This is a genomic window from Streptomyces sp. NPDC028419, assembly GCF_055565515.1.
In genome coordinates this window covers 7,380-62,834 of record NZ_JBVHUE010000025.1, presented here as the reverse complement: position 1 = coordinate 62,834, position 55,455 = coordinate 7,380, and the positions used below count along the sequence as shown (strand labels likewise).

At 71.5% G+C, this 55,455-nt stretch carries 55 protein-coding genes, 2 pseudogenes and 1 riboswitch (1 of these 58 cut by a window edge); of the genes and pseudogenes, 20 read left to right on the top strand and 37 right to left on the bottom strand.

The genetic code is table 11. The annotated features are described in order from the left end of the window. The 3 genes from ACZ4UB_RS26885 to ACZ4UB_RS26875 form a co-directional block, all read right to left on the bottom strand. Positions 1–520, bottom strand: partial view of an AAA family ATPase gene (locus tag ACZ4UB_RS26885; protein WP_467964210.1) — the 5' portion only. The gene continues 125 nt to the left of window position 1, outside the view; 520 of the gene's 645 nt are visible here — the first part of the coding sequence; it begins with the start codon at positions 518–520; its stop codon lies beyond the left edge, outside the window. A gap of 179 nt (positions 521–699) precedes the next feature. After that, positions 700–1,557 (bottom strand): MBL fold metallo-hydrolase, encoded by an 858-nt coding sequence (locus ACZ4UB_RS26880; protein WP_468073904.1) that lies wholly within the window; start codon positions 1,555–1,557, stop codon positions 700–702. An 18-nt stretch (positions 1,558–1,575) separates the two neighbouring features. Beyond that, entirely contained in the window at positions 1,576–2,457 is an 882-nt protein-coding gene (locus tag ACZ4UB_RS26875) for a helix-turn-helix domain-containing protein (protein WP_468073902.1), read from the bottom strand. A gap of 158 nt (positions 2,458–2,615) precedes the next feature. Here ACZ4UB_RS26875 and ACZ4UB_RS26870 point away from each other — a divergent pair, with 158 nt between their 5' ends. Beyond that, positions 2,616–3,314 carry a TetR family transcriptional regulator gene (locus ACZ4UB_RS26870; protein WP_468073900.1) on the top strand — a complete coding sequence of 233 codons (699 nt, stop codon included), beginning with the start codon at positions 2,616–2,618 and terminating at the stop codon, positions 3,312–3,314. 77 nt (positions 3,315–3,391) lie between these two features. Here the strand turns inward: ACZ4UB_RS26870 and ACZ4UB_RS26865 are convergent, their stop codons facing one another. Then, positions 3,392–4,033 carry a ScbR family autoregulator-binding transcription factor gene (locus ACZ4UB_RS26865; protein ID WP_468073898.1) on the bottom strand — a complete coding sequence of 214 codons (642 nt, stop codon included), beginning with the start codon at positions 4,031–4,033 and terminating at the stop codon, positions 3,392–3,394. A gap of 345 nt (positions 4,034–4,378) precedes the next feature. On the opposite strand from ACZ4UB_RS26865, the gene ACZ4UB_RS26860 reads away from it, so the two are divergent. Beyond that, positions 4,379–5,434, top strand: a complete 1,056-nt coding sequence (locus ACZ4UB_RS26860; RefSeq protein WP_468073896.1) for a ScbA/BarX family gamma-butyrolactone biosynthesis protein — start codon at positions 4,379–4,381, stop codon at positions 5,432–5,434. 92 nt (positions 5,435–5,526) lie between these two features. Next, positions 5,527–6,504, top strand: a complete 978-nt coding sequence (locus ACZ4UB_RS26855) for a sigma-70 family RNA polymerase sigma factor (protein WP_468073894.1) — start codon at positions 5,527–5,529, stop codon at positions 6,502–6,504. Here ACZ4UB_RS26855 and ACZ4UB_RS26850 read toward each other — a convergent pair. From ACZ4UB_RS26850 to ACZ4UB_RS26795, 12 genes and pseudogenes are all read right to left on the bottom strand, one after another. After that, on the bottom strand, positions 6,400–6,753 hold the full coding sequence (locus tag ACZ4UB_RS26850) for an STAS domain-containing protein (RefSeq protein WP_468073892.1): 354 nt from the start codon (positions 6,751–6,753) through the stop codon (positions 6,400–6,402). The genes ACZ4UB_RS26855 and ACZ4UB_RS26850 overlap by 105 nt on opposite strands. Positions 6,754–6,828: 75 nt before the next feature. After that, positions 6,829–8,106: a thymidine phosphorylase gene (locus ACZ4UB_RS26845; RefSeq protein ID WP_468073890.1), complete on the bottom strand. Its 1,278-nt coding sequence runs from the start codon at positions 8,104–8,106 to the stop codon at positions 6,829–6,831. 101 nt (positions 8,107–8,207) lie between these two features. After that, positions 8,208–8,597 carry a cytidine deaminase gene (locus ACZ4UB_RS26840; RefSeq protein WP_354379907.1) on the bottom strand — a complete coding sequence of 130 codons (390 nt, stop codon included), beginning with the start codon at positions 8,595–8,597 and terminating at the stop codon, positions 8,208–8,210. Positions 8,598–8,602: 5 nt separating this feature from the next. Further along, the gene (locus ACZ4UB_RS26835; RefSeq protein ID WP_468073888.1) at positions 8,603–9,868 is read right to left on the bottom strand and encodes an ABC transporter permease; all 1,266 of its coding nucleotides are present in this window, start codon (positions 9,866–9,868) and stop codon (positions 8,603–8,605) included. Next, complete coding sequence (locus tag ACZ4UB_RS26830) at positions 9,865–10,980, bottom strand: ABC transporter permease (protein ID WP_468073886.1); 1,116 nt, start codon at positions 10,978–10,980, stop codon at positions 9,865–9,867. The genes ACZ4UB_RS26835 and ACZ4UB_RS26830 overlap by 4 nt, the downstream gene beginning before the upstream one ends. After that, positions 10,977–12,554 carry an ABC transporter ATP-binding protein gene (locus ACZ4UB_RS26825; RefSeq protein ID WP_468074024.1) on the bottom strand — a complete coding sequence of 526 codons (1,578 nt, stop codon included), beginning with the start codon at positions 12,552–12,554 and terminating at the stop codon, positions 10,977–10,979. The genes ACZ4UB_RS26830 and ACZ4UB_RS26825 overlap by 4 nt, the downstream gene beginning before the upstream one ends. Before the next feature lie 273 nt (positions 12,555–12,827). Further along, a complete protein-coding gene (locus ACZ4UB_RS26820) occupies positions 12,828–13,883 on the bottom strand; it encodes a BMP family lipoprotein (RefSeq protein ID WP_468073884.1) in 1,056 nt (351 codons plus the stop codon). A 218-nt stretch (positions 13,884–14,101) separates the two neighbouring features. Further along, positions 14,102–15,394, bottom strand: a complete 1,293-nt coding sequence (locus tag ACZ4UB_RS26815) for an amidohydrolase (RefSeq protein WP_468074022.1) — start codon at positions 15,392–15,394, stop codon at positions 14,102–14,104. Between the two features lie 137 nt (positions 15,395–15,531). Next, positions 15,532–16,692 (bottom strand): hypothetical protein, encoded by a 1,161-nt coding sequence (locus tag ACZ4UB_RS26810; RefSeq protein ID WP_468073882.1) that lies wholly within the window; start codon positions 16,690–16,692, stop codon positions 15,532–15,534. Between the two features lie 60 nt (positions 16,693–16,752). Then, positions 16,753–17,661, bottom strand: coding sequence for an N-acetylneuraminate synthase family protein (locus ACZ4UB_RS26805; protein ID WP_354379852.1), 909 nt, complete (start codon positions 17,659–17,661; stop codon positions 16,753–16,755). Positions 17,662–17,717: 56 nt separating this feature from the next. Further along, positions 17,718–18,434: pseudogene (locus tag ACZ4UB_RS26800) on the bottom strand (acylneuraminate cytidylyltransferase family protein); the annotation flags it as partial. After that, positions 18,431–19,762, bottom strand: coding sequence for a DUF6716 putative glycosyltransferase (locus ACZ4UB_RS26795; protein ID WP_468073879.1), 1,332 nt, complete (start codon positions 19,760–19,762; stop codon positions 18,431–18,433). The gene ACZ4UB_RS26795 and the pseudogene ACZ4UB_RS26800, both read right to left, overlap by 4 nt. A 187-nt stretch (positions 19,763–19,949) precedes the next feature. On the opposite strand from ACZ4UB_RS26795, the gene ACZ4UB_RS26790 reads away from it, so the two are divergent. From ACZ4UB_RS26790 to ACZ4UB_RS26775, 4 genes and pseudogenes are all read left to right on the top strand, one after another. After that, complete coding sequence (locus ACZ4UB_RS26790; protein ID WP_468073877.1) at positions 19,950–20,933, top strand: glycosyltransferase family 2 protein; 984 nt, start codon at positions 19,950–19,952, stop codon at positions 20,931–20,933. After that, positions 20,930–22,273 carry a polysialyltransferase family glycosyltransferase gene (locus ACZ4UB_RS26785; protein WP_468073875.1) on the top strand — a complete coding sequence of 448 codons (1,344 nt, stop codon included), beginning with the start codon at positions 20,930–20,932 and terminating at the stop codon, positions 22,271–22,273. The genes ACZ4UB_RS26790 and ACZ4UB_RS26785 overlap by 4 nt, the downstream gene beginning before the upstream one ends. Positions 22,274–22,347: 74 nt before the next feature. Next, positions 22,348–22,707, top strand: coding sequence for a hypothetical protein (locus ACZ4UB_RS26780; RefSeq protein ID WP_468073873.1), 360 nt, complete (start codon positions 22,348–22,350; stop codon positions 22,705–22,707). A 93-nt stretch (positions 22,708–22,800) separates the two neighbouring features. After that, positions 22,801–23,097: pseudogene (locus ACZ4UB_RS26775) on the top strand (NUDIX domain-containing protein); the annotation flags it as partial. Positions 23,098–23,116: 19 nt separating this feature from the next. Here the strand turns inward: ACZ4UB_RS26775 and leuE are convergent. Next, a complete protein-coding gene (gene leuE, locus ACZ4UB_RS26770) occupies positions 23,117–23,767 on the bottom strand; it encodes a leucine efflux protein LeuE (RefSeq protein WP_468073871.1) in 651 nt (216 codons plus the stop codon). 203 nt (positions 23,768–23,970) lie between these two features. On the opposite strand from leuE, the gene ACZ4UB_RS26765 reads away from it, so the two are divergent. Then, the gene (locus tag ACZ4UB_RS26765; RefSeq protein WP_468073869.1) at positions 23,971–24,843 is read left to right on the top strand and encodes a L,D-transpeptidase family protein; all 873 of its coding nucleotides are present in this window, start codon (positions 23,971–23,973) and stop codon (positions 24,841–24,843) included. Between the two features lie 219 nt (positions 24,844–25,062). On the opposite strand, the gene ACZ4UB_RS26760 is transcribed toward ACZ4UB_RS26765, so the two are convergent. Together ACZ4UB_RS26760 and ACZ4UB_RS26755 are read right to left on the bottom strand one after the other, a co-directional pair. Then, the gene (locus ACZ4UB_RS26760) at positions 25,063–26,097 is read right to left on the bottom strand and encodes a hypothetical protein (protein WP_468073867.1); all 1,035 of its coding nucleotides are present in this window, start codon (positions 26,095–26,097) and stop codon (positions 25,063–25,065) included. After that, entirely contained in the window at positions 26,097–26,867 is a 771-nt protein-coding gene (locus ACZ4UB_RS26755) for an RNA polymerase sigma factor (RefSeq protein ID WP_468074020.1), read from the bottom strand. Before ACZ4UB_RS26755 ends, ACZ4UB_RS26760 begins: the two co-directional genes overlap by 1 nt. Positions 26,868–27,234: 367 nt before the next feature. On the opposite strand from ACZ4UB_RS26755, the gene ACZ4UB_RS26750 reads away from it, so the two are divergent. From ACZ4UB_RS26750 to ACZ4UB_RS26720, 7 genes are all read left to right on the top strand, one after another. Beyond that, positions 27,235–27,798, top strand: a complete 564-nt coding sequence (locus ACZ4UB_RS26750; RefSeq protein ID WP_468074018.1) for a 2-oxo-4-hydroxy-4-carboxy-5-ureidoimidazoline decarboxylase — start codon at positions 27,235–27,237, stop codon at positions 27,796–27,798. Positions 27,799–27,950: 152 nt separating this feature from the next. Then, entirely contained in the window at positions 27,951–28,331 is a 381-nt protein-coding gene (sdhC, locus tag ACZ4UB_RS26745) for a succinate dehydrogenase, cytochrome b556 subunit (protein ID WP_330332151.1), read from the top strand. 5 nt (positions 28,332–28,336) lie between these two features. Continuing rightward, positions 28,337–28,828 (top strand): succinate dehydrogenase hydrophobic membrane anchor subunit, encoded by a 492-nt coding sequence (locus ACZ4UB_RS26740; protein WP_354379860.1) that lies wholly within the window; start codon positions 28,337–28,339, stop codon positions 28,826–28,828. A gap of 11 nt (positions 28,829–28,839) precedes the next feature. Continuing rightward, positions 28,840–30,594 (top strand): succinate dehydrogenase flavoprotein subunit, encoded by a 1,755-nt coding sequence (gene sdhA / locus ACZ4UB_RS26735; protein WP_468073865.1) that lies wholly within the window; start codon positions 28,840–28,842, stop codon positions 30,592–30,594. Then, positions 30,594–31,361, top strand: a complete 768-nt coding sequence (locus ACZ4UB_RS26730; RefSeq protein WP_351046800.1) for a succinate dehydrogenase iron-sulfur subunit — start codon at positions 30,594–30,596, stop codon at positions 31,359–31,361. Before sdhA ends, ACZ4UB_RS26730 begins: the two co-directional genes overlap by 1 nt. A gap of 208 nt (positions 31,362–31,569) precedes the next feature. Beyond that, positions 31,570–32,175 carry a Uma2 family endonuclease gene (locus ACZ4UB_RS26725; protein ID WP_468073863.1) on the top strand — a complete coding sequence of 202 codons (606 nt, stop codon included), beginning with the start codon at positions 31,570–31,572 and terminating at the stop codon, positions 32,173–32,175. A gap of 56 nt (positions 32,176–32,231) precedes the next feature. Beyond that, the gene (locus ACZ4UB_RS26720) at positions 32,232–32,747 is read left to right on the top strand and encodes a hypothetical protein (RefSeq protein WP_468073861.1); all 516 of its coding nucleotides are present in this window, start codon (positions 32,232–32,234) and stop codon (positions 32,745–32,747) included. A gap of 7 nt (positions 32,748–32,754) precedes the next feature. On the opposite strand, the gene ACZ4UB_RS26715 is transcribed toward ACZ4UB_RS26720, so the two are convergent. After that, positions 32,755–34,077: a serine/threonine-protein kinase gene (locus ACZ4UB_RS26715; protein WP_468073859.1), complete on the bottom strand. Its 1,323-nt coding sequence runs from the start codon at positions 34,075–34,077 to the stop codon at positions 32,755–32,757. 154 nt (positions 34,078–34,231) lie between these two features. On the opposite strand from ACZ4UB_RS26715, the gene ACZ4UB_RS26710 reads away from it, so the two are divergent. From ACZ4UB_RS26710 to ACZ4UB_RS26700, 3 genes are read left to right on the top strand one after another with little or no spacing between them, the layout of a single operon-like run. After that, positions 34,232–34,636 carry a hypothetical protein gene (locus ACZ4UB_RS26710; protein ID WP_354379864.1) on the top strand — a complete coding sequence of 135 codons (405 nt, stop codon included), beginning with the start codon at positions 34,232–34,234 and terminating at the stop codon, positions 34,634–34,636. A gap of 3 nt (positions 34,637–34,639) precedes the next feature. Then, a complete protein-coding gene (locus tag ACZ4UB_RS26705) occupies positions 34,640–35,071 on the top strand; it encodes a thiol-disulfide oxidoreductase DCC family protein (protein WP_468073857.1) in 432 nt (143 codons plus the stop codon). After that, on the top strand, positions 35,053–35,838 hold the full coding sequence (locus ACZ4UB_RS26700) for a TetR/AcrR family transcriptional regulator (RefSeq protein ID WP_468073855.1): 786 nt from the start codon (positions 35,053–35,055) through the stop codon (positions 35,836–35,838). The genes ACZ4UB_RS26705 and ACZ4UB_RS26700 overlap by 19 nt, the downstream gene beginning before the upstream one ends. Positions 35,839–35,869: 31 nt before the next feature. On the opposite strand, the gene ACZ4UB_RS26695 is transcribed toward ACZ4UB_RS26700, so the two are convergent. The 3 genes from ACZ4UB_RS26695 to ACZ4UB_RS26685 form a co-directional block, all read right to left on the bottom strand. After that, a complete protein-coding gene (locus ACZ4UB_RS26695; protein WP_468074016.1) occupies positions 35,870–37,426 on the bottom strand; it encodes an ABC transporter substrate-binding protein in 1,557 nt (518 codons plus the stop codon). A gap of 134 nt (positions 37,427–37,560) precedes the next feature. Next, positions 37,561–39,033 (bottom strand): metallophosphoesterase, encoded by a 1,473-nt coding sequence (locus ACZ4UB_RS26690; RefSeq protein WP_468074014.1) that lies wholly within the window; start codon positions 39,031–39,033, stop codon positions 37,561–37,563. A gap of 5 nt (positions 39,034–39,038) precedes the next feature. Further along, positions 39,039–39,293: an SCO4848 family membrane protein gene (locus ACZ4UB_RS26685; protein WP_468073853.1), complete on the bottom strand. Its 255-nt coding sequence runs from the start codon at positions 39,291–39,293 to the stop codon at positions 39,039–39,041. A 121-nt stretch (positions 39,294–39,414) separates the two neighbouring features. Here ACZ4UB_RS26685 and ACZ4UB_RS26680 point away from each other — a divergent pair, with 121 nt between their 5' ends. Continuing rightward, the gene (locus tag ACZ4UB_RS26680) at positions 39,415–40,680 is read left to right on the top strand and encodes a D-alanyl-D-alanine carboxypeptidase family protein (protein ID WP_468073851.1); all 1,266 of its coding nucleotides are present in this window, start codon (positions 39,415–39,417) and stop codon (positions 40,678–40,680) included. Here the strand turns inward: ACZ4UB_RS26680 and ACZ4UB_RS26675 are convergent. From ACZ4UB_RS26675 to ACZ4UB_RS26660, 4 genes are all read right to left on the bottom strand, one after another. Then, positions 40,628–41,608, bottom strand: coding sequence for a YihY/virulence factor BrkB family protein (locus ACZ4UB_RS26675; protein WP_468073849.1), 981 nt, complete (start codon positions 41,606–41,608; stop codon positions 40,628–40,630). The genes ACZ4UB_RS26680 and ACZ4UB_RS26675 overlap by 53 nt on opposite strands. A gap of 184 nt (positions 41,609–41,792) precedes the next feature. Then, positions 41,793–42,392, bottom strand: a complete 600-nt coding sequence (locus ACZ4UB_RS26670; protein WP_468073847.1) for a 2'-5' RNA ligase family protein — start codon at positions 42,390–42,392, stop codon at positions 41,793–41,795. Between the two features lie 150 nt (positions 42,393–42,542). Continuing rightward, on the bottom strand, positions 42,543–43,556 hold the full coding sequence (gene trpS, locus ACZ4UB_RS26665; protein ID WP_468073845.1) for a tryptophan--tRNA ligase: 1,014 nt from the start codon (positions 43,554–43,556) through the stop codon (positions 42,543–42,545). 536 nt (positions 43,557–44,092) lie between these two features. Continuing rightward, positions 44,093–45,361 (bottom strand): serine hydroxymethyltransferase, encoded by a 1,269-nt coding sequence (locus ACZ4UB_RS26660; RefSeq protein ID WP_468073843.1) that lies wholly within the window; start codon positions 45,359–45,361, stop codon positions 44,093–44,095. A gap of 35 nt (positions 45,362–45,396) precedes the next feature. Continuing rightward, positions 45,397–45,487, bottom strand: a riboswitch (ZMP/ZTP riboswitch). A gap of 110 nt (positions 45,488–45,597) precedes the next feature. Here ACZ4UB_RS26660 and rocD point away from each other — a divergent pair. Further along, on the top strand, positions 45,598–46,830 hold the full coding sequence (gene rocD / locus ACZ4UB_RS26655; RefSeq protein ID WP_468073841.1) for an ornithine--oxo-acid transaminase: 1,233 nt from the start codon (positions 45,598–45,600) through the stop codon (positions 46,828–46,830). Between the two features lie 2 nt (positions 46,831–46,832). Here the strand turns inward: rocD and ACZ4UB_RS26650 are convergent, their stop codons facing one another. The 10 genes from ACZ4UB_RS26650 to ACZ4UB_RS26605 all read right to left on the bottom strand — a co-directional run bounded on the left by ACZ4UB_RS26650 (position 46,833) and on the right by ACZ4UB_RS26605 (position 55,280). Continuing rightward, positions 46,833–48,038: a glutathionylspermidine synthase family protein gene (locus ACZ4UB_RS26650; RefSeq protein WP_468073839.1), complete on the bottom strand. Its 1,206-nt coding sequence runs from the start codon at positions 48,036–48,038 to the stop codon at positions 46,833–46,835. 2 nt (positions 48,039–48,040) lie between these two features. Beyond that, positions 48,041–48,355 carry a hypothetical protein gene (locus ACZ4UB_RS26645; RefSeq protein WP_468073837.1) on the bottom strand — a complete coding sequence of 105 codons (315 nt, stop codon included), beginning with the start codon at positions 48,353–48,355 and terminating at the stop codon, positions 48,041–48,043. A gap of 37 nt (positions 48,356–48,392) precedes the next feature. Continuing rightward, on the bottom strand, positions 48,393–48,704 hold the full coding sequence (locus tag ACZ4UB_RS26640; protein WP_468073835.1) for a hypothetical protein: 312 nt from the start codon (positions 48,702–48,704) through the stop codon (positions 48,393–48,395). Between the two features lie 17 nt (positions 48,705–48,721). After that, entirely contained in the window at positions 48,722–51,265 is a 2,544-nt protein-coding gene (gene lanKC / locus ACZ4UB_RS26635) for a class III lanthionine synthetase LanKC (protein WP_468073834.1), read from the bottom strand. 59 nt (positions 51,266–51,324) lie between these two features. Beyond that, positions 51,325–53,001, bottom strand: a complete 1,677-nt coding sequence (mpaP, locus tag ACZ4UB_RS26630) for a daptide biosynthesis intramembrane metalloprotease (RefSeq protein ID WP_468073832.1) — start codon at positions 52,999–53,001, stop codon at positions 51,325–51,327. 14 nt (positions 53,002–53,015) lie between these two features. Beyond that, the gene (locus tag ACZ4UB_RS26625) at positions 53,016–53,759 is read right to left on the bottom strand and encodes an ABC transporter permease (RefSeq protein WP_468073830.1); all 744 of its coding nucleotides are present in this window, start codon (positions 53,757–53,759) and stop codon (positions 53,016–53,018) included. Then, positions 53,752–54,504 carry an ABC transporter ATP-binding protein gene (locus ACZ4UB_RS26620; RefSeq protein WP_354379880.1) on the bottom strand — a complete coding sequence of 251 codons (753 nt, stop codon included), beginning with the start codon at positions 54,502–54,504 and terminating at the stop codon, positions 53,752–53,754. The genes ACZ4UB_RS26625 and ACZ4UB_RS26620 overlap by 8 nt, the downstream gene beginning before the upstream one ends. Then, the gene (locus ACZ4UB_RS26615; RefSeq protein WP_354379881.1) at positions 54,501–54,695 is read right to left on the bottom strand and encodes a hypothetical protein; all 195 of its coding nucleotides are present in this window, start codon (positions 54,693–54,695) and stop codon (positions 54,501–54,503) included. The genes ACZ4UB_RS26620 and ACZ4UB_RS26615 overlap by 4 nt, the downstream gene beginning before the upstream one ends. A 170-nt stretch (positions 54,696–54,865) precedes the next feature. After that, the gene (locus tag ACZ4UB_RS26610; protein ID WP_354379882.1) at positions 54,866–55,018 is read right to left on the bottom strand and encodes a daptide-type RiPP; all 153 of its coding nucleotides are present in this window, start codon (positions 55,016–55,018) and stop codon (positions 54,866–54,868) included. 85 nt (positions 55,019–55,103) lie between these two features. Continuing rightward, on the bottom strand, positions 55,104–55,280 hold the full coding sequence (locus ACZ4UB_RS26605; protein ID WP_354379883.1) for a daptide-type RiPP: 177 nt from the start codon (positions 55,278–55,280) through the stop codon (positions 55,104–55,106). Positions 55,281–55,455: the final 175 nt, after the last annotated feature.

Here is a 55,455-nt window from a genome sequence, read left to right as displayed (position 1 = left end):
CCGCGAGGGCGGGCAGCAGAACCTCGTCCGACAGCTTGCGGAAGATGTCGTTGATGGGGCGGTTGTCCTCGTCCAGCGGGAATTCGATCGGCAGGTGGTAGAAGACGTCGTACGCGGTCTTCGCGTGCCGCACCGCGAGCTTGCCGATGTGGTCCGCGACGTCCTCGTAGGCGGCGGTGACCTCGCTGCGGAAGCGGCTGTCCACCGACTGCTCGGTGCCCGGGTTCGGGCCCAGGACCAGGCGGAGCTTGGCGAACACCCACTCGTGGATGATCGATCCGTCACTGATGAAGCCGGCCGGGTGGGCCGCTTCGTTGAGGGTGCGCTCGGCGTAGCGCTTCACGGTCAGCTGGAGCAGCTCACCCTCGGTCCAGTTCCAGATGTGCTTTCCTTCCCCGCCGATGGGCTCCCGCATGGCGGTGCCCTGGGTGTAGGGAAGTCCGGTCACTTCGGAGAGGGCCTCGGAGAGGAGGGTCTTTCCAGATCCGTAGGCGCCGACAATGGCGATTCTCTGGCTCATGCAGAAATCATTTCAGCAGCCCGGGCGGTTTCCCAGCCTCTCTTGCTGCTATGAGCACGACACCTGTTGCCAACACCAATAGGCGGGGCAGGGCGAAGGGCCGGCTGGCACGCACAGAAAGCCCCGGCTCCATGAATTCTGGAGCCGGGACGGAAGATCTGCAAGTGCCGCGACGATTTTCAGGAAAATTCTGCCAAAGGTTCCCAGCAAGGGGTACCGGAATTATCGCCGAGCCGTCCGAAGACCACGTCGGAGAAGTGGTTGGCGAAGGCGGTGGTGCCGGGGCGGGCCAGCTCGGCGAGCAGGGCGCGCCGGGACTCGACCCCGCGCTCGGGCAGCGCGTCCATCGACACCCGCCAGTCGGGGCGGGCGAACTGGGCGGGGGTGTGGAAGACGTCGCCGAAGGCGATCAGTCGGCGCTCGCCGCTGGAGAGGACGTAGGAGGTGTGGCCGGCGGTGTGGCCGGGGGTCAGCTGGGCGGTGACCCCGGGGAAGATCTCCTCGCCGTCCTCGACGGTCCGCACCCGGGTCGAACCGGCCGTGGGCTGGGCCCAGTTGGCCCACTCGGCGGCCGAGGCCGCGAAGGACGCGTCGCCGAAGGGGGAGGCGAGGCCCTGGCCGGGGCGGAAGGCCCAGCCGAAGTGGTCGTCGTGGAGGTGGCTGAAGGCGATCAGTTCGACGTTGGCGGGGTCCACGCCGACGGCTTCGAGGGCCGCGGGGAGTTGCCCGCCGACGAGGGCGCCGAGCGCGGGGTGGGTGTGCGCGGCGGGGATGTCGTGGGGACCGAAGCCCGCGTCCACGAGCATCGCGCGGTCGCCGTGCTGGATCAGGAGGGCGCCGATGGAGGCCGCCAGGAAGCCTTCGGGGTCCAGGAGTTCGGCGTTCTCGCCGGCCCAGTCCGCGTCCGTGGTGTCGGGGAGCCAGCGGCGGGGGTCGAGCTGCACGTACCCGTCGGGCAGCCAGGTGACGGTGTGCTCACCGAAGCGCAGGCTGCGCGGCGCGGTGGCCGGGGTGTTCCACCGGGTGGCGGTCGTCATGGTGGATCGGTCCTCTTCTCAGACGGTGGCGCCGCGCCCGCCCAGGGGGCGGGTCAGCGCGTCGGACCGCCCGGAGACGGCCCATTGCTCGGTTAACTCGGCGGTTCCGTACTGCGGGCTGAGCAGGACCAGTTGGAGTCCGGCCCGGCCCTTCAGGCACAGCGAGACCTTGGTGAACTCCAGCTCGCCCAGGTCGGGGTGGCGCAGCCGCTGGGCCCCGTCGGCCCGGTCGGCGACCCGGTGGCGGGCCCAGAGGGCGGCGAACACCGGGCTGTGTTCGGTGAGTTCGCGCACCAGCGCGCCGAGTCGGGCGTCGGCGAGCAGCTCGCCGCCCTGGGCGCGGAAGGCGGCGACGGCCGCGGCGGCCTCCTGGTCCCACTGGGGGAAGCGGTCGCGGGCGGCGGGGTCGAGGAAGAGCGTGCGCAGGTAGTTGGAGCGTTCGCCGCCGAGGCCGAGCAGTCGGGCCGCGGTGGCGTTGGCCGCGGTGACGTCCCAGCAGTGGTCCAGCACGTAGGCGGGGCTGGGGAGGAAGCCGTCGACGACCTGGAGCAGCAGCGGCAGGTCGTCGTCGGCGCAGCGTTGGGGGCGACCGACGGCCGCGTAGCCGGCCAGCCGCATGGCGTAGAGGCGCTGGGCCTCGTCGAGCCGGAGCACCCGGGCGATGGCGCCGAGGATCTCCGGGGAGACGTTCTTGGCGCGGCCCTGTTCGATCCAGGCGTACCAGGAGGCCCCGATGCCGGCGAGCATCGCGACCTCCTCGCGACGCAGTCCTGGCACCCGGCGGGCCGCTCCGCCGGGGAGTCCGACCTGTTGGGGGGTGACCTCGGCCCGGCGCTCGGCGAGGAAGTTTCCCAGTTCGGCGAGTTTCGGGTCCACGAGCCGCGGTGCGTTACGAGTCATCGTGCATCTCCTCCTCACTCCCCGGTAAGCGTAGAGAACGCTCGCTCTTTTTTCTACACCATAGAGAGTACTCGCTTTGTTTTTCTGGGATGCTACGTAGGCAGGGCACGGCCGGGGGGCCGGAACGACGCCGGACACCGTCCACCAAGGGACCAGTCATGACGACACACCACGAACGTGCGGGTACGAAGCAGGAGCGGGCGGGTCGGACCCGCAACCTCCTCATCGAGGCGGCGGGGGAGGAGTTCGCCCGAAGGGGTTACTCGGGCACCTCCCTCACCCGGATCAGCAGGTCGGCGATGGCCACCATCGGCGCCCTCACCTTCCACTTCCCGGCGAAGAACGACCTCGCCGAGGCGGTGTGCGAGCGCGGTCAGGACCTGACGGCCGATGCCGTCGAAGAGGCCGCGGCCACCGGCGGTCCGGGCGGCTCCGCGCTGGAGGCGCTCACCGAGGTGACACAGACGCTCGCACGTTTGCTGGAGAAACAGCCCGTCGTCCGGGCCGCCGCGCGGCTCTCGCGCGAGCTGCCGGTGACCGCCGATTGGTACGACTCCTGGACCCCGGCCGTCCGCGCGCTGCTGGCCCGGGCCTACGGCGGCGGCGAGCTGGAGCGGGGGGCGGGCGCCGACCCCGAAATCGTCGGGGTGCTCGTCGCCTGCCTCGTCTCCAGCCTGGAGGTGTCCGCGCAGCGACAGTACGAGTCGCCCGCGGGAAACGCGTGGAGCGTGCGGGGCCGGCTGGCCGAAGTGTGGGAGGTGCTGTGGTCCGGAATCTCCCGTACTTCCGTTTCCTCCGGGTCTGACAGCAGGGCCCCGGGGCCCTCGTCACCCGGCAAGGATCCCTCGGTGGCCTGAAAACACCCCTGGATGGACGGGTCCGGCACCGGCTCCGGCCGCTCGGGGCGGCCGGCTCCCGGGGTTCACGGGCCCGCTCAGACCTTGGCCACGCCCTGCCCCTCGACGCGCGCGTCGCCCGTCAGGTCCAGACCGGAGATCACCGCGGGGGCCGCGATGGAGGGCAGCAGGTATCCCCACAGGGCACTGATCCGCCCTATGAGGTTCTCCCGGCCGGTGGTGATGTTCGACATCAACTGGGTTCCCGTGTAGGCCCCGACGAGCACCTCGGCGAAGTCCTCGACGTCCACGCCGGGCAGCAACTCCCCGCGCAGCCGCGCCGCTTCGAGCTGCCCGCGGAAGAGGTCGATCCACAGCCGGTACGGGGCCGCGTCCCGCATGCCGAACTCGCCCTGCTCCACCGCGAGCCGCACACCGGCCCGGAACAGCACATTGGTGCGCATCTGATGGGCCACTTCGAGGTTGATGTAGATCAGCCGCTGCAGGCCGTCCTCACCCTCGGTGAAGGACAGGTCGGTGGCCTGCTCGGCCATCACCGCCTTCGCGATCTCCTCCTTGGAGGCGAAGTGGAAGTACATCGCACCCATGGTGGTGTCCGCCGTGCGCACGATCTTGTTCATGCTGGCGCCGGAGAAACCGTGTTCGTCGAACACTTCGGCGGCAGCCCGGAGGATCTTCTCTCGGGTCCGGATGGCTCGGGCTTGCCTGGCCTGCGACACGATCACTCCACTTGCGCCTGGGTCGGATGGTGCGAGCACCCCTCGCAAAAAAACGAACGCCCTCTATGTTATGCCAGCGGGCCGGAGGGCTGGGGTGGGACCTCCCTCCGATGAACGCATCCTCTGGCAGCCAGTTCAAGCCACTCTCGACTTTCCACCCGTTCCCGCTCGACAAACAAAACGAGCACTCTCTAGTTTAATTCGTGCCGGCCACCCCGGACCTCGTCCGAACGGCTCTCGGCCGGCCTGCTCCGGTACAGCCACGCACCTGCCCCGCTTCCGCGACGCATCTGCACCACGTCTGCTCCACACCGGTTCTCGCACGGCCATCTCTGGGGGATTCACATGGAGTTCGAGTACGCCCGCTACCCGTCCGCCGCCATCACGCAGCTCCCCTTCGGCGGGCCGGCCGAACCGCCGGCCACCGTCACCACCACGGTCCCCCGCGAGTACGTCCACAAGGCCGCCCTGGCGGAGGTCCTGCTCACCGGCTGGCACCGGGACGACCAGGACTCCTTCACCATCACCGCCCAGTGGCCGCGCGCCCACAGCTTCTACCGTTCCCAGAACGGCCTGCACGACCCGCTCCTCTTCGCCGAGACCGTGCGGCAGATCTTCCCGCTGCTCTCGCACGCCGCGTACACCGTCCCCTTCGGGCACCACCTGATCTGGGAGTACTTCCGCTACGCGATAGCCCCCGGCGCGGCCGCCCTGCAGGCCCGGCTGCGGCCCGCCGAGGTCACCCTCTACGTCAACTGCCACGATGTCGTCCAGCGCCGCGGCAAACTCGGCGCCCTCTCCCTGCACGTGGAGGCCCGGCGCGACGGCGTCTGGCTCGGCAGCGCCCAGACCCGCTTCAGCAGCCACGCGCCCGCCATCTACCGCAGGCTGCGGGCCGACTACGCCGATGTGGACACCGCCCTCGCCGCCGCCGTGCCGGTGCCGCTGCCCGTCTCGCCGAAGCTGGTGGGCCACGAGCTGCGGGAGAACGTCGTCCTGGCCGCCACCACCTCCCCGCACCGCTGGCAGCTGCGCGTGGACACCGACCACCCCGTGCTCTTCGACCACCCCGTCGACCACGTCCCCGGCGCGCTCATGCTGGAGGCCGCCCGCCAGGCCGCCCATGTGGTCGCGGGGCCCGCGCGGGCCATGGCCGCGGCGATGGACACCAAGTTCACCCGCTTCGCCGAGCTCGACGCCCCGTGCTGGGTCGAAGCGGAACCGGAACAGGGCACCGGCCGGGTCCGGGTGGCCATCCACCAGGAGGGCCAGGAGCTGTTCACGGCCCGGGTCAGCACGACCCCGCTGCCCGCCCGGCGCCCCCTGCCGGGCCCCGCGGTGACCCACTCCCCCCTCCAGCCGGGCCTCCAGCCGACCGTCCAGCCGGCGGTCCCCGCCTAGGGCGCCCAAGGCCGCGCCGGTCCTGCGGTGCCGTTGTCGGACCCCTCGGGTAGCGTCCCAAGTATCGGGATCTACTTGGGGGTTCGACGATCATGAGTGACCTCGCCACGCGGTCGGAGCTGGACACGGCGATGGACCGGCACCGCACCGAGCTGACCGGGTACTGCTACCGGATGCTCGGCTCGGCCTTCGACGCCGAGGACGCGGTGCAGGACACCTACGTCCGCGCGTGGCGCAGCTACGAGAAGTTCGAGGGCCGCTCCTCGCTGCGGTCCTGGCTCTACCGCATCGCCACCAACGTCTGCCTGGACCTGCTGGCCGCGGGGAAGAAGCGGGCCCGCCCGATGGACCTCACGGCCCCGCAGCACCAGGCCTCCGCCGTCCTGAGCGAGCGCCCCGAGGTGACCTGGTTGGAGCCGGTGCCGGACGCGCGGGTGATCCCCCAGACCGCCGACCCGGCCGAGCTGGCCCTGGCCAAGGAGTCCGTCCGGCTCGCCTTCGTCGCGGCCCTGCAACACCTGCCGGCCAAGCAGCGGGCGGTGCTGATCCTGCGCGAGGTGCTGGCCTGGAAGGCGGACGAGGTCGCCACCCTGCTGGAGACCAGCGTGGCCTCCGTCAACAGCGCCCTCCAGCGCGCGCGGGCCACCCTGGCCGCCGGCCGGATCCGCCCGAGCGAGGCGGCGGACCCGCTCGACGCCGACCAGGCGAAGCTGCTGGAGCAGTACCTCGCCGCCTTCGAGGCGTACGACATCTCGCGGCTGACCACCCTGCTGCACGAGGACGCCGTCCTGTCGATGCCGCCGTTCGACCTGTGGCTCCAGGGCCCGGAGGACATCGCCGCCTGGCACCTGAACCAGGGCATCGGCTGCCGCGGCTCGCGGCTGCTCCCCACCACGGCCAACGGCATGCCCGCCTTCGGCCAGTACCGGCCGGCGGCGGACGGCCGGGGACACGCCCCCTGGGCCCTACAGGTCCTGGAGGTCTCGGAGGGTCGGATCGTCGGGCTCAACGCCTTCTTGGACACCGCGCGCTGGTTCCCCCTCTTCGGGCTCCCCGAGCACCTCGACTGACCCCGCCAGCCCGGTCAGCCGGAGCAGGGCCAGGAGCCCCGCTCCGGCTCCCGTGACGGTCAGCGCGGCCCCGCCCCGGCGCGCGGCCAGCGCGAGCCGTGCGAGGGCCTCCACGGCCGCCAGGCCGGGCTCGGTGACGGCGCTGACGTCCCACACCACCCCCGCCCCGCCGGCGAGCCGCGCGAGGGCCTCCTCGGCCTCCGCCACCGTCATTCCGGGCCCGGGCACCACGAACCGTTTCGTCTCCACGCCTCAATGACCCCCGCCCCCGCCGGAACTCATCGGCGGGGGCGGGGATCGGGGTCGCTCAGGAGTGCGGGCGCACTAGGCGATGCGGTCCAGCACGATCGGGGTCGCCGTGAAGGACGTACCCGCCGGGGCGATGTCGAAGGAGCCGTCGAGGGCCGCCAGCGCGTACTCGAACTTCTCCGGGGTGTCCGTGTGCAGCGTCATCAGGGGCTGGCCCGCCACGACGGCGTCGCCCGGCTTCGCGTGCAGCTCGATGCCCGCGCCCGCCTGCACCGGGTCCTCCTTGCGGGCGCGGCCCGCGCCCAGGCGCCAGGCGCCCACGCCGACGGCGTACGCGTCCGTGCGGGTCAGCACGCCCGAGGCGGGGGCGGTGACGACGTGCTGCTCGCGGGCCACCGGCAGGGCCGCGTCCGGGTCGCCGCCCTGGGCCGCGATCATCCGGCGCCACACGTCCATGGCCGACCCGTCGGCCAGCGCCTTCGCCGGGTCCGCGCCCTGGATGCCGGCGGCCGCCAGCATCTCGCGGGCCAGCGCCAGGGTCAGCTCGACCACGTCGGAGGGGCCGCCGCCGGCGAGCACCTCCACCGACTCGCGGATCTCCAGCGCGTTGCCCGCGGTCAGGCCGAGCGGGGTGGACATGTCGGTGAGCAGCGCGACCGTCTTGACCCCGTGGTCGGTGCCGAGGCCGACCATCGTCGAGGCCAGCTCGCGCGCGTCCTCGATGTTCTTCATGAAGGCGCCGGAGCCGACCTTCACGTCCAGCACCAGCGAGCCCGTGCCCTCGGCGATCTTCTTGGACATGATCGAGGACGCGATCAGCGGGATCGCCTCGACGGTGCCGGTGACGTCGCGCAGCGCGTACAGCTTCTTGTCGGCCGGGGCCAGCCCGTCGCCCGCCGCGCAGATGACCGCGCCGGTGGTGTCCAGGACGTGCAGCATCTCCTCGTTGGAGAGCAGCGCGCGCCAGCCGGGGATGGACTCCAGCTTGTCCAGGGTGCCGCCGGTGTGGCCGAGGCCGCGCCCGGAGAGCTGCGGTACGGCCGCGCCGCAGGCGGCGACGAGCGGGGCCAGCGGCAGGGTGATCTTGTCGCCGACGCCGCCGGTGGAGTGCTTGTCGGCGGTCGGGCGGGAGAGCGAGTCGAAGTTCATGCGCTCGCCGCTCGCGATCATCGCGGCGGTCCAGCGGGCGATCTCGGCCCGGTTCATGCCGTTGAGCAGGATGGCCATGGCCAGGGCCGACATCTGCTCGTCGGCGACGACACCGCGCGTGTACGCGTCGATGACCCAGTCGATCTGCTCGGGGCTCAGCTCGCCGCGGTCACGCTTGGTCCGGATGACGGAGATGACGTCCATGGGATGACTTCCTTCTACGCGCATAGAGAGATGAGGGGTGAGGGAGGTGTGGGGAAGCAGGACGGCCCTCCCCCCCGAAGGGCGAAGGGCCGTCCGCACGGCTATCTCAGGTGGTCGGGCCCGAAGGCCTGCGGCAGCATGGCCGCCAGCGGCAGGACGCCCTCGGGCGTCTCCACCTGGAGCTCGGGGCCGCCGAACTCGTACAGGAGCTGGCGACAGCGCCCGCAGGGCACCAGGACCTCGCCCTTGCCGTCGACACAGGTGAAGTGCGTCAGGCGGCCGCCACCGGTGGCCTGGAGGGCGGAGACCAGCCCGCACTCGGCGCACAGGCCGAGGCCGTAGCTGGCGTTCTCGACGTTGCAGCCGGTGATGGTGCGGCCGTCGTCGACGAGCGCGGCGACGCCGACCGGGAAGCCGGAGTAGGGGGCGTACGCCCGGGACATCGCGTCCCGGGCGGCCTCGCGCAGGGCGTCCCAGTCGGGGTCGGTCACGGTCGTCACTTGCCCTGGCCCTTGCGGTAGGGCATGCCGTCCGCCTTGGGCATCCGCAGGCGCTGCGCCGAGAGGGCGAGCACGAGCAGGGTGGTGACGTAGGGCGCGGCGTCCACGAACTGGCTCGGCACCGAGTCCGTCGTCGCGTACCAGACGTAGAGCAGCACGGCGAACAGCGCCGAGACGCCGGCCGAGACGTACTTCTTCCGGTAGCCCTGCCAGATCGCGGCCAGCACCAGCACGATCGCGACCAAGAGCAGCAGCGCGTGGACGTTCTCGGCGCCGCCGCGCAGCTTGAGGCTGTCGATGAAGCCGAACAGGCCGGCACCGAGCGCCATGCCGCCGGGCATCCAGTTGCCGAAGATCATCGCGGCGAGACCGATGTAACCGCGGCCGCCGGTCTGGCCCTCCTGGTAGATCGGGCTGGCGACGATCGATAGGAACGCACCGCCGAGGCCCGCCAGGCCGCCGGAGACGATCACGGCGATGTACTTGTACTTGTAGACGTTGACGCCGAGGGACTCGGCAGCCACCGGGTTCTCGCCGCAGGAGCGCAGGCGCAGGCCGAAGGCGGTGCGCCACAGCACCCACCAGGTGGCCGGGATCAGCAGCAGCGCGACGACGGTCAGCAGTGACAGCTCGGTGACCAGGCCACCGATGACGCCGGCCACGTCCGAGACGAAGAACCAGTGCTTGCCCTGGAGCGTGGCCATCCAGTCGGACAGCCCCGGCACCGTGATCTTGTAGATCGGCTCCACCTGCGGCGACTGCTTGGAGGAGCCGCCCGGCGCCTTGTCGAACGTGAAGTTCGAGAGGTACTGCGTGAAGCCGAGCGCGAGGATGTTCACGGCCACACCGGAGACGATGTGGTTCACGTTGAAGGTGATCGTGATGATCGCGTGCAGCAGGCCGCCAAGGGCGCCGCCGATGATGCCTGCCGCGACGCCGGTCCACGGACCCCACTGGTAGCCCGCCCAGGCACCGAACCACGTGCCGAGGATCATCATGCCTTCGAGGCCGATGTTGACGACGCCCGCGCGCTCGGCCCACAGGCCGCCGAGACCGGCGAGGCCGATCGGCACGGCGAGGGAGAGGGCGCCGGAGACCTGACCGACGGAGGTCAGGTCCTGGGCCCCACTGACCACGCGGACCAGCGAGATCAGCGCGAGGCCGCCCGCGATGATCAGCATGATCCAGGGGAGGGTGAGCTTCTGGCGGCCGGCCTGCTTCTTGGGGGCGGCACTCGTCGCGGAAACGGTACTGGTGCTCACGCCGCGACCTCCTTCTCGGTCTTGATGGCGTGGCCCGCGGCCAGCTCCTCGCCGACCTTCTGCTGCTGGCGCCGGATCCCGTACCGGCGGACCAGCTCGTAGGAGACGACGACGGCGATCACGATCAGGCCCTTCATGATCGTGCCGATCTCCTTCGCGTACCCGTTCTGGTCGAGCGACGCCGAGGCCTTGTCGATGAAGGCCATCAGGAAGGAGGCGAAGAGGATGCCGACCGGGCTGTTGCGACCCAGCAGCGCGATGGTGATGCCGGTGAATCCAACACCCAGCGGGAAGGACAGGTTGTACGTGTGGGTCTCGCCCAGCAGCTGCGGCATGCCGGAGAGGCCCGCAACGGCGCCGGAGATCAGCATCGAGGTGATGATCATCTTCTTGGCGTCCACACCGGAGGCCTGCGCGGCGGACTCGCTGGCGCCGGTGGCGCGCAGGTCGAAGCCGAAGCGGGTCCGGTTGAGTACGAACCAGTAGACGATGCCGAGGGCGAAGGCCACGAAGGTGAAGCCGTAGATCTCCAGGCCGTCGCCGACGGTCACCGCCGGGAACCAGCCGGACTCGGCGATGTCGCCGGTCGTCAGGTCGTTGGAGCCCGCGGGCTGGACGCCGAAGTTCTTCGGCAGGATCAGCCAGGCGATGAGGCTGGTCGCGATGGCGTTCAGCATGATCGTGGAGACGACCTCGCTCACCCCTCGCCTGGCCTTCAGCACGCCCGCGATGCCGGCCCAGAAGGCACCGGTCAGCATCGCGACGACCACGATCAGCAGGATGTGCAGCGGGCCGGGCAGCGTCACGGCCGTGCCGACCACCGCGGAAATCATCGCCGCGAGGCGGTACTGGCCGTCGACGCCGATGTTGAAGAGGTTCATCCGGAAGCCGATGGCCACGGCGAGGGCTGCGAGGTAGTAGGTGCCCGCCTGGTTCAGGATGAGGATCTGGACATCCTGGAAACCGGCGTTCTCCACCATCAGGCGCAGCGGCTCGATCGGGTCCACGCCCGTCGCCGCCAGCACCACCACGGTCAGTACGAACGCCGCGACCAGCGCGAGCGCGGGTCCGGCGATCGCGAGGAGCAGCCGGTCCTTGTCGAATTTCTTCATCGGGCCTCGTCCTCCGGGGATGCGGTACCAGCGTCGGCACCGGCGTCGGAGTGGTTGTCGGTTGCTTCCAGGTGCCCGGAGGCGGCGCCCGTCATGGCGGTGCCGAGTTCTTCCGGAGTGACGGTCGCCGGGTCCGCGTCCGCGACCAGGCGGCCGCGGTAGATCACGCGCAGGGTGTCGGACAGGCCGATCAGCTCGTCCAGGTCGGCCGAGATCAGCAGCACGGCCAGGCCCTCGCGGCGGGCCTCGCGGATCGCGTCCCAGATCTGGGCCTGGGCGCCGACGTCCACACCACGGGTGGGGTGGGCGGCGATCAGGAACTTCGGGTTGTGGCTCATCTCGCGGCCGACGATCAGCTTCTGCTGGTTGCCGCCGGAGAGCGAGGCCGCGGTGACCTCGATGCCGGGCGTGCGCACGTCGTACTCGCGCACGATCCGCTCGGTGTCCTTGCGGACGGCCTTCGGGTCGAGGATGCCGCGCTTGGAGTTGGGCTCCTCGGTGACGTGACCCAGGATGCGGTTCTCCCACAGCGGGGACTCCAACAGCAGGCCGTGCCGGTGGCGGTCCTCGGGGATGTAACCGATGCCGCCTTCGCGGCGCTTGCGCGTCGGGAGGGTGGAGATGTCCTTGCCGTCGAGCGTGATGGTGCCGCCGTCGGGGATGCTCATGCCCATGAGGGCTTCGATGAGTTCCGTCTGACCGTTGCCCTCCACACCGGCGATGCCGAGCACCTCGCCCTTGTGGATGGTGAGGTCGATCCCGGCGAGCACCTCGCGGACGACGCCGTCCGGGTCGGTGGCGGCCAGGCTCAGGCCCTCGACCCGCAGCATCGGCGTCGTCGTCACCGTGGACTCGCGGGTCTCGGGCGAGGGGAGTTCGGATCCGACCATCAGCTCGGCGAGGAGCTTGGGCGTGGTCTTGGGGTCGTGCGGGTCAGCGGTGCCGACCGTCGTGCCGCGCCGGATGACGGTGATGTCGTCGGCGACCTTCAGGACCTCGCCCAGCTTGTGCGAGATGAAGATGACGGTCAGGCCCTCGGCCTTGAGCTCGCGCAGGTTGTCGAAGAGCGCGTCCACTTCCTGCGGGACGAGCACCGCGGTCGGCTCGTCGAGGATGAGGATCTTGGCGCCCCGGTAGAGGACCTTGAGGATCTCCACGCGCTGCCGGTCGGCGACGCCGAGGTCCTCGACGAGGGCGTCCGGGCGCACGCCCAGGCCGTACGCGTCGGAGATCTCCCTGATCTTCTTGCGGGCCTTGCCGCCGATGCCGTAGAGCTTCTCGCCGCCGAGGACGACGTTCTCCAGCACGGTGAGGTTGTCGGCGAGCATGAAGTGCTGGTGCACCATGCCGATGCCGCGGGCGATGGCGTCGCCGGGGCTGGAGAAGGTGACCGGCTCCCCGTCGATCGCGATGGTGCCCTCGTCCGGCTTCTGCATGCCGTAGAGGATCTTCATCAGGGTCGACTTGCCGGCGCCGTTCTCACCGATCAAGGCGTGGACCGTGCCCTTGCGGACGCTGATCGCGATGTCCTTGTTGGCGACGACGCCGGGGAAGCGCTTGGTAATGCCGTTCAGTTCTACGGCGAGAGGGGGGCTGGACGCGTTGATGACGCACTCTCCTTGGCGCGGAAGGAGCTGGAAATGCCGTGGCGGCAGGGGGGACAGAGCGGAGGAGAGAAGGTATCGCGTCCACGATGCCTCTACGCGCGTAGCACTGTCGGAAGTGAAAACTTGCGGCCAAGTGGCCAGAAAAAGCGATCAAGAACCGAGGAAGACGGCTCGGGGCCCGGGAGCGGTAGAGACCGCTGCCCGGACCCCGGAAACCATGTCGACCCGTCAGTCAAGACGTTACGGAGTGGTCTTGACCGTGATCTTCTTCGCGATGATGTCGGCCTTCGCCTGGTTCACCGCGGCGATGACGTCGGTCATCTTCTTGTACTCGGGGTTGGAGTCGGCCAGGCCGACGCCGTCCTTGTCGAGGCCGTAGCGGATCTCGCCCGTCTGCGGCTTGCCGTCCTCGACCGACTTGATGAGGTTGAAGACGGAGAGCTGGACCTGCTTGGTGACCGAGGTCAGGATGTGGTCCTTGTACTTGACCAGACCCGCCTGGTTGTACTGGTCCGAGTCGACGCCGATGGCCCACTTGCCCTTGGCGGCGGTGGCCTCGATGGCACCCGAGCCGGCCAGACCGGCGGCGGCGTAGACGACGTCCGCGCCCGCGTCGAGCTGACCCTGCGCCGTGGCCTTGCCGAGGTCGGGCTTGGAGAAGCCGTCGAAGTTCGGGGGCTGGGTCAGGTAGTGCGAGAGCACCTTGGCGTTCGGGTTGGTGTCCTTGACGCCCTGGGTGAAGCCCGCCTCGAACTTCTTGATCAGCGGGACCTCGACACCACCGATGAAGCCGACCGTGCCGGTCTTGGAGACCTTGGCGGCGGCGACGCCGGCCAGGTAGGAGCCCTGCTCCTCGTTGAACACCAGGTTGGCGATGTTCGGGCCGGTCACCGAGGTGTCGTCGATGATGCCGAAGGTGGTCTTCGGGAACTTCGGCGCGACCTTCTTGATGGCCGGAGCGTAGGAGAAGCCGACGCCGATGACCGGGTTGTTGCCCTTGCGGGCCAGCTCGGTCAGGCGCTGGACCTTGTCGGCCTCGCCCTCGCCGTCGGTGGGCTCCGCCTCGGCGCCCTTGACCTTCAGGTCCTTCTCGGCCTGCTGGAGGCCCGCGTAGGCGGCGTCGTTGAACGACTGGTCGCCACGGCCGCCGACGTCGTACGCGATGGCGACGGAAGCTTCCTTCTTGTCGGAGGAAGATCCGGTGTCCGAGGACTTCTTACCGCCACAGGCGGTGGCCGAGAGGGCGAGCGCCGCGGAGGCGATGCCCACGGTGGCGATCCTGGTGATCCGGCGCAAGGGGAGGCTCCTTCAAAACCTGACCGAAGCGCCGGGACCGGCGCTGGTTTCGCCGCGATCGTAACGCGCGTAGATGTCAGTTAAAGACCCGTACATGAGTCGTTATCGGATCGTCGCGAACCGGACAGTGACCGATCGGTAACCGGACAGGCGTCCAGCCCTTGTGTATCAAGGGCTGGACGCGTCCACCCGCAGCTTCGCGGGTGTTGTACGGACCTTTACCTGATCGGCCTTGCGCGGCGCCCGTCGAGGAGTGCGGCGGCGGTGAAGAACTCGACGCCGACGGCGATCGCGGACTCGTCCACGTCGAAGTCGCCGCGGTGCAGGTCGCGCTTGGCGGTGTCCCCCGGCGCGCGCACCCCGAGCCGGGCCATCGCGCCCGGCACGTGCTCCAGGTACCAGGAGAAGTCCTCGCCGCCCAGGCTCTGCTCGGTGTCCTCGATCGAGTCCGCACCGCGGCGCGCCGTCATCGACTCGCGCAGCAGCTCGACGACGGCCGGATCGTTGACGACCGGCGGCACCCCGCGCACGTAGTCGATCGTCGACTTGGCCCGGTGCATCGTCGCGATCTCGTCGATCGCCGCGTGCACCTGCTCCGGCGCCTCGTGCCAGGCGGCCAGGTCCAGGCAGCGCACGGTCCCGGACAGCTCGGCGTGCATCGGGATGACGTTGCAGGCGTGCCCGGCCTCGATCCGGCCCCAGGTGACGGACATGCCGCTACGGGCGTCCATCCGGCGGGACAGCAGCGCGGGCACGTCGAGCGCGATCCGGGCGGCCGCCGTCACCAGGTCGGTGGTCAGGTGCGGCCGGGCGGTGTGTCCGCCGGCCCCGTCGAGGGTGACCTCCAGCCGGTCGCAGGCCGAGGTGATCGGGCCGGCCCGCAGGCCGATCCGGCCGGCGTCCACGCGCGGGTCGCAGTGCACCGCGATCATCTTGCCCACGCCGTCCAGCGCACCGGAGTCGATGGCCTCGGTGGCACCGCCCGGCAGCACCTCCTCGGCGGGCTGGAAGAGCAGCCGCACCGGCCGGGGCAGCAGCCCCTGCCGGTCCAGCTCGGCCAGGACCAGGCCGGTGCCGAGCACGACGGCGGTGTGCACGTCGTGACCGCAGGCGTGCGCGCGGTCGGGGACGGTGGAGCGGTAGGACACGTGGGTCTTGGCGTCCGGAATGGGCAGGGCGTCGATGTCCGCGCGGATGCCGAGCATCGGCACCACTCCGCCCTCCCGTCGCCCGCCACCACCCTCAAACGAGCTGCGCACCCCTTCGTCCCAGCTGCCGACATCACAGATGAGTCCGGTACCGGAGTCGAGCACCCGTGGTCGCAGGCCCGCTTTCTCCAACCTCGCCTTGAGCGCGGCGGTGGTGCGGAACTCCTGGTGCCCGAGTTCGGGATGCATATGCAAGTCCCGGCGGAACGCGATCAGTTCGGCACGCAGGTGGTCCGGCAGCGTACCGGGCAGCTCGGGCTGGGCGGGCTCGCCGGGCAGGGCGGTCAGTGACTCGCGGGACATCAACTGGTTCACCCGTTGAAGGGTAGGCGCACGGACGGGTCAACTGGCTGGAGATCAGGAAAAGTTCAACCCGTTAGGCGAAGAAATCCCGACCTCCGGGCGCATGAGTGCATACTCCCGGGGGTAAACTCCGCCGCTCATCGAGCCGTCTGGGCGGTGTGGGCGGGGAGTCTGCGCACATCACGGGCGGTCCCGGCGACCCCGGCGAGGAAGCCCCGGGCCCGCGGGGAGGCGTTCTGGGTGAGCCAGGCCGGATCGATCTCCCGGACCGCGACGGTGACCCCGGTGCCCGCGAGCGCGTACGGCAGGGTGTGGACCACCGTCGAGGGGAAACTGACGACGGTCCGGCCGACCGGCCCCCGGCGGGCGATCAGCTCCAGCGGCAGGTCCGGACGGACGATCTCCAGCCCGGTCGCCTCGCTCAGCGCCCGCAGCTTGTCCGGCGACTCCCTGCGGTGCGCGAAGTAGCGGGTGGCGCCGTGCTCGCGGGCGAGCGCCCGTACGGCCGCCAGATAGCGGTCCGGGTCCACCACGCCCGTCTCGACCAGCGAGGTGCCCACCAGGTCGGTGCCCTTGGTCAGCCGCGGCGGGCCGAAGCGCGAGCGGGTCCAGCCGAAGTCGTTGAGCCGCAGCCCCATGCCCGGCGGCGCGGTGACGGGCATCGAGGTGAACACCTCGACCCGGCGCCCCGCGCGCACCGCGGTGAACCGGCGGCGCGCGGTCCCGGAGACCGGCGCGTACGCCAGCTCGCGGATCCGGCCCGGCAGGCCGCCGCCGCCCGCCCGGTGCCAGCGCACCAGCCGTTCGCCGCGCGCGGTCCGGTCGATGAACTCCATGGTGGCGGTGCCGTCGTCGACGACGACCAGCTCGTCGGCGCGGACCAGGGTGAGCAGCAGCTGGACGTAGCGGGAGAAGGGGTCGCCGATGACGACGCGGCTGGCGGCCCGCACCTCGCGCACCAGCGCGACGAGCGCCTTGAAGGGGGCCAGCTTGCCGCCCCGGGCCTCCTGCCAGCGCACCTCGTGGCCCTCGTCGCGGGCCAGCCCGGCCATCCGGCGCAGCTGGCCGCGGGACATGGGGTCGGTGGGCGGCAGCACGACGATCCGCAGCGGCGCCGCGCCGCCCGCGCCGCCGCCCTGCTCCCGGTGGGCCTCGCGGTAGGCCGGCTGGCGCGGGACGGAGCCGAGCAGCGGGCCGCGGACCGCGTCGTCGGCGCCTCTCGCGTGGGCCCACTCCAGCGCGTTCAGGAGCTGGACCGGACTCTCGACGAGGGCGAGGGTGGCGGCGGTGGGGGTCATCGGGTGCTCCTTCGTCGGAGGCGCCGTGGGGGGTTGGGGGCGCCGGGGAGGGACTGGGTGTCAGACCCCGGCCAGGGCGCCCTGGACCCGCCGGAGCTTCTTCATCGGGGCGAGCTCGGAGGGGTAGACCCGCTTGATCCCGTCACCGAGCGCGGCCTCGATGGTGCGGATGTCGCGGACCAGCCGGTGCAGGCCGCCGGGTTCGACGGAGGCCGCCTGGTCCGAGCCCCACATCGCCCGGTCGAGGGTGATGTGCCGCTCGACGAAGGAGGCGCCGAGGGCGACGGCGGCCAGCGTGGTCTGGAGGCCCGTCTCGTGGCCGGAGTAGCCGATCGGGACGTTCGGGTACTCCTCCTGCAAGGTGTTGATCACCCGCAGGTTCAGCTCCTCGGCCTTGGCCGGATAGGTCGAAGTGGCGTGGCACAGAAGGATGTTGTCGCTGCCGAGCACTTCCACCGCGTGGCGTATCTGGCGCGGGGTGGACATGCCCGTGGAGAGCACGACCGTCTTGCCGGTGGCGCGTACGGCCCTCAGCAGCTCGTCGTCGGTGAGGGAGGCCGAGGCCACCTTGTGGGCGGGCACGCCGAAGCCCTCCAGGAAGGCGACGGCCTCCGTGTCCCACGGGGAGGCGAACCAGTCGATGCCGCGCTCGGCGCAGTGGGCGTCGACGGCGCGGTACTCGGCCTCGCCGAACTCCACCCGGTGGCGGTAGTCGATGTACCTCATCCGGCCCCAGGGGGTGTCGCGTTCGACGTCCCACTGCTCGCGCGGGGTGCAGATCTCGGGGGTCCGCTTCTGGAACTTGACGGCGTCGCAGCCCGCGTCGGCGGCGGCGTCGACGAGCGCGATGGCCGTGTCCAGGTCGCCGTTGTGGTTGATGCCGATCTCACCGACGACGTAGACGGGACGACCGGGACCGGCGGTGCGCGATCCGATCCGGCGCAGGCGGGGGTTCGAGGTGACGGTCATGTCAGGTGACGCCCTTCGGTGCGGGTGCGCGTACGGGTGCGCTTGCGGGTGCGGGGTGGTGGTGGCTCGTCCAGCAGGGGGGCCAGGGCGCGGGCGCGGGCCAGGTCGTGGGGGTCGTCGACCTCCAGGACCCGCGACGGGTCGGTGGGCACCGGGAGGACCCGGCCGAAGAAGCGGTGCCGGGCGGCCCGGAAGCCGACCGCGTCCATGGCGTACGCCGCGCCGGTCTCCAGCAGGTCCTGGGGCCGGTCCTGGCGGCGCGGTCGGACGGCCGGGTCGTGGTTGACCCCCGTGACCTCGCCCGCGGCGGCGACCTGCTCCGGGGCGCGCTGGTCCGGGGCGCGCCAGAGGAAGCCGTGGAAGGGCGCCACCGTGAGCGCCGAGTCCGCGGCCCCGCCCGCCACCGCGGCGGCGACGCCCTCCACGTCGGAGGCCGTGAGGAAGGGGCTCGTGCACTGGACCAGCAGGACCACGTCCACGGTGACCGAGTGCAGTTCTTCGAAGGACTCCAGGGCGTGCAGCACGGCGCTCTCGCTGCTCGCGGCGTCCCCGGCGAGCGCCGCCGGGCGGCGCAGGGCGTCGGCCCCCGCCGCCCGCGCCGCGTCGGCGACCGCGTCGGAGTCGGTGGAGACCACCACGTGGGTGACGGTGGGCGCGGCCAGCGCGGCGCGCACCGCCCGGCCGACCAGGGGCACGCCGGCCACCTCCGCGAGGTTCTTGCCGGGCACCCCCTTGGAGCCTCCCCGGGCCGGGATCACGGCCAGCACCCTCACAGCTCCCCCACCCTGCGGATCGCCGGGGCCACCCGCTGCACCCCGTGCCGGTACGCGCCCCGCGCCGCCTCCCGCAGCCGTCCTCGCAGCCAGCCGCGCAGCCGGGACTCTCCCGCGGCGGGCCGCGGCGAGCCGGCCAGCGGGGTGCCGTCGGGGGCCAGGTGGTGGCGGGCCAGCAGCCCGGGCAGGTACCCGGGGGCGGTGGTGAGCGTGTAGTACGGGTCCGGCGGCGCCAGCAGCGGCAGCGCGGCCAGCTCCGCGACCCGGGCGCGGGCCGCGTCGAAGGCCCCGGCGTCGGCCAGCACCCCCTGGTCGGCGAGCCATTCGGGGTCCGCGGTCGGCAGCAGCCCGGCGTCGAGCCGGTCCCAGGAGGTGAGGCAGCCGGAGCCGGTGAAGTGGTGGTTGCCCAGGGCCTCGCGGACGCCGAGATCGGTGAGGACGGCGGTGGGGATCCCCCGGTGCAGGGATTCCAGCGCGGCGGTCGAGGACACGGTCACCAGCAGGTCGGTGCGGTCCAGGACCTCCCCCATGTTCCCGTACACCAGGCGGCAGTTGGCGGGCAGCCCGGCGGGGAGCCGGTCCGCGAGCCGCTGGTAGGGGAGTTCCTCCAGGTGCGTGGTGTGCTCGCCGGGACGGCTGCGCAGCTTGATCAGCACCTCGCGGTCGGGGTGGGCCCGGGCGTGCCCGGCGGCCCGGGCGAGCAGGTACGTACGGTCGGCGCGGCTCTCGGGCACGGAGGGCTGGGCGGCGAAGACCACGGTCCGGGCCCGGCCGCCGCCGGCGCTCTCGTACGGCGCGCCGCCGAGGAAGGGCAGGGCGGTCTCGGTGACGGCGCCGGCGTCGGCGCCCACCCCCTCGTACACGGCGCGGAAGCGCTGCGCGTCGTGGCGGGAGTTGGCGAGGACCAGGTCGGCGCCGTGGCGCAGCAGCAGCCCGTCGGCGAGCTTCTCGTAGACGACGCCGACGTATCCGGTGACGAGCACGGGGCGCGTCGCCGGCTCGGGCCACAGGGCGCGCACGCCGTGCAGGACGGCCTGGACGGCGCCGCCGACGAGGGCGAGGACGACCACGTCGTAGCGTTCGCGGCGCAGTTCGTCGAGGAACTCGGCGCAGGTCACCTCGGTCAGTCGGTCGGCCCGGGCGCCCACTTCGCCGAGTTGGCGGGCGGTGGGCGTGGCCCGGCCGCGCAGGAGGTATCCGGTGAGGTGGTGACCGCCGGGCCCCGCGTCCCGCGAGGGGCCGGCCACGAGTCGGCGGGCGGTGAGCGCGCCCCATTTCCATCGCGTATCGGAATCGGCAAGAACGGCGACCCGCTGGCTTACTGGCACGACCGAGAAGCTATGCCGGAATTCCACCGACCGGCCCAACGAGCCCGCAACAACGGGTTAACAACCCGTCGGCGAAATGCGGAGCCCGATCCCCGGCGGGCGGGTTAACTCGGCTGCCGCGCGTCGTTCACATGGAATCCTCGTCCGGTCCATGGTGAATGCCGGGCGCCCCCATAATGTCGCCCGGGTGCTGAAGCTCTCTGTTGTCGTGCCGTTCTACAACGTGCGGACATACGCGCCGGATGCCCTGAAAAGTCTCGAACTCAACGCGCGGGACGACATCGAGTTCCTCCTGGTCGACGACTGCTCGACGGACGGGACGCACCTGCTGCTGGAGCGGGCTGCCCGCGACCTGCCGGGGGCCGTCCACCTGCGCCGCGACCACAACGGCGGGCTGGCCACGGCGCGCAACACCGGGCTGGACGCGGCGCGCGGCGAGTACCTCGCCTTCATGGACGGCGACGACTGGCTCGCGCCCGGCCACCTCGCTCGCACGCTGGCCGCCATCCAGGCCCTGAACTGCGACTTCGTCCGTACGGACCACGTCCAGGTGACCGGCAGGGAGCGGCTCGTACAGGGCGCGCCCTGCGGCCCGCACGGCGTGGCGGCCGATCCGCGGACGGCCATCCTGCCCGCCGGGCGGACCACCTCGGTGGACTACCCGTACGCCTGGGCGGGGATGTACCACCGGCGCCTCCTCGACCGGGGCCTGCTGCACTTCACGGACGGGCTGCGGACCGCGGAGGACCGGCCCTGGATCTGGCGGCTGCACCGCGGCGCGCGGTCGTTCGCGGCGGTCGGGCTGCCCGGGATCTTCTACCGGCGCGGGGTTTCCACCTCGCTCACGCAGATCGGTGACGAGCGCCAGCTCGATTTCATTCGCGCATTCGATCAAGTCCTGTCGGATACCGCCGAAGATCCACAGGCGGCGGACCTCCTCCCAAAAGCCGTTCGCACATATTGCGCAATTATCGCCCACCACGTGGGATCCATCGAAAGGTTCGAACCGGCCGTGGCCAGAAAACTCCGTACGATGAGCGCCGCCGCGCTCGGGCGAATGCCGCGGGAACTCCTGGACGGCGTGCTGAATTCGATGGACGCCGAACGGTCGTCCCTGCTGCGGCGGCTGCGCCGGCGGCACGCGGCGACGGGCGCGGGGGCGGGCGCGTGAGCACGGCTCCGGGAGGTCGCCTCACCCAGCTCTTCCTCGCGTCCACCGCCTACGGCACGGCCACCCTCGCCGCCGCCATCGACTCCGGCGCCTGCGACCCGCCCGCCCCCTCGACCGTCCGCCGGATCCTGCTGACCAGCGACAACGCCCCGATCCCCGAGGTCTCCCCCGGTCTCGCCGCGACGCCCGGCTTCGCCGCGCTGCGCGCCCGCTTCGACGGGGTCATCGACTGGAACGAGACGATCGCCCCCTTCCACCCGGGGGTCTGGACCCCGCGCCCCGAGGACGCACCGCTGTGGGAGCGGCAGTTGCGCGCGCTGTGGGGCCTGGGCGACGACCGGATCGAGCTGTACGTCGAGTCCGTCCAGGTCGCCCCGGCCCAGGCGCTGTGCCGGCTCTTCCCCGGCGCGGCCATCGAGGTCTACGCCGACGGCCTGATGAGCTACGGCCCGACCCGCTTCCGGCTCGATCCGCAGCTCGGCTCGCGGGTGCGGCGCGTCCTGCACCTGGACCTGGTGCCCGGGCTGGAGCCGCTGCTGCTGACCGAGTTCGGCGTACCGGCCCACGCGGTCCCGACGGACGCCTTCCTGAAGGTCCTCGCCGAACTCCCACCGCCGGAGGTCGACTTGGACGGGGAACCGCCGGCCCTGCTGCTCGGCCAGTACCTGTCCGCGCTCGACCTGCTCACGGCCGCGGAGGAGGAGGAACTCCACGCCGCGATGGTGCGGGGCGCCCACGCCCGGGGACACCGGCGGCTGCTGTTCAAACCGCACCCCGGCGCCCCGACGGGGTACGCGCGGCGCGCCGAGGAGGAGGCCGCGCGCCTGGGCGTCCCCTTGCGAGTGCTGCCCGCGACGGTGCTCGCCGAGACCCTGTTCGCGAGCATCCGCCCCGCCCTGGTCGTGGGTTGCTTCTCCACCGCCCTGCTCACGGCCGCGACGCTGTACGGACTCCCGGTGGCCCGGACCGGCACGGAGCGGGTCCTGTCCCGCCTCACCCCGTACCAGAACAGCAACCGCGTCCCCCTGGTCCTGGTGGACGCCCTGGTCCCGGACCTGCTGGACCCGGGACCCCCCGTCCCCGACCTCGCGGCCCTCCTCACGGCGGTCGGCTTCACCATGCAGCCGAAGGTCCTGGCGACCCGCCGCCCCGAAGCCGAGGCGTACCTGGCGGCCCACCTGACCCCGCGCACCCTCCCCTACGTCACCCGCCGCCGCCTGACCTCCCTGGCCCTCCCCGGCGGCGGCATCCCGACCCGCCTGACCCCCCTCACCACGAACCGCACCCTCCGCCGCCTACGCCAAGCCGCCCTGCGCCTGCGCAGGCGCCTCGTGCGCTAGAGCTGCGACCGGGCCGGCCGATCAAGGCCGTTGCGGGGAGGCGACCTATCCTGAGCCCCGAGGGAGGGGCGCCCATGGAGCGGGACGAACAGCTGGTGCGGGACCTGGTGGCCACCGTGCCGGGCTTCGAGGACCTGCTCGACATGCACGTCTTCAACGAACACGGTGTCCTGTCCCACCTGTTCTTCTGGGATCTCGTCCAGGAGACCGTCGCGTCGTTCCTCGGAGCCGATGAGGCGGACTGGCGCGGCACGCTGCGGTTCCTGGACGAGCAGCTCCGTCTCGATGCCCCCGAAATCACCAAGGTCACCGAGGTGATCGTCACCTCGTTCCTCCTCAACCTGCCGTGGCCGCACCAGCCCGGATACGGCATCGTCACCCACCTCGGCCCTGCCATGAAGGCCCGCTTCACCGCGGTCCGACCGTCCGGCTGAGGCCCCGCCCGACCGTACGCGCCGCTTTCCGCCTGCGCCGGCGCCCGTGCGCTAGTGCCGTCGAAGGCGCGCCCATTCCAGGACGGCGCCGACGTCGCTGAGCTCTACGAGGAGACGGGCCTCACGGTGAAGCCCGAGTCCCTCAAGGTCGCCCACGTCATCCACGGCGCATGGGGCGTCGAGGCCCCCAACGGCTTCCTCACGGTCGTCTTCGCCACCCACGAATGGACCGGCGAACCCGAGAACCGCGAACCCCGAAAGCACTCCCAGGTCCGCTGGATCGACGCGGCCTCGATCCCCGACGCCTTCGTCGACACCACGGCCGACGCCCTCCACCACTACTTGGGCGGCGGCACCGCAGTCTCCCTGAGCGGCTGGCCCGCGACCTGACCTGGAGCAGACTCAGGCCTCAGCTCGTGGCCAGTTTCGCCGCGAAGCCGAGGAAGAGGACGCCGGCCAGGGACGTGGCTCCGGCCGAGAGTCGGCGGCGGCGGGTGAAGGCCGCCGAGAGCTTCGTGCCGCCGAATATCAGGAGCGTGAGGTACAGGAAGCTGCCGACCTGGAGCAGTGACCCCAGCAGCAGGAACGACAGCCCGCGGTAGGGGTACGCGGGGTCCACGAACTGGACGAAGAAGGACATCAGGAACAGGATGGCCTTCGGGTTGAGCAGGCTGATCAGCAGCGCCCGGCGGTACGGGCGTTCCGGACCGGACGGCGCGGCGGCAGCGGCGGCGAGCACCTCCGGATCCGCCCCCCGCGCCCGCCACATCGCCCAGGCCCCCCTCAGCATCCCCACCGCCAGCCACGACAGGTAGCCGGCGCCCAGCACCTTCACCACGCCGAACACCACCGGGCTGGCCTGGAGCAGCGAGGCCGCTCCCACCGCCGCCAGGGTCATCAGCACGGCGTCCCCGGTCCACACGCCGGCGGCGGCCTTGTACCCGGTCCGTACGCCGCGCCGGGCGGCGACGGACAGCACGTACAACGAGTTCGGGCCGGGCAGCAGGATGATCAGGACGAGCCCGGCGAGGTAGGTCGGAAGGTCTGTGACGCCATACATGTCCGGAGTGTCTCAGAACCAGGTGGCCGAAACATAGTGCCCGTACACGCCCCGCCGCCCGCCGCGGGGAGGGGGCCCGGCCTGGTAGAACGTCTCCGCAGCGGCCTCCGGTCACAAAGGCGCAACATCCCGGGAGCGCCCGCAACTTTCCGCGCCCGCGAGGCATCGTCTAGTTACACGTCATAGAAACCGGGGGACCTGCCATGCACCGCCTGAACCGCCAGAGAGTCGTCATCCGCACGCTCGGAGTGGCCACCGCGGTGGCTCTCGCCGCCACCGCCACCGCCTGCGGGCCGGCGAAGTCGGAATCGAAGGGGCCGGCCTCCTCCAGCCCGGCCGCCTCGACGCCGGCCTCGCCGTCGGCCCAGGACAACAAGCCGGGCGACGCCTCGCCGTCCCCCTCCGCTTCCCCGTCCGCTTCGGCTTCCGCCTCCCCGGCCTCCCAGGTCAAGTACCTGATGTCCGAGGGCACGGAGGACGACACGGTGCGCGAGCTCCAGGCGCGGCTCAAGCAGCTCGGCATGTTCAGCGCGACGCCCACCGGTTTCTACGGCTCCAAGACGATCGCGGCGGTCAAGTCCTTCCAGACGAAGCACCAGCTGAACGCGTCCGGTTCGGTGGACGACGCCACCTGGAAGAAGGTCCAGAGCGTCAGCAAGAAGCCCACCACCGAGGAGATGTCGCCGACGACGAACCAGGTCGACGCGCCGGACCCGCGCTGCATGAAGGGCCGGGTGATGTGCATCAGCAAGGAGAGCCGCACCCTGGCCTGGATGATCGACGGCAAGGTCGTCTCCACGATGGACGTGCGCTTCGGCTCGGAGAACACCCCGACCCGCGAGGGCGAGTTCCAGGTGGGCTGGAAGGCCAAGGACTGGGTCTCGACGATCTACCACACGCCGATGCCGTACTCGATGTTCTTCAGCGAGGGCCAGGCCGTGCACTACTCGTCGGACTTCGCGGCCCGCGGCTACGCGGGTGCCTCGCACGGCTGCGTGAACGTGCGCGACAAGGCGAAGCTGTCGGCGCTCTACGACCAGGTGAAGGTCGGCGACAAGGTCGTCGTCTACTGGTGACCGGGGACGGTGGCCGCGGGGCGGTGACCGGGAGACGGAAGTAAGAGGCGCGGGCAGGGCCGGGGGAACGAACCCCGCCCGCGCCAGGTTGCGCAGAGCCCAGGGGTACGGGGGGAACCCCGGCTCATGCGCGGCCGATGACCAGTCGGCTCACTTGTTACTGCGCCAGTGCTTCGAAAAGTGTTACACCCAGCTCAGAGCGGGTGTGCGGGACGCGTTTCAGCGGCGCAGGCGCAGGCCCAGCGAGCCCGCCGCACCCGACGGGTCCCCGGTGCCGGGGCCCGGGCCGGGCACCGGCACGGGCAGCGGGTCCGTCGGGCCGGTCCCCTTCGGCGGGGTCCCCGGGGTGCTCTTCAGCAGCTCGTCGCAGTAGCTCTGGACCTTTTGCCGGCCCTTGGCCAGCAGGTTCAACCGGTTCTCGCGGTCACCGCTGAGTCGCCCGGAGTTGAAGTCGCGGCACAGGTCGGCCGCCCCGCGCAGGGCGTCCTTGCCCTCGCCGGCGCCACCGCCCTCGGTGATCCCGAAGTGCTCGCGGTTGTCCTTGCCCGCACCGCTGCCCGTGGTGGCGCCCGTGCCGTCCGTACCGCCCGCTCCGCCGTTGTTCCCGCCGCTCGCCGCGGCGCCGGTGGCGCCCGGGGTGGCGCGGCCCTCCGGGCCCGGGGTGTGCGGGCCGCCCGGGGTGCTGCCGGCGTCCGAGGGCCGCGACCACCGGGGTGCCTCGACGCTCGGTGCGGCGGTGCCTCCGACCGGCTCCGGGGTGGCCTCGGCGTTGACGTCGGCCGTGGGCAGGGGACCCGCGTTCAGGTGCAGGGCGCGGTCGAAGAGGCCGGTGCCCGCGCTGGCCGCGACGCCACCGATGGCCACGCTGGCGACGGCGGCCGCGAGGCCGAGGCGCCAGGCGCCGACCCGGCGCGGGGCACGGACCGTCGCGCCCGCGCCCACGCCCCCGACCGCGGTCGGCGTCGGTACGGGAACGATGGCGACCAGCGGTTCCGCACCAGCACCACCAGCAGCGGCGTCGCCCGCTCGGCCGGCCGCACGGTCCGGGTGCGCCGCGCGGAAGGCGGCCAGCGCGGCGGCCTCTCCGGGCAGTTCGGTCGTGGCGGCCGCGCGCGGAACGAGGGAGTCCAGGGCGTCGCGCAGCCGGGCGGCGTCCGCGCGGGTGCGGAAGTCGCCGCTCGGCTCCACCGGTTCACCGCGCAGCAGTCTGTCCGCCGCGGCTTTGTCCAGCCACCTGGTGCGATCGTCGGCCATCACATGTCCTTCTGCGTCCGCCAACGTGAATGCGTCACACCGGTTCGTTCCGCGAGTCCCCCGAACCGGCCCCGCTGGGCGGGTACGGCGTCCAGATCCCGGCCGCCACCGGTGTCCCCGGCGGCTCCGTCACCTGTGCGGCCCGGCCGATTATCCCCGAGGCCCGCGGTGCGCCCGCCGCCCGCCCCGCCGCCACCGTCGCCGACCGCCCCGGGGTCGTTCTCGCTCACGATCAGTTCGGCGAGCCGCTTGAGCCCGCGGTGCGCCGCCGTCCGTACGGCGCCGGGTCGCTTGCCCAGGGTCTCGGCCGCGCTCTTGGCGTCGAGGCCGACGACCACGCGCAGCACGACGGCCTCCGCCTGGTCCTGCGGGAGCTGGGCGATCAGGGCCATGGCGCGGCCGGTGGAGAGGGCTTCCATCGCCTCGCCCGCGGTGTCGCAGTCGGCGGCGCGGCCGGTCAGTTCGCTCTCGTCGCCGCCGATGGCGGGGCGTCGGCCGCGCATCCGCATGTGGTCGAGGGCGCGGTTGCGCGCGATGCGCGCGGCCCAGCCGCGGAAGCGGTCGGCGTCGCCGGTGAAGGAGTCGAGGTCGCGGGAGATCTGCAGCCAGGCCTCGGAGGTCACGTCCTCGGCGTCGCCGTCCCCGACGAGCGTGCGGACATAGCCCAGCAGGCGCGGGTGCACCGCGCGGTACACAGTCCGGAACGCGCTCTCGTCGCCGTCCTGTGCCGCGAGCACCGCGGCGGTCAGCTCCGCGTCGTCCCCCAGCAAAGTCCCCAACCCGTTCACTGTCCTGTACGTCTGGCGCAAATCAGCACGTTACGGCGTGTCGCGGCTCCCGTCCACGCGTTGTACAACCTGCAACCAACCGTGCGCGAAGCGAGGTGTGACACAAAACGCACTTGTGGCGCTGACAGGGGTACGGGCTTGTCGCACGAGCCCGTAACGGATGGCGGCCGGGGCCTCTCCTGTGGGGGGTGGCGGTCTCGGTCGCCTTCCCCTCCACAACTCTCCACAACCCCCCGCATCTCCTCCTTTCGGCTCTCTTCCGGGTGAAATCCGCGATTGGGTACGTCGCCCCGGCCCCTACGTCGATAGCGTGGCGTGACACCCCACCAGCATCCCGAGGAGCCCCACGCTGTCCAGCCACCTTCCGGCGCAGGTCCGCGGCAGCGCGCTGGCGCGGTTCAACGCGGCGTCGGCCGAGTCCGCCCGGGAGGCCCTGCTGCGCTGCTGCGGCAGCGACCGCTGGGCGCACCGGATGGCCGAGCACCGGCCGTATCCGGACCTGGACGCGCTGCTGGCCGCCGCGGACGAGGCGGCGTACGACCTGCGCCAGTCGGACCTGGCCCAGGCGCTCGCCCAGGAGTCCTCGGCGGAGCTGGCCCCCGACGCTCCGTACGCCGCCCACCTGGCGCTCGGCGCGGCGCACGCGGAGTACGAGCGCAAGTTCGGGCACGCCTTCGTCATCTGCCTCGACGGGCACCCGGCCGAGGAGCACGCGCACCAGGTGCTGGCCGCGATCCGGCGGCGGATGGCGCACGAGGTGGACGAGGAGCGGGCCACCTCGGCCGACGAGCTGCGCCGGGTCGCGTGTTCGCGACTCGCCCATCTCGTGGGATTCCTTCACATGTCGGGCGGGGCCGATGCCGGAACCACCGATGACGCGTCTGAATTGGGGCGTTTCGCTCCTGTGGGATAGTCCGTCCGTGCCTGTTTGATCACACCGATGGCCCCCGCGCAAGGGAACCGACAAAGCGTCGCTACGATGTCCGGGGCCGGAGGACCGTACCCGGCCGGGCCCGACCGACAAAGAAGCCGGCTGGCCCCCGCCCCGCTTCCGGAGGGTTTTCCGTGCCGGCTGGAACGTTGTACCGCGGCCGGGAAGGAATGTGGTCCTGGGTGGCTCATCGAGTCACCGGCGTCCTCATCTTCTTCTTCCTGTTCGTACACGTCCTCGACACCGCTCTCGTCCGCGTCTCCCCCGAGGCGTACGACGATGTCGTGGCTACCTACAAGACGCCGATCGTCGCGCTGATGGAGTACGGCCTCGTCGCCGCAATCCTCTTCCACGCGCTCAACGGTCTCCGTGTCATCGCCGTGGACTTCTGGTCCAAGGGCCCCCGCTACCAGAAGCAGATGCTCTGGTCGGTCGTGGGCGTTTGGGTCGTGCTGATGGCCGGGGCCGTGTACCCCGTCCTGCACCACGCCTACCTCGAACTGTTCGGGAAGTGACACGCATGTCTTCTGACACTTCTTCCGCCCAGGCCATCAGCGACGTGGAGGGCGTGAGCCTCTACGACGTCGACAACCCGGCGCCGTACATCGAGGCCCCGCGCAAGCGCACCAGCAAGACGCCCCGTGCGACCCGCGGCAACTTCGAGATGGTCGCGTGGCTCTTCATGCGCCTCTCGGGCATCGTCCTGGTCGTCCTGGTCATCGGCCACCTGCTCATCCAGCTCGTGCTGGACGGCGGCGTGTCCAAGATCGGCTTCGCCTTCGTGGCGGGCCGCTGGGCCTCGCCGTTCTGGCAGGCCTGGGACCTGCTCATGCTGTGGCTGGCGATGCTGCACGGCGCCAACGGTCTGCGTACCGTCATCAACGACTACGCGGAGCGCGCCAACACGCGGCTGTGGCTGAAGGGCCTGCTCTACACCGCCACGGTGTTCACCATCCTTCTGGGCACGCTGGTGATCTTCACCTTCGACCCGAACATCCGCGGCACGGGCTGAGGCGATTCCTGATGAAGATCCACAAGTACGACACCGTCATCGTCGGCGCCGGTGGCGCGGGCATGCGCGCGGCCATCGAGTCGACGAAGCGCAGCCGCACCGCCGTGCTCACGAAGCTGTACCCGACCCGCTCCCACACGGGCGCCGCGCAGGGCGGCATGGCCGCCGCGCTCGCCAACGTGGAGGACGACAACTGGGAGTGGCACACCTTCGACACGGTCAAGGGCGGTGACTACCTGGTCGACCAGGACGCCGCCGAGATCCTGGCGAAGGAGGCCATCGACGCCGTCCTCGACCTGGAGAAGATGGGTCTGCCGTTCAACCGCACCCCGGACGGCACCATCGACCAGCGCCGCTTCGGCGGCCACTCGCGCAACCACGGTGAGGCCCCGGTCCGCCGGTCCTGCTACGCCGCGGACCGCACCGGCCACATGATCCTCCAGACGCTGTACCAGAACTGCGTCAAGGAGGGCGTGGAGTTCTTCAACGAGTTCTACGTCCTGGACCAGCTCCTCGTGGAGGAGGACGGGGTCAAGAAGTCGGCCGGCGTCGTCGCCTACGAGCTGGCGACCGGCGAGATCCACGTCTTCCAGGCGAAGTCCGTCATCTACGCCTCCGGCGGCACGGGCAAGTTCTTCAAGGTGACCTCCAACGCGCACACCCTCACCGGTGACGGCCAGGCGGCCTGCTACCGGCGCGGTCTGCCGCTGGAGGACATGGAGTTCTTCCAGTTCCACCCGACGGGCATCTGGCGCATGGGCATCCTGCTGACGGAGGGCGCCCGCGGTGAGGGCGGCATCCTCCGCAACAAGGACGGCGAGCGCTTCATGGAGAAGTACGCGCCGGTCATGAAGGACCTCGCGTCCCGTGACGTCGTCTCGCGCTCCATCTACACCGAGATCCGCGAGGGCCGCGGCTGCGGTCCGGCCGGTGACCACGTGTACCTGGACCTGACGCACCTCCCGCCGGAGCAGCTGGACGCCAAGCTGCCCGACATCACGGAGTTCGCGCGCACCTACCTCGGCATCGAGCCCTACACGGACCCGATCCCGATCCAGCCCACCGCGCACTACGCCATGGGCGGCATCCCGACCAACGTCGAGGGTGAGGTCCTCTCGGACAACACCACCGTCGTCCCGGGCCTGTACGCGGCCGGCGAGGTCGCCTGCGTCTCCGTGCACGGCGCCAACCGCCTGGGCACCAACTCGCTGCTGGACATCAACGTCTTCGGCAAGCGCTCGGGCATCGCGGCGGCCAAGTACGCGGCCGAGAACGACTACGTCGAGCTGCCGGAGAACCCGGCGGACCTCGTGGTCGAGCAGGTCGAGCGGCTGCGCAACTCCACGGGCAAGGAGCGGGTCGCCGACCTGCGCCTGGAGCTCCAGGAGACGATGGACGCCTGCGTGATGGTGTTCCGCACCGAGCAGACGATCAAGACCGCGGTCGAGAAGATCGCGGAGCTGCGCGAGCGGTACCAGCACGTGTCCGTCCAGGACAAGGGCAAGCGGTTCAACACGGACCTGCTGGAGGCCATCGAGCTGGGCAACCTGCTCGACCTGGCCGAGGTCATGGCCGTCTCGGCCCTGGCGCGCAAGGAGTCCCGCGGCGGTCACTACCGCGAGGACTACCCGAACCGCGACGACGTCAACTTCATGCGCCACACCATGGCGTACCGCGAGGTCGGCGACGACGGCAAGGACTCCGTCCGGCTGGACTACAAGCCCGTCGTCGTCACCCGCTACCAGCCGATGGAGCGTAAGTACTGATGGCCACCCCGACCATGTCCAAGACGGACGAGATGGAAGCGGCGGCCGCGGCCTCGCCCTTCATCACGGTCACCTTCCGGATCCGCCGGTTCAACCCGGAGATCTCGGAGGAGTCGACCTGGCAGGACTTCCAGGTCGAGATCGACCCGAAGGAGCGCGTGCTCGACGGTCTCCACAAGATCAAGTGGGACCTCGACGGCACGCTGACCTTCCGCCGGTCCTGCGCGCACGGCATCTGCGGCTCCGACGCGATGCGGATCAACGGCAAGAACAGGCTCGCCTGCAAGACGCTGATCAAGGACATCAACCCGGAGAAGCCCATCACGGTCGAGGCCATCAAGGGCCTCACGGTGATGAAGGACCTCATCGTCGACATGGAGCCCTTCTTCCAGGCGTACCGGGACGTCATGCCGTTCCTGGTCACCAAGGGCAACGAGCCGACGCGCGAGCGCCTGCAGTCCGCCGAGGACCGCGAGCGCTTCGACGACACCACCAAGTGCATCCTGTGCGCCGCGTGCACGTCCTCGTGCCCGGTGTTCTGGAACGACGGCCAGTACTTCGGCCCGGCGGCGATCGTCAACGCGCACCGCTTCATCTTCGACTCGCGCGACGAGGCCGGTGAGCAGCGCCTGGAGATCCTGAACGACAAGGACGGCGTGTGGCGTTGCCGCACGACCTTCAACTGCACCGACGCGTGCCCCCGCGGCATCGAGGTCACGAAGGCCATCCAGGAAGTCAAGCGCGCCCTGATCACGCGCCGCTTCTGACCCCCGGGTCCGTCGTCGTACCAAGGCCCCGCCCCCGGTGTTCGCACCGGGGGCGGGGCCTTCGCCGTACCGGTCCCCCGTGAGGGTGGAGATCCCCCGGATGAACCTTTCATCGGACCGGGCCGGCGCGCGAACGGCGGTACGGTCCCTGGCGTCGCTTGTACCGAAGCACTGTCCGCACCCACACTGAGAGAAGGAGGTGCTTCCCATGTCCGCTCTTGCTCATGAGTCCCCGTGCGACCCGGGGCTCGATGAGGTCCTCTGGCAGGCCTGGAAGGCGATGGACCTTCCGGAGGGCTACCGGGCCGAGATCATCGAAGGGTCCATCGAGGTGTCTCCCACCGGCCGTCGCCGCCATGCCGTGCTCATCCACCGTCTGCGCAGGGCCCTGGAGGCCCAGATCTCCGACAGCGACGTAGACGTCTACCAGGACGCCAACGTCATCCACGGCAGGAAGGTCTGCATCCCCGACCTGTTTCTGGGGCCCGGTGACCTGGACGAGATCCCCGACGAAGAGGGACTGGGCGTGGACGCCACCCGAGTACCGCTCGTCGCGGAAGTCGTCTCGCCCGGCAAGGACGCCCACCGGCGGGACCACATCCGCAAGCAGCGTTGGTACGCCCAGGCCGGCGTCCCCGTCTACCTCGTCATCGACGACTTCGACGACGACGGCACGGTGACCGTCTTCAGTTCCCCCGACCCGGCCAAGGGTACGTACGGGTCCAAGACCCGCGTCGGCTACGGCACCCCCGTCACGATCCCCGACGGACCCGCCAAGGGCATGACGATCACCGGGGAGCTCACCGGGGCCTGAGGGGCGGCGCGCATTCCCGTGGGGCCGTCGGGGGAAGCTGTGGAAAGATCGGCCGTATGAGTGAGCAGCAGCCGAACCCGTACGCAGGCGATCCCGGGCAGGGCGGATCGGGCGCGCCCAAGTGGGAGCCCGGCAACCCGGGCTACGGATACCCCCAGCCCTATCCCGACGCCCCGCCCTACCAGCAGCCCACGCTCGGCGGTCAGGGCGTCCCGTACGCGGCGCCCGGCATGGCGTCCTTCGCCCTCGGGGACATCACCGTCGCCGGGGACCAGATCATCACCCCGAGCGGGACCATGCCGCTCAAGGGCGCGATGTGGAACGCCACGGACTTCTCGCGCACCGAGGAGAAGATCCCCACCTCGTCCATCGTGCTCGCGGTCGTCTTCGCCGTCTTCTGCCTGCTCGGGCTGCTCTTCCTCCTGATGAAGGAGAAGGTCACCAGCGGCTACATCCAGGTGACGGTGACCAGCGGTGGTCGCCACCACGCCACGATGATCCCGGCCGCCGACCTGAACACCTTCCCCTGGGTGATGAACCAGCTCAACTACGCCCGCTCGCTCAGCATCTGAGGGCCCGCTACTTCCTCATCAGCAGCGTCGCCGCCGTGACCACCGCGCCGCCTCCGTAGAAGAGCCAGCCGATCGCGGTGAACACCTCGTGGAAGAAGGAGACCGGGCCCCGGATGCGGTGACCCCGTTTCGCGCCGCCGTACCAGAGGCAGCCGATCCCGAGCGCCACCATGACCAGCGGCGGCCAGGCGCCTGCCCGCACGATCGTCACGCACCGCCAGGCGATCAGGTAAGAGGCGGCGAAGCAAAGGAACTTGACCGCACCGCGCGACGGCTTCGGCATGCGGCGCAGGGCGCTCAGGGCGCCCCGTAGACGGTCCAGCGGGCTCGTGGGCGGGTACGGGAGCCGCCGGTCCGCGAACAGGGCCGTGGCGGGCAGCTCGGGCAGCGCGCGGGGCGCGGCGTCCCGCGCGGGCGCCGGCGCCCGCACCCCGAGGACGGAGGTCCGTAAGACCTGCGTCGGCGGCTGGGCGCGGACCGCCGCCAGCACCGCGGCCCGCATGGTCGCCGCGTCCGGGAAGCGGTCCTGCGGCCGCTTCGCCAGCGCCGCGTCCAAGAGCCCCTGGACGGGCGCCGGCACCTCGATGCCGACCTCGGCCAGGGTCGGCGGCGGGGTGTGGACGTGGAGGTAGCCGACGGCGTATCCCGACTCCGCCTCGAACGGGAGCCGGCCGGACAGCATCTGGAAGAGGACGACGCCCAGCGAGTAGAGGTCGGAGCGCCCGTCCACGCCCCGCCTGCCCTCCACCTGCTCCGGGGACATGTAGGACGGGGTGCCGATGGCGGTGCCGGTCCGGGTCAGGCCCGCGTCCGCGCTCTCCGCCGTCGAGGCGATGCCGAAGTCGGCGACCTTGGCCGTGCCGTCGCCGGTCAGCAGGACGTTGGCCGGCTTGATGTCCCGGTGCACCAGCGCCTGCGCGTGGGCGGCGGCCAGGGCCGCGAGCACCTGGGCGGCGAGGTCCAGGGCCTCGGCCGCCGGCAGCGGGCCGCGCTCGCGCAGGTGATCGCCGAGGCTGCGGCCGGCGACCAGCTCCATGACGATGAAGGGGACCGGTTCGCCCCCGCCGGGCCCGACCTCCTCCCCGGTGTCGTGGACGGCCACGACGTTGGGGTGACTGAGCGCGGCCATCGCCTGCGCCTCGCGCCGGAAGCGGGCCGCCCAGCCCGGGTCGTGCGGCAGGTCCCCGCGCATCGCCTTCAGTGCCACGGTGCGCGCGAGCCGCTCGTCGCGGGCCCGGTACACCTGGGCCATCCCGCCGCCGCCGATCAACCCCTGTATGCGGTAACGCCCCTGAGCCAGAGTCGCACCCGTCGCCAACAGCTCCCCCATGGGCGGATCGTACGTCAGGCGCCCCGGACCCCGTAGGGCATCGGTCGACCCGGAGCCGGTCGAAGTTTCCTCGCGCCATTCGCTTGAACGTGTTCAAAAACAGGTCTACAGTCATGCACGTCAAGCAGTTGAACACGTTCAAGGAGCCGGGGCAATGGATCTCACCGTCCTCACCTATGTCATCTACCTGCTGGTCAGCGTCGGCCTCACCGTCTGGGTGGCCCGTACCCTCACCCGCAACGGCCGCATCTTCATCGCCGACGTCCTCCAGGGCAACGAAAAGCTCGCCGACGCGGTCAACCACCTGCTGGTCGTGGGGTTCTACCTCGTGAACCTCGGCTTCGTGGCCCTCTACCTCCAGGCCGACTACGCCATCACCGAGGCCCGCGGGATCTTCGAGGCCCTCTCGGTCAAGCTCGGCGTCGTCCTGCTCGTCCTCGGCATCATGCACCTCGGCAACGTGTGGGTGCTGAACAAGATCCGCCGCCGGGGCATCATGGAGCGCCAGCAGACCCCGCCGGTCGCGCCGCAGGGCTGGACCGCCCCGGCCGGAGCCTGACCGATGCTCACCGCCGGGGTGCCGAGTGCGCCCGTACAGAAGCTCGTCGTCCTCTACGACGCCCAGTGCCCGCTCTGCGTGCACATCAGGAACTGGCTGCTGAGCCAGCGTTGCCTGGTCCCCCTGGCACTGATCCCCGCCGGGTCGCAGGGGGCCCGCTACCGCTTCCCCCGGCTCGACCACGCGGCGACGCTGCGCGAGATCACGGTGATCGGGGACCGCGGCCAGGTGTGGACCGGCACGGACGCCTTCATCGTGACCCTGTGGGCCCTCGTCGAACACCGCCCGAAGGCCAACTGGCTGGCCACGGCCACCGGCCGGCCCTTCGCCCGGGCCACGATGCTCGCGGCGGCCGCCTGGCGCGGAGCCGTCCGCTCCGCGCAGGATCCTGCCACCGAGGTGGTCTGTGACGACCAATGCGCCACACCCCGATAGGGTCGGACACCGTGACTGATCAGAAGGCTCCCAAGAGCGAACACACCCGCACGTTGATCCTCGAAACCGCCCTGAAGCTGTTCCAGGAACGCGGTTACGACAAGACGACCATGCGGGGCATCGCCAAGGAGGCCGGAGTCTCGGTGGGCAACGCCTACTACTACTTCGAGTCCAAGGAACACCTGGTCCAGGGGTTCTACGACCGGATCGGCAGCTCCCACCAGGCTGCCGTCCGGCCGATCCTGGAGAACGAGAGCGACCTGCAGAAGCGGCTCGCCGGAGTCTTCCTGTGCTGGCTGGACATCGCGGAGCCCTTCCACGAGTTCGCCGCGCAGTTCTTCAAGAACGCGGCGGACCCCGAGAGTCCGCTCAGCCCGTTCTCGGCCGAGTCCGAGCCCGCGCGGCGCCAGGCGATCGAGATGCACAAGGAAGTCCTGGCCGGGGCGAAGACCAAGGTGCCCGAGGAACTGGCCGACGTACTGCCGGAGCTGATGTGGCTCTCGCAGATGGGGCTGGTCCTCTACTGGGTCTTCGACCGCTCGGAGAACAGCGAGAAGACCCGACGGCTGGCGGAGCGCGGCGCGCAGCTGACCACGCGCGGGATCGTCCTGGCCCGCTTCCGGGTGCTGCGGCCGCTGGTGCGCGAACTGCACGAGCTCTTCGCGGACTTCCTGCCCGGCATGGCCCAGGCCGCCGCCTCCACGAAGAAGGCGTCCCGCTTCTCGAAGACGGGCAAGGCACAAACGCCGGAGGCGTCGGACGACTGAGTCGTCCGACGCCTCCGCAGGCCGCTCGACATCACAGCCAGTTCAGCTCCCACAGGCGCCACACGCCCGTGCCGTCGGAGAGGTACTGCGCCCCGGTGACGGCCTCGCGGGAGAGGACGTAGTCCTTCTTCTGCCAGATCGGCAGCATCGGGATCTGCTGGGAGACGACCCGCTGGAGCTCGCGGAAGTCGTTCGCCGCCTCGCCGCGGTTCGAGAAGGACTGGGTACGGGTGATCAGGTCGCCCACCGTCTTGTCGGCGAAGCCGTTGTTCATGCTGGAGTCGGCGCCGACGAGCGGGGCGGTGAAGTTGTCCGCGTCCGGGAAGTCGGGGATCCAACCGATCGTGTAGGCGTCGAACTTGCCCGCCGCGTAGTCCCGCTGGAAGTCCTCCCACACCGGCACTGCCTCGACCTGCACCTGGAAGAGGCCCGAGGACTCCAACTGCTTCTTGATCTCGGCCGCCTCGGCGACGTTCACACCGCGCACGTTGATCCCGAGCTTGAAGCTGACCGGGGTCGCGATGTCGGCGTCCTTGAGGAGCTTCTTCGCGGTCGCGGCGCTCGGCGCCGGGTAGGTGTCGAAGAAGGGCGTGCTGTGACCCGCGATGCCGGCCGGGACGGTGGAGTACAGCGGGGTGACCGTCCCCTTGTACGTGTCACCCGCGATCTTCGACCGGTCGAGCAGGGCGGCGATCGCCTGGCGGACCGGCTGCTTCGCCGTCGCCGAGCCCGGGCGGACGTTGAAGACCATGCTGCGGGTCTCGGTGCCGCCGGACTCCTGGTAGCGGGTGTCCTTCAGGCTCGGGTTCAGACCCGCCAGGACCTCCGGGGGCATGTCGCGGTGGGCGACCTGGATCCCCTTGTCCTTCCAGGCCGCGTTCAGCGAGTCGGAGTCCTTGAAGTACTTGACCGTGACCGCCGACTTGGCCGTCTTGACCGCGCCCTTGTAGGCCGGGTTCGGCTTCAGCTCGGCGCTCGCGCCGTCCTTGTAGGCGCCCAGGACGTACGGCCCGGAGCCGTCGACCTTGTCGTCCTCGCGCAGCCCCTTCGCCGGGTACTTGTCCTTGTCGACGATCGCGGCGGCACCCGTCGCGATCTTGAAGGGGAAGGTGGCGTCACGGGCGGAGAGGTTGAAGGTGATCGTCCGCCCCTCGGCCTTGACCGACTCCAGCGTGTTGAACAGGGGCGCCGGGCCCTGCTTGGAGTTGATCGCCTTGATCCGGTCGATGGAGAACTTGACGTCCTCGGCCGTGATCGCGCGCCCGTTGGAGAACTTCACGTCGGTGCGCAGCTCGCACTGGTACGTGGTGAGCTTCGCCCCGATGAACTTGCACGACGTGGCCGCGTCCGGGACCGGTACGTCCGATCCGGGCTTGATGGTCAGCAGCGACTGGTAGACGTTGCTGTACAGGGCCCAGGAACCGGCGTCGTACGCCCCGGCCGGGTCCAGCGAGGAGACCGAGTCGGTCGTACCCACCGTGATCGCGCCATGCCCGGCGGCGTCATCGGGCAGCAGCACCCAGGCCCCGGCCCCCACTGTGCCCAGGACCAGCCCGGCCGCGATGATCTTAGAGCGGACAGACCGCAGCATCCCAGTACTCCTCATAGCCCACCCCGCGCCGAGCCGCATGTCCGCTGCTGGCGCATATTTATCCGATTACCGGTCACCCAATCACGGAAAATTCGGAGGTGGAAGGGCGTTTCGATGCCGGGTCCGAGGAATTATGTCTGGTATGAGGCGAGTTGAACGACGGTGATGTCAGAGGGTGCCCCCACCCTTACGGGGGGTCCCCACGCACCGGCTCCCCGGGACACGTAAAGCTGCGTGTCCCCGTATCGTTCCAGACCCGCGACGGTCGGGTTGGCGAGTTCCGCGAGGTAGTTTCCCGGCCACAGCTGACCGCCGTGGGTGTGCCCCGAGAGTTGCAGGTCCACCCCGTGGCGGACCGCGTCGTGGATCACGATCGGCTGGTGGGCGAGGAGCACGGCCGTGCGGTGGTCGCGGTCGCGGCCGCCGAGGGCGCGGTCGAAGTCCGGGCCGTGGCCCTCGCTCTCGCCGGCGACGTCGTTGACGCCCGCGAGGTCGAAGTACGGCAGCTCCTGGCGGGCGTTCTCCAGCGGCTGCAGCCCTAGCTCGCGGACGTGGTCCACCCACTGCTGGGCGCCGGAGAAGTACTCGTGGTTGCCGGTCACGAAGAAGCTGCCGTGCCGGGCGCGCAGCCGGGCCAGCGGCTCGGCGGCCGACCCGAGGTCGTGGACCGAGCCGTCCACGAGGTCGCCGACGATCGCGATCAGGTCGGGCTGGGTGGCGTTGACGGCCTCGACGATGCGGGTGGTGTGGGCGCGGCCGAGGATCGGGCCGAGGTGTACGTCGCTCACGACGGCGATGCGGAAGCCGTGGGCGGAGCGGGGGAGTTTGGCGAGGGGGACGGTCACCCGCTTGACCTTGGGGCCGCGCAGCACGCCGTACGTGCCGTAGCCGACGGTGCCCGTAGCGGCCGCCACCACCGCCCCGGCCATAACCCGCGCGACGAACACCCGCCGGGTACTCCCGGGCCCGGGCCCGGGCCCGGCGTGCGGGGAGCCCTGCGGCGCCGCCGGGGCCTCCTGTGCCTCCGGCGGCGCCTCAAACGCCGGCGAGGCTGAATCCCCGCACCCGGAACCACCATCCCCAGCCACACCGCCACCCTCAGCCCAGCCGCCCCCCTCAGCCCCGCCGGCGTTTGAGGCGCCGCCGGAGGCACAGGGGACCCCCGCGGGGGTGCCACCCTCAGCCCCGCCGGCGATTGAGGCGCCGCCGGGGGCACGGAGGGAACCGGCGGGGGTGCCGCCTTCGGCCTCGGCGGCGATTGGGGCGCCGGGGGGCCCGGATGCCTCGCCGGAGGCGGGGCGGCGGCGGAGGAGGAGTAGCCGCAGCGGCTCCGCCACGACCAGGGCCAGCACCAGGTACAGCAGCAGCGCCAGCCACATGAACCCCGGCCACGCCACCCCCCGCTGGACCCAGAACGGCGCCCCCGCCCGCCCAGAGACCAGCGCCGCCACCGACAACACCGGCAGCCCGACCACACCCCCCGTCAGCACCCGCCGCGCCCACCCACCGGGAGCCGTCGTGTCCCGCACCAGCCGGACCCACACCCACCGGTGCACCAGCACCAACAGCGCCAGCACCGCCAGCGCCACCAGCGCGAAGACCAGGACGGTCACTTCACACCACGTGATCCACGCCGCAGCGCCCGCACCCCACGCAACCCGATGATCCCCACACCCGTCCCCAGGAGAAAGGACACGACGGCGAGCGTCAGGTGCACCCAGAAGTACGCGGTGGGGTCACCGGCGTCGTCGAAGGCGAGCCCACTGCCGTCCTTCCACAGGTTCGATACGAAGGTCGTCCAGATGAACCAGCTCCACACCCCGAAGGCGAGCAGGAACCAGGATGCGGCGCGGCTGAGTCTCATGGGGCCAGTATCGGTTCCGTCCCCAGGACGGACGCGTCGGGGTGGGCTGTCCCGGCGGTGGTTGCGGCGGGTTGGCCGGACCGGACCGGCTGACGCGGCGAGGGGATGTACGTTCTCGTGCGTGTCTGCCAAAAAGACCGCGCTGACGGTCCTCTCCACCGCGCTGCTGCTGCCCGCCCTGGTCGCGGCCCCCGCGTACGCCGTCACTCCCCCGCCCACGCCCACCCCCACGCCGTCCTCGGACGACAAGGGCGGCAAGCCCCCCGTGAAGGCACCCGCCCCGCCCCCCAAGATGTCGGGGATCGGCGGCAGCCTGCTGGGCCAGCCGGGACCGCAGGTCAATCTGATGCCGGGCGCGCCCGCGCTGCCGACGAACCTGACGGGGCGTTCCTGGATCGTGGCGGACGCGGAGACCGGCGAGGTGCTGGCGGCGCAGAACGCGCACTGGCGGCTGCCCCCGGCCTCCACGCTGAAGATGCTCTTCGCGGACACCGTGCTGCCCACGCTCCCCAAGGACCAGGTGCACAAGGTCAGTCAGCAGGAGCTGTCCGGGATGGGCACGGGCAGCAGCCTGGTCGGGGTCAAGGAGGACCAGGAATACACCGTGCACGACCTGTGGCTCGGGGTGTTCCTGCGCTCCGGCAACGACGCCGTGCACGTGCTGTCGGCGATGAACGGCGGCGTGGAGAAGACCGTCAAGGACATGCAGGCGCACGCCGAGGAGCTGCAGGCGCTCGACACGCACGTGATCTCGCCCGACGGCTACGACGCCCCGGACCAGGTGTCCAGCGCCTACGACCTGACCCTCATCGCCCGCTCCGGGCTGCAGAAGAAGGACTTCCGGGAGTACGCGGCCACCGCCAGCGCGAAGTTCCCGGGCGAGCAGCGGCCCGGCCAGCCGCGCGACTCCTTCGAGATCCAGAACACCAACCGGCTGATGACGGGCGCGGGGGGCATCAGCCCGTACAAGGGCATCGCGGGGGTGAAGAACGGCAACACCACCATGGCCGGGTCCACCTTCACCGGGGTCGCGCAGCGCGGTGACAAGAAGCTCGTGGTGACCGTGATGAATCCGAGCGCGGGCGGCGTCAACTCGGTCTACGAGGAGACCGCGGCGCTCTTCGACTGGGGTTTCGCGGCGGCCGGGAAGGTGAAGCCGGTCGGCGAGCTGGTGCCGCCGAAGAGCGCGGACACCTCCTCGCACGGCTCCCCCGCCCAGTCGCACGAGAACAACCCGGCGACCGCGGCGAGCGAGGAGGGCGGCGGCGGGCTCGGCACGGCGCTCGGCATCGCGGGCGCCGTGGTGGCGGTGCTGGCCGGCGGGGCGTTCCTGGTCAACCGGCGCTGGCCGCGGGGCCGCCAGGCGCGCGGCGGGGACCCGAGCTGACGTCCTTCGCTCCGTCGGCGTCGGCGTCGGCGTCGACCTCGGCCCCGTCCTCGGGGTCCTCCGCGCCGTCGCCGTCGGCGTCGTCGCGGGTCGCCGTCCAGGCGGCGCAGAAGAGCAGCAGCTTCGCGGTGAAGTTGATCCAGAGCAGCAGGGCGATGGGGACGCCGAAGGCCCCGTACATGCTCTTGGCCGCGACCTCCCGCATGTAGCCGCTGAGCAGCAGTTTCAGCAGTTCGAATCCCGCCGCGCCGATCAGGGCCGCCTGGAGCAGCCGCCGGCGCGGCGGCTGGACCCCCGGCAGCAGGGTCAGGACGTACAGCAGGAGCAGGAAGGCGGCCAGCACCCCGACCGCGAAGGCGCCCGCGCGCAGGACCGCGCCGCCGCCGCCGTGGTCGGGGATGCCCAGCCACTGCCCGAAGCGGCCGACCGCGCTGGAGCCGAGGATCGAGGCGACGGCCGAGCAGAGGGCGGCGCCGCCGAGGCCGACCAGGACGAGGCCGTCCTTGCCCTTGCGGACGAAGGGGTTCCCGTCGTCCTCGTCGTCCTTCTCCCAGACCGCGCGCAGGCAGCCGCGCATGGAGCCCACCCACCCGATGCCGGTGAAGAGCAGGAGTCCGGCGGCGACGAGGGTGACCGTGCCGGCGTTGCTGACCAGGCCGTCGATGTCGAGCTGGTCGGAGATCCCGGGAACCTGCTTGGTCAGGTTGGCCTCCAGCCGGTCGAGCTGGTCGGCGCTGAGCAGCGTCGCTCCGACGGCGGCGGCCACCGTGATCAGCGGGAAGAGCGCGAGGAAGCTGATGAAGGTGATGGCGGCGGCGAGCCGACTCCAGCGCACCCGGTCCAGGCGCTCGTACGAACGCCACGCGTGGGTCCGCATGAGACGACTCACCAGGGGCCCGATCACAGGGAGTTTCGTCAGCCAGTCCATGGGGTCACCGTAATTCAGCCGCCCGAAATAGCCGGGATTATGGCTTTCGGGCGCTACGGTCGTCGATTGTGACTTTCCGCACGGCGGCTGTGGACCGCCCGTTCCACGCCCTGCTCCTGCGCACGCTCCGGTTCCGCACGATGGTGGCCCTGCGGCCGCTACGTCCGGTCGGCCGGAGCCGGAGTCAGGAGCGGGGTCGGGCGCGGTGCGCGGTCGGCTCGTCGACCGGTGACCCGGCCTGCGCCGGAACGCCCGTCGGACCGGTCCCGAACGGGTACTCGCGCAGCTTGCGCCAGACCCCGTCGGAGCCCTGCTCGTAGAGCGCGAAGCCCGTGCAGGTCCACTCCGCGTCGTAGTCGGCGAGGGACTCGAAGGCCAGGTCCATCGCCTCCTCGGAGATCCCGTGGGCGACCGTGACGTGCGGGTGATACGGGAAGGCCAGCTCCCGGTCGACCGGGCCCGCGGGGTCGCGGACCTGGCCCTGGAGCCGGGTGCAGCCCGTGGCGCCCTCGACGACCTTGACGAAGACGACGGGCGAGAGCGGCCGGAAGGTACCGGTGCCGGAGAGCCGCATCGCGAAGGGGCGGAAGGCCGCCGCGACCTCGGTCAGGTGGGCCCGGATCGCGGGCAGCCGGTCGGCGTCCACCTCGGTCGGCGGTACGAGGGTGACGTGCGTGGGGATGCCGTGCGCGGCAACGTCCCCGAAGCCGGCGCGCCGCTGCTGGAGCTGGCTGCCGTACGGCTCCGGGACCGCGATCGAAACGCCGAGCGTTACGGTCCCCACGTATGTCTCCTCGGTGATCTGATCCGTGATCCGCATGCGGTCGTCGTCATGCGTCTGTGCGTCGCCTGTGCGGGATGTTCCGCCCCCAGTGTGAGGGCAGCGCATCCAAACGGCCAGAGTCGCAGGTCCCGGCGGTCGGCGCCCCCGCCGTCAGTGCTTCGCGGGCAGGAAACCGAGCCGGTCGTACGCGCTCGCCAGCGTCTCGGAAGCGACCGCGCGGGCCTTTTCCGCACCCTTGGCGAGGACGTCGTCCAGGGTCGCCGGGTCGTCCAGGTACTCCTGCGTGCGCCGCTTGAACGGAGTGACGAAGTCCACCATGACCTCGGCCAGGTCGGTCTTCAGCGCGCCGTAGCCCTTGCCCTCGTACTTCTCCTCCAGGACGGGGATCGCCGTACCCGTGAGGGTGGAGTAGATCGTGAGCAGGTTGCTGACGCCGGGCTTCTTCTCGGCGTCGAAGCGGATCTCGGCCTCGGTGTCGGTGACCGCGCTCTTGATCTTCTTCTCGGTGGCCTTGGGCTCGTCGAGGAGGTTGATCAGGCCCTTGGGGGTGGACGCGGACTTCGACATCTTGATCGCCGGGTCCTGGAGGTCGTAGATCTTCGCGACCTCCTTGACGATGTGGGCGGCCGGGACGGTGAAGGTCTGGCCGAAGCGCTGGTTGAAGCGCTCGGCGAGGTCGCGGGTCAGCTCGATGTGCTGGCGCTGGTCCTCGCCGACCGGGACGGAGTTCGCCTGGTACAGGAGGATGTCGGCGACCTGCAGGATCGGGTACGTGAACAGGCCGACGGTGGCGTTGTTCGCGCCCGACTTGGCGGACTTGTCCTTGAACTGGGTCATCCGGCTGGCCTCGCCGAAGCCGGTGATGCAGTTCATGACCCAGCCGAGCTGCGCGTGCTCGGGCACGTGGCTCTGGACGAAGAGGGTGCAGCGCTCGGGGTCGAGACCGGCGGCGAGCAGCTGGGCGGCGGAGAGCCGCGTATTGGCGCGGAGTTCCTTCGGATCCTGCGGCATGGTGATCGCGTGCAGGTCGACGACCATGTAGAAGGCGTCGTGGGATTCCTGCAGGGCGACGTACTGCCGAATCGCTCCGAGGTAGTTCCCGAGGTGGAACGAACCGGAGGTGGGCTGGATACCGGAGAGCGCGCGGGGACGATCAGAGGCCATGGGCCCATTCTCTCAGGTGCGGGGGCGGTCTTCGGCCCCCGCTGGCCGGAATCGGTTGGCTGTGACGCCGCGGCGGGGTGGGGGGCGGTGTGGGGGCGGGCGTGACCCCGCGTACTCGCCCGTACCCGGTCGGCTTGATCTTGCACGAATCAAGCGACCGCTTTCCACCCCCACCCCCACCCCTCCGGGGGCCCCTCAAACGCCGGCGAGGCTGAACGGCCCGAGGCCAACCCCTGCACAGGGCCACCTATCCAGCCCCGCCGGCGTTTGAGGCGCCCCCGGAGGGCACGACGAGCCGCGGACGGCGTGCGCCGAAGCGCCATAGCCGACCGCCCCTCCGGGGGCGCCTCAAACGCCGGCGAGGCTGGATGGGGCTGGGGCCAGCCCCTGTGCAGGGCCACCAAACCAGCCCCGCCGGCGTTTGAGGCGCCCCCGGAGGGCGCGACGAGCCGCGGACGGCGTGGGCCGGAGCGCCGTAGCCGGCCGGCCCTCCGGGGGCGCCTCAAACGCCGGCGGGGCTGGTGGGGGCAGGGCTCCTAGGCGACCGGCAGGCCCGGGGCCGGGAAGGTGGTCATGAGGGAGGTCACTTCGGTGCGGAGGGTGGCCAGGGCCGGCTCGTCGGCGGCGGCGGCCGCCGCGACGCCCCGGGCGATCCAGTCGGCGACGAGCGGCATGTGCTCCGGCCGCAGCCCCCGCGAGGTCAGCGACGGCGTCCCGATCCGCACCCCCGAGGGATCGAACGGCTTGCGCGGGTCGAACGGCACCGTGTTGTAGTTCACGACGATCCCCGCCCGGTCCAGCGCCTTCGCCGCCACCTTCCCCGACACCCCCCGCGAGGTCAGGTCCATCAGGATCAGGTGGTTGTCGGTGCCGCCCGACACCAGGTCGAAGCCCCGCTCCAGCAGCGCCGCCGCCAGCGCCTTCGCATTGGCGACCACCCCGTGCGCGTACGACACGAAGGCCGGCTGCGCGGCCTCGTGCAGGGCCACCGCGATGCCCGCGGTCGTCTGGTTGTGCGGCCCGCCCTGGAGCCCGGGGAAGACCGCCTTGTCGATGGCCTTCGCGTGCTCCTCGCGGCACATCAGCATCGCCCCGCGCGGCCCCCGCAGGGTCTTGTGCGTGGTGGTGGAGACGACGTCGACGTGCTCGACGGGGCTGGGGTGCGCGCCGCCCGCGATCAGGCCCGCGATGTGCGCGACGTCGGCGACCAGCACCGACCCGGCCTCCTTCGCGATCTCGGCGAAGGCCGCGAAGTCGATGGTCCGCGGCAGCGCGGTGCCACCGCAGAAGATGATCTTCGGCCGCTCCTTGAGGGCCAGGTCCCGGACCTCGTCGAAGTCGATCAGCCCCGTGTCGGCGCGGACGCCGTAGCGCACGCCCCGGAACCACGACCCGGTCGCGGAGACGCCCCAGCCGTGCGTCAGGTGCCCGCCCATCGGCAGGGCCATCCCCATCACGGTGTCTCCCGGCTCGGCGAAGGCCAGGTAGACGGCCAGGTTGGCCGGGGAGCCGGAGTAGGGCTGGACGTTGGCGTGGTCCACGCCGAAGAGCCCCTTGGCCCGCTCTATCGCGAGGGCCTCGACGCGGTCGATGTTCTGCTGGCCCTCGTAGTACCGGCGGCCCGGGTAGCCCTCGCTGTACTTGTTCTGCAGCACGGTGCCGGACGCTTCGAGGACGGCGGCGGACACGTAGTTCTCACTGGGGATCAGGCGCAGGGTGTCGGCCTGCAGCTGTTCTTCCGCCGCGACGAACGACGCGAGTTCGGGGTCGGTCGCGAAAAGGGCGGGGTGGCGGCTCGCGGACATGGCGGCTCCTCCGGGGTCGATGTCAGATCTCGTCCCCGCGAGGCCCAGGCGAGCGGCCCTTGATGCGGTCGTGCGCGCACGACTCCCCCGGAGTTGGTTCTCCGTACGCCAGTCGCCGTGCGTGCCGCCCAGCTTAGCCGCCGCGCCACGTTCGAGGTTTCCCCGTCCGCATCGCGAGCGAGATAGACAATGACGCCACCCTCGTCACTGCCCCGCACGGACGAAACGGAGACCCCGTGTCGACTCAGACCGACGCCCAGAGCAATGCCGCCACTGTGGCCGCGATCAGCGCCGCCGACGCGCACAGCGCGCACAACTACCATCCGCTCCCCGTCGTCGTCGCCTCGGCGGAGGGCGCGTGGATGACCGACGTGGAGGGCAAGCGCTACCTCGACATGCTCGCGGGCTACTCGGCCCTCAACTTCGGCCACGGCAACCGGAGGCTGATCGACGCGGCGAAGGCGCAGCTGGAGCGGGTCACGCTCACCTCGCGCGCCTTCTTCCACGACCGCTTCGCCGACTTCTGCGGCGAACTGGCCGCGCTGTGCGGCAAGGAGCTGGTGCTGCCGATGAACACGGGCGCGGAGGCGGTGGAGACCGCCGTGAAGACCGCCCGCAAGTGGGGCTACGAGGTCAAGGGCGTCCCCGACGGCCAGGCCAGGATCGTCGTCGCGTCGAACAACTTCCACGGCCGTACGACGACCATCGTGTCCTTCTCCACCGACCCCGAGGCCCGTGACCACTACGGGCCCTACACGCCGGGGTTCGACATCGTCCCCTACGGCGACCTCGACGCCCTCGCGGCGGCCCTCACCGACACCACCGTCGCCGTGCTGCTGGAGCCGATCCAGGGCGAGGCGGGGGTGCTGGTGCCGCCGCCGGGCTACTTCGCGGCCGTACGGGAGCTCACGCGCGAGCGGAACGTGCTGTTCATGGCCGACGAGATCCAGTCGGGGCTCGGGCGGACCGGGAAGACCTTCGCCCTGGAGCACGAGGGCGTCGTGCCGGACCTCTACATCCTGGGCAAGGCGCTCGGCGGCGGGGTGGTGCCGGTGTCGGCGGTGGTCGGCGACCGGGACGTGCTCGGGGTCTTCCGCCCGGGCGAGCACGGCTCCACCTTCGGCGGGAACCCGCTGGCCTGCGCGGTCGCCCTGGAGGTGATCGCGATGCTGCGCACCGGCGAGTACCAGCAGCGCGCCACCGAGCTGGGCGACCACCTGCACCGGGAGCTGGGGCTGCTGGTGGGCGGCGGCGCGGTGACCGCCGTGCGCGGGCGCGGGCTGTGGGCCGGGGTGGACATCGACCCGGCGCTCGGCACGGGCCGGGAGATCTCCGAGAAGCTGATGGCGCGCGGGGTCCTGGTCAAGGACACCCACGGCTCCACCATCCGCATCGCACCGCCGCTGGTCATCAGCAAGGAGGACCTGGACTGGGGCCTCGACCAGCTGCGCGCCGTCCTGTCCGCGTAGACCTAGAGGATCACGTGGGGCAGGAAGCGGGCGTACTCGTCCGTGACCGGCCCCGCGGATTCGCGGATGCCGAGCCCCGCGGCCTCGTCCTCGACGACCCACGCGCCGAGCACCACCCGGTTGCCGTCGAAGTCGGGCAGCGGGGCGAGGCCCTGGAAGCACACCGGCCCGTCGTCCCCGTCCGGCGCGGCCTGGGGTTCGTACGGGGGCGCGCCGGCGGGGTGCAGGGTGACCCCGGCGCCCTCGCGGCCCAGCAGCGGCTTCACGGCGTACCCCGTGGTGTGCGCGAGCTCGCGCGGGCCGTCGAGGTAGGCGGGGAGCAGGTTCGGGTGGTCCGGGTACAGCTCCCACAGGACCGCCAACAGGGCCTTGTTGGACAGCAGCATCTTCCAGAGCGGTTCGATCCACAGGGTGGAGCCGCTGGCTCCGCCGAGGTCGATGGTGTCCAGCACCTGCGGGCCGAAGTCGTCCTCGGCCAGCCACTCCCACGGGTAGAGCTTGAAGCAGCTGCGGATGAAGCGGAGCTTCTCGTCGACGAAGCGGCCCGAGAGCCGGTCCCAGCCGATCTGCTCGACCGGCAGCGCCTCGGTCGCGAGCCCGGCCTGCTCGGCGGTCTCCCGGAGGTAGGCGACGGTCATCAGGTCCTCGCCGAGCTCGTCCGCCTCGGAGTGCGCGAAGTGCACGGGCCCGGGCGGCAGCAGCGGGGCCTGGCGGCGCCAGGCCTCGACGAGCCGCTCGTGCAGCGAGTTCCACTGGTCGGCGCCGGGGAAGCGCTCCTCCATCCAGAACCACTGCGGACCGGCCGCCTCCACGAGGGAGGTCGGGGTGTCCGCGTTGTACTCCAGCATCTTGGCCGGGCCGCCCGCGCCGTCGTAGCGCAGGTCGAAACGGCCGTAGAGGAAGGGCTGTTCGGCGCGCCGCCGCCAGGACTCGCCGATCAGCGCGGCCAGCCGCGGGTCGGTGATGCCGAGGTCGGCGAACCGGTCGTGCTCCACGATGTGCGCGGCCGCGGCCAGGCACATGGCGTGCAGCTCCTCGACGACGTCTTCGAGGGCTTCGACCTCGGGGAGCGTGAAGGAGTAGTACGCGCTCTCGTCCCAGTAGGGGCGCAGGGAGTCGTCGGGGTAGCGGGTGAGCGGGTAGACCAGCCCCTGCTCCTCGACGGTCCGCTGCCAGTCGGGGCGGGGCTCGATGGTGTGGCGGCGCACGCTCAGCCGCCGCTGCTCTTGGAGCCGCTCTTGGAGCCGCCGCCGATGCCGCCGCGGCTGACCGCCGACTTGTCGAAGCTGCCGCCGGTGACCTTGCCGCTGCTGCTGGTGGTGCCGCCGTAGTAGTAGGTGCCGCGGCCGCCGCTTCGGCACTCCTTGCCGTCCAGCTTGTCCAGCGAGGTCTTCGACACGCACCGCTTGTCGGGCTCGTCGCTGGAACCGCAGGCGACGAGGGAGGCGGCGAGCAGTCCCACGCCGCCGAGGGCGACCGCGCCGGAGCGCATCCGCCGTCGCGTCGTACCGCTGCTGTTGTCCATGGACGGGCTCCCCCTGCCGGCAGTGTTGGCCGCCACCCTAATGCGGCGCGCCCACCGATGGAATCCGGCCATCCTCGGTCGGGATCCGTCGGGCCGGTCCGTTGACCCAGCTCCAGCCGCGCAGGCCCGGGTCGGCGAGGGCGCGCCCGAAGAGGGCGTGCGCGCCCTCGTCGGTGGTCCCGGGCGGCGGGGTCAGCACCAGGGACACCGTCCCGTCGGGGTACCGGGGCGCGTAGCCCCAGTCCGGCGGGAGTAACGAGATCAGCCGCACGGCCGCCAGCTCGGGCGCCGCGCCCTCGGGGCCGCGGCCGTCGGGGGCGACGACGAGGTGGTAGGTGGTGCTGGTCATCTCGGTCTCCTTGCAGGTCAACGCGGGGCCGGGGCGAGGAACGGCAGGCCGAGGTCAGCATTGCCCAGCACGCTCTCCACCGCGAGGAGGACACCGGCCGTTCCGGTCGCCACGTCGGCGGACAGCCGCAGGGTGTGGTCGCCGAAGAAGGCCAGGTGGCCGTCGCAGCGCACGGCGTGCCAGCCGAGGGCGTCCAGGTGGCGCAGTACGGCCCGGTCGGCGGCCGGGGACGCGTCGCGCGGGTGGCGCAGCGCCAGCAGGGCCCCGGCGCGGCCGTGGAAGAGGCCGGCGTTCAGCATGAAGGACGGGCCGGCCTGCTCGCGCAGCGCGTCCCGCGCCCGGAGGAACTCCGGGTCGGGCAGGTGGCGCGCCGCCTCGTGGAGCACCATGCCCAGTCCGGCGCCGCCGAAGGCCAGGAACGGCACCTTCCAGGCGGCGTCCTCGGATCCGGCGGGGTCGCTGTCCTCGGACCAGCCCACCTCGGCGAGGTCGTGCCGCACCAACTCCCCCGCTACATGGCGGTACTTGGGGTCGCCCGTGGCCTCGTACAGGCGGAGCAGGAAGAGCGCCCCGCCCGCCGCGCCGTGCAGCAGGCCGGGCCGGCGGCGGCCCGCACCGCCGCCCGGCGCCTGGTCGGCGATCAGCGCGGCGGTCCGCGCGGCCCCCTCGGCGTCCCCGAAGTGCAGCTGGGTCAGGCCGATCCCGGCGAGCCCGCCGAAGAGGCCGTGGTCGAGGTCGTCCAGCGGGGTCGCGCGCACGCGCTCCATGACGGCGGCGGCCGCGTCGGCCCGGCCGAGCCGGTCCAGGGCGTACGCGACGCCGCTCAGCCCGTCGTAGAAGCCGGGCCGCATGTCGGTGGCGCGGTCGACGGCGTCGGTCAGCCAGGCCACGTGTTCCTCGGCGGGCGTGCGGCCCAGCTCGGCGAGCGTCCACAGCACCCCGGCCGCGCCGTAGGCGAAGGTGGCGCCGCCGCCGGGCACGGAGAACTGCTCGACGTCACCGGGGAAGAGCCGGTCCGCGCGCTGCGGGGTGGCGCTGGCCAGCAGGTCGCCGGTGAGGGTGTCCCGCAGTACGGGCCAGCTCGCCGGGGTCGGCGCCGTCCACAGGGGCTCCGGGTCGGCCTCGGCCGGCTGGCCGGGGTGCGGGTCCGGGCCGAGGTCCGCCCGGATCCGGTCGGCGAAGTCGGCGGGCACCGGGAAGTTCTCGGTGACCACGCCGATCAGCTGGTCCACCTTGGCCGCGGACCAGGTGGCCATGACGGTGAGCGGCAGGAAGACGCCGAGCCGGATGCAGCCGAGGGCGTACCGGTCGACGGCCGTGCCCTTGTACCCGGTGGGGGCGCGGAAGCCGGGGGCGCCGATGGCCTGCGCGGACTCGGAGTCGACCGGGGTCGCGGTCTCCAGGTCGATGAAGGCGATGGTGTCGTCGGGCCGGACCAGGATGTTGTTGGGGTGGAGGTCGCCGAAGACGACGCCCTTGGCGTGCATGGCCTCGACGCCCCGCTCGACCTGCTCGACGATCTTCAGCGCCCAGGCCGTGTACGCGGCGTACGCGGCGCCCGCGTCGGCCGAGCGGTCGTCGTTGACGAGCGGGTTACGGCTGAGGAGCTCCCGGGCGAGCGGCTTGCCGTCCACGTACGCCCGGGCCAGGAACCAGTGCTCGTGGCCCTTGCGGTAGTCCATCACCGGGGGGATGCAGTCCAGGCCCGCGAGCTGCTCCAGGGCCCAGTGCTCGTGCTCCAGCCGGGCCACGGCGTCGTGGCCGTCCTCGTCGAGCCCGGCCAGCGGGCGGGCCTCCTTGAGCAGGACGGCGCTGCCGTCACGGGTGTCGGTGGCCTGGTAGACGCCGCCGCCGTTGGAGAAGTGGAGGGCCTTGGTGGCCCGGAAGGGGAAGTCCTGGAGGGTGGCGGCGTTGCGGGCGGCGAGGGCGTCGTGGAGCACGCCCGGCAGCTCCACCCAGGCCGGGGGCCGGAAGGAGGGGCCGCGCACGTCGGGCACCAGGCGGCCTTCGGGGTCCTCGACGCAGTGCACGAGTTCGCCGGTCTCGGAGCGGCCCAGGCGGGCGACGAAGCCGCCGTAGCGCACGTACAGCGGGCCGGAGCGCCAGCGCAGGTCGCTGAGGATGGTGGGGCCCCGCTCGCCGTCGAGGAGGTCCCCGAGGCGGGTGAGGATCCGCTCCAACTGGGGCTCGTCGACGGGGTAGATGGTGAAGAACTTGCCGCTGCTGCCGCGGTCCCCGTACTTGCTGTTGCGCTGCTTGAGGATGCCGGCGCTGCGGATGAACTTGAAGGTGACCCGCTCCGCCACGCAGAAGTCCCAGACCAGGTCGAGGATCCGGTCGGCGTTCTCCAGGGTGGCCGACACGTGGATCTTCCAACCCTGGCCGGGCAGCACGGTGGCGGGCGGGGTCATCAGCAGCCAGTGCGTGTTGTCGGTGCGGGTCCAGCCCTCGGGGAGGGGGCCGGTCACCGCCGGGAACGCGCTGGCGTCCGCGGCGGCGGTGGCCGGTACGTCGTAGAACGGATTGCCGGGCTGGCAGTAGGTCATGTAGCGAAGGTCCATGGTGCGCTCCGTTCGTGACGGGGGCGGGAAGGGGGACGGGGCTGGGCCGGTGCCGGGAGTTACCGGCGCCAGAGCGGGGCGACGTACTTCTCGTACAGCCACTCGCCCAGCGGCAGGCTGCCGAGGTCGACGCGGGCGGCCCCGGTGCGGTCGGCGGGGAGCCGGTCCACCGTCAGCGGGAGCGTGGTGACGGGCAGTTCCAGCGGGGTCGCGGACACCGGCAGGAAGGCCGACAGGGGCGCGGTGGTCTCGGTGCGGGTCAGCGCGGCGACGCGCGCGGTGCCGGTCTGCTCGCGGGTCATCAGTCCGGCCCGGTAGAGACGGACCGTGGCGTCCGGGCGGATCGCGGAGAGGTCGGCGCTGCTCGGCAGGACGAGGGCGACGCGGCCCCGGTCCTGGGCGACGTACCCGGCGGAGACGGTGTGCGGCAGGGTGACGAGGACCAGCGCGGCGCCGGCCGCGCCGGTGAGCAGCAGGCCCGCGGCGACCGTGCGCCACAGCGGCGCCCCGGCGGTGCGGCCCTCGGCGGCGAGGCGGGTGAAGCCCAGGCCGAGGCGGTAGACGAGGTAGCAGACGGCCATCAGGACGGCGCCGGTGCCGACGGCGCCGAGCCGCTGGAGCAGGTCCGACCACAGGGTCAGGGCGCCCGCGACGACGTACAGGGGGAAGGCCATGCAGGCCAGCCCGAAGGCCACCGCCCAGGGCCGGTCGCCGAGTTCGCGGGCGTAGTCGCGGCCCCCGAAGAGGGTCCTGGCGAGGAAGCGGCGGGCGTCGGTCATGGCCCGGTCGCGCAGGTGCGGGACGTCCAGGTGGCTCATGAGCGCGATGTAGCCGTCGAGCTTCACGAAGGGCAGCAGGTTGACGACGCCGCTGGTGTAGGTGGCGACGGCGAAGACGAGGACGGCGTCGCGCAGGTCAGAGGGGCCGAGCAGCAGCGCGGTGAGCGCGGCGGCGCCGGCGATCACGCTCTGGGTGGCGATGCCCGCCAGGGCGACCCGGACGCGCTGCTCCTTGCGGGAGAGCCGCCAGCCGTCGGAGACGTCGCAGAAGAAGGCGGGCGACATGTAGAAGAGCATGAAGCCCATCCGGCTGGGCCGGCCGCCGTAGTACGTGAGGACCGCGCCGTGGCCGACCTCGTGGACGGCGGTGGTGGCGAGCACCCCGATCATCACGCCGAAGTAGGCGGAGAAGGGGAGCGGCCGGCCCAGGGCCGCGTCGACCTCGGGGGTCAGCAGCGCCAGGGCGAGTACGCCGCCCAGCACGAACAGGGTGGCGAGGGTGGCCGAGGCGCGGCCGGCGAGCAGCCGGATGACCGGTGCGAGGCGGGCCAGCAACCGCTCGGGGCGCAGGATCGTGAACTGGAGGGTCATCGGCGGGACGAAGCGGAACCAGCTGCTGCGGCGCTCCACCGGCTTGCCGTCGTCGAGGACCTTGCTCTCGGCGAGCCGGTCCACGGCGAGGCCGACGTGGTGCGCGGTCCACGGCGGGCCGAGGACCTCGGCGAGGCCGGCGTGGTCGAGGGAGCCGTCCATCGCCCGCACCAGGCGCGCCAGGTCGGGCTGGAGCCGGAAGTGCTGGTGTTCGCCGCGCTGGAGGACCCAGGGGGCGCCGGTCTCGACGGGCTCGTGGATCTCCACGTTCGCGGCGACGCGCGGGCGCTCCAGGAGCGCGGGGTCACGGTCCGCGGCGGCGGCCCGCTCGGCCGGTGCCTTCCGGATCAGCGTCTTGGGGGACATGTCTGGATCACGCCTTAGATGACGTCGCGGGAGAGCAGCGACTGGCGGGCGGCCACCGCGGCGGCGGCGAGCCAACCGGCGAGGACCAGGAGCGCGAGCGGTACGGAGAGCAGCTCGGGCTTGCCGTCGAGGTAGACCGAGCTCATCGCGATGGTGGGCAGGTACGCGGCCACCTCCGGGACGATCTGCTGGAGGCCCGGTTCGACGAGGAGGGTCAGCCCGATGACGGTGACGACGGTGGCGAGCTGGTTGCGGATGATCCAGCCGAGGAGCACGCCCCAGGGCGCGGCGATCACGTTCACGGTGACCACGCCGAGGACGATCCGGGTGGTGTGCCCGGTCCAGTCGCCGTCGTAGCCGAAGCGGCCCGGCAGCGTGGAGGCGCACAGCAGGGCGAGGCCCGCGGCGAGGAGGCCGTTCAGGAGGCCGACCGCGGTGGCGACGAGGGCCTTGGCGGACAGCAGCCGCAGCCGTCCGCCGCTGAGCAGCACCGAGCGGGCGATGGCGCCGGAGGTGTACTCGCGGGTGACGAGGATGCCCCCGAACACGGCGGCCATCAGGAAGGTCATCATCCACGCCTGGGCCATGTCGTCGGTGACGGCGGCGGCGGTGCTCTGGCCGAGGGCGATCTTCTGGTCGCCCGACGAGGCGTACCCGAAGCAGGTGAGGAGGGACATGAAGATCCCGGCGGAGAGCAGGATCAGCCAGCTGCGGCCGGTCCATGCCTTCATCCACTCGCCGGCGAGGACGTTACGCATGGGAGAGCCTTTCGGTGCGCGCGCTGGTCCCGGCGTCCCCGTCCACCAGCGTGAAGAAGCGGTCTTCGAGGCGCTCGGCGCCGTCGGAGGTCAGCTCCGCGAGGGTGCCCGCGAAGCGCAGGGTGCGCTGGATGACGATCACGTCGTCCACGGTCTGTTCGACCTCGGCGAGGAGGTGGCTGGAGACCAGGACGGTGCGGCCCTCGGCGGCCAGGGCGCGCAGGGTGTCGCGCAGCCAGCGGATGCCGTCCGGGTCGAGCCCGTTGGCCGGCTCGTCCAGGACGAGCAGTTCGGGGTCGGCCAGCAGGGCGGTGGCCAGGGCCAGGCGCTGGCGCATGCCGGTGGAGTAGCCCTTGGCGGAGCGGTCGGCGCTGTCGGTGAGGCCGACGCGGTCCAACACCTCGTCGACGCGGGCGTTCGAGACGCCGAGGGTGCGGGCCCAGATCCGCAGGTCGCGGCGGCCGCTGGCACCGGGGGTCGGGCCGATGCCGTCCATGCAGACGCCGATGCGCCGGGCGGCGTCGGGGAGTTCGGTGTAGGGCCGGCCGAAGACGGTGGCGGAGCCGGAGGTGGGGCGGACCAGGCCGAGCAGCATGCGCAGGGAGGTGGACTTGCCGGCGCCGTTGCGCCCGAGCAGTCCGGTCACCCGTCCCGGGCGGACCTCGAAGGTCACGTCCCGCACGGCCGTGAACCGGCCGAACTCCTTCGTCAGGCCCGTGGCGCGGACGACACCGGCGGCGCTCATCGCTTGCTCGCGGCGACGTTCGCGCCGAGCTTGGCGGCGCAGCCGATCAGCCCGAGTCCGATGACCGTCATGGCGGCGATGAGCGCGGGCCCGGACAGCTGCGCGTTGACGACGGCCATGGCCAGCGCGAGCAGCGCGGCGGTGGTGCCCAGCTGGCCGTTCGACCCCTTGCGGGGATTCTCCTTCGACATGGTGGCTCCCTCTTCCTTCAGCTCTGTGCGTGTGATGCGTGATCCGGATGCGTGATCCGGGGGCGGGGGGCCCGCGGCGGTGGCTTGCGCCACCGCCACGGGACCGAGTCACCCTGGGGGACCGGAACTCCGGTCCTGCGAACCGTCGGTAGCCGGGGCTACCGGCGCGATCAGGTGGCGAGCGTGGCGCTCGCGACGGCGATGCCGCTGATGACCAGGCCCTGCTTGAAACCGGACCAGAACGACGGGGCCTCCATGGCCTCCAGCTCCTGCATGCCGAGCTCGAGGGTGGTGGCGGCGTCCTGCTTGAGAAGGTCCTGCATGGTGGTGTGCTCCTGTTGTCCGTGTGGGTGGTTCAGTGGGTGGTGCTGGTGTGGAGGGGGTACCGCCGATCGCGGTACGGGCCGCTCAGGTGGCGATCAGCGCCGCGGAGGCGACGTAGCTGCCGTAGGCCGCCGCCGAGGCGACGACGACACCGGCGCCGACACCGATACCGGTCCACCAACCCGGCGCCTCCATGGCCTCCAGCTCCTGCATGCCGAGCTCAAGGGCGGGGAAGGCGTCGATCGCGAGGTTCTCCTGCATGGGAAAGCTCCTGATTCCGTGTGGATCGTTCAGTGGGTCGTGCGAGGGGTGGTGCTGGTGTGGAGGGGGTACCGCCGGACGCGGTACGGGCCGCTCAGGTGGCGATCAGCGCCGCGGAGGCGACGTAGCTGCCGTAGGCCGCCGCCGAGGCGACGACGACACCGGCGCCGACACC

Coding starts and splice junctions, on each gene's coding strand:
- ACZ4UB_RS26880 (WP_468073904.1), bottom strand. CDS start 1,557: ATGACGACCGCCACCCGGTGGAACACCCCGGCCACCGCGCCGCGCAGC.
- ACZ4UB_RS26875 (WP_468073902.1), bottom strand. CDS start 2,457: ATGACTCGTAACGCACCGCGGCTCGTGGACCCGAAACTCGCCGAACTG.
- ACZ4UB_RS26870 (WP_468073900.1), top strand. CDS start 2,616: ATGACGACACACCACGAACGTGCGGGTACGAAGCAGGAGCGGGCGGGT.
- ACZ4UB_RS26860 (WP_468073896.1), top strand. CDS start 4,379: ATGGAGTTCGAGTACGCCCGCTACCCGTCCGCCGCCATCACGCAGCTC.
- ACZ4UB_RS26855 (WP_468073894.1), top strand. CDS start 5,527: ATGAGTGACCTCGCCACGCGGTCGGAGCTGGACACGGCGATGGACCGG.
- ACZ4UB_RS26845 (WP_468073890.1), bottom strand. CDS start 8,106: ATGGACGTCATCTCCGTCATCCGGACCAAGCGTGACCGCGGCGAGCTG.
- ACZ4UB_RS26830 (WP_468073886.1), bottom strand. CDS start 10,980: ATGAAGAAATTCGACAAGGACCGGCTGCTCCTCGCGATCGCCGGACCC.
- ACZ4UB_RS26815 (WP_468074022.1), bottom strand. CDS start 15,394: ATGTCCCGCGAGTCACTGACCGCCCTGCCCGGCGAGCCCGCCCAGCCC.
- ACZ4UB_RS26810 (WP_468073882.1), bottom strand. CDS start 16,692: ATGACCCCCACCGCCGCCACCCTCGCCCTCGTCGAGAGTCCGGTCCAG.
- ACZ4UB_RS26805 (WP_354379852.1), bottom strand. CDS start 17,661: ATGACCGTCACCTCGAACCCCCGCCTGCGCCGGATCGGATCGCGCACC.
- ACZ4UB_RS26780 (WP_468073873.1), top strand. CDS start 22,348: ATGGAGCGGGACGAACAGCTGGTGCGGGACCTGGTGGCCACCGTGCCG.
- leuE (WP_468073871.1), bottom strand. CDS start 23,767: ATGTATGGCGTCACAGACCTTCCGACCTACCTCGCCGGGCTCGTCCTG.
- ACZ4UB_RS26765 (WP_468073869.1), top strand. CDS start 23,971: ATGCACCGCCTGAACCGCCAGAGAGTCGTCATCCGCACGCTCGGAGTG.
- ACZ4UB_RS26760 (WP_468073867.1), bottom strand. CDS start 26,097: ATGGCCGACGATCGCACCAGGTGGCTGGACAAAGCCGCGGCGGACAGA.
- ACZ4UB_RS26740 (WP_354379860.1), top strand. CDS start 28,337: ATGTCTTCTGACACTTCTTCCGCCCAGGCCATCAGCGACGTGGAGGGC.
- sdhA (WP_468073865.1), top strand. CDS start 28,840: ATGAAGATCCACAAGTACGACACCGTCATCGTCGGCGCCGGTGGCGCG.
- ACZ4UB_RS26730 (WP_351046800.1), top strand. CDS start 30,594: ATGGCCACCCCGACCATGTCCAAGACGGACGAGATGGAAGCGGCGGCC.
- ACZ4UB_RS26725 (WP_468073863.1), top strand. CDS start 31,570: ATGTCCGCTCTTGCTCATGAGTCCCCGTGCGACCCGGGGCTCGATGAG.
- ACZ4UB_RS26720 (WP_468073861.1), top strand. CDS start 32,232: ATGAGTGAGCAGCAGCCGAACCCGTACGCAGGCGATCCCGGGCAGGGC.
- ACZ4UB_RS26715 (WP_468073859.1), bottom strand. CDS start 34,077: ATGGGGGAGCTGTTGGCGACGGGTGCGACTCTGGCTCAGGGGCGTTAC.
- ACZ4UB_RS26710 (WP_354379864.1), top strand. CDS start 34,232: ATGGATCTCACCGTCCTCACCTATGTCATCTACCTGCTGGTCAGCGTC.
- ACZ4UB_RS26705 (WP_468073857.1), top strand. CDS start 34,640: ATGCTCACCGCCGGGGTGCCGAGTGCGCCCGTACAGAAGCTCGTCGTC.
- ACZ4UB_RS26700 (WP_468073855.1), top strand. CDS start 35,053: ATGCGCCACACCCCGATAGGGTCGGACACCGTGACTGATCAGAAGGCT.
- ACZ4UB_RS26685 (WP_468073853.1), bottom strand. CDS start 39,293: ATGAGACTCAGCCGCGCCGCATCCTGGTTCCTGCTCGCCTTCGGGGTG.
- ACZ4UB_RS26675 (WP_468073849.1), bottom strand. CDS start 41,608: ATGGACTGGCTGACGAAACTCCCTGTGATCGGGCCCCTGGTGAGTCGT.
- trpS (WP_468073845.1), bottom strand. CDS start 43,556: ATGGCCTCTGATCGTCCCCGCGCGCTCTCCGGTATCCAGCCCACCTCC.
- ACZ4UB_RS26660 (WP_468073843.1), bottom strand. CDS start 45,361: ATGTCCGCGAGCCGCCACCCCGCCCTTTTCGCGACCGACCCCGAACTC.
- ACZ4UB_RS26645 (WP_468073837.1), bottom strand. CDS start 48,355: ATGGACAACAGCAGCGGTACGACGCGACGGCGGATGCGCTCCGGCGCG.
- ACZ4UB_RS26640 (WP_468073835.1), bottom strand. CDS start 48,704: ATGACCAGCACCACCTACCACCTCGTCGTCGCCCCCGACGGCCGCGGC.
- lanKC (WP_468073834.1), bottom strand. CDS start 51,265: ATGGACCTTCGCTACATGACCTACTGCCAGCCCGGCAATCCGTTCTAC.
- mpaP (WP_468073832.1), bottom strand. CDS start 53,001: ATGTCCCCCAAGACGCTGATCCGGAAGGCACCGGCCGAGCGGGCCGCC.
- ACZ4UB_RS26625 (WP_468073830.1), bottom strand. CDS start 53,759: ATGCGTAACGTCCTCGCCGGCGAGTGGATGAAGGCATGGACCGGCCGC.
- ACZ4UB_RS26620 (WP_354379880.1), bottom strand. CDS start 54,504: ATGAGCGCCGCCGGTGTCGTCCGCGCCACGGGCCTGACGAAGGAGTTC.
- ACZ4UB_RS26615 (WP_354379881.1), bottom strand. CDS start 54,695: ATGTCGAAGGAGAATCCCCGCAAGGGGTCGAACGGCCAGCTGGGCACC.
- ACZ4UB_RS26610 (WP_354379882.1), bottom strand. CDS start 55,018: ATGCAGGACCTTCTCAAGCAGGACGCCGCCACCACCCTCGAGCTCGGC.
- ACZ4UB_RS26605 (WP_354379883.1), bottom strand. CDS start 55,280: ATGCAGGAGAACCTCGCGATCGACGCCTTCCCCGCCCTTGAGCTCGGC.